We start from the raw sequence: 57,671 nt of genomic DNA, 5'->3' as shown, positions 1-57,671 counted from the left end.
ACCGTCTTCCTGGGCGTGCGGCCCTGGAAGGTGAAGGCCGCGGACGCCGAGGCGGGGGCGGACAGGGGAGCGTCTGCCGCGCCACCGGACGCAGAGGACGCAGAGCGCGAGGACGCAGAGCGCGACCCGCCCGGGGACGGCGTGGATAGCGGTGTGGGGCAGCCGGCCGCCGACTCGTCGGCCACCGCCGCCGACGAGGTGGAGGAGGCCAACGTCCAGGTCTGGCACTGGGATGACGACCAGATCCTGCGGGCGCAGGAGTACTTCGCGACGCGCATCGCCAACGCCACGCTGGCCACGGCCTGGCATCTGGGTGACGACCGCGTGGTCGTGCTCGCCGATGACCTCGACGAGCCGGTTGAGATCGTCGAGGGCGGGCGCTGGGGACTGGTGCCGGACTACACCCCCTACCGCTTCGAGCGCCGCTTCGGGGACGGGGCTGCCGACTGGTACCGTGTGGACGTGCGCGACGGAAGTCGAACGCGCGTTGCGCAGGGCGTGCAGTACGGAATCGACGCCGGCCCGGTGGACGGACGCGCGCTGGTGTACGAGGAGGATCGGTGGGTGGCGATCGACCTGGCTTCACTTGCGCGGGTGACCCTCGGCGAGCCGGGACAGTTCACGCGCGCCCTCTTCGACTACGACTACCCCGGACCGCGCCCGCCCTGGGGGGTGGCCGCCTGGACGGAGGAGCCGTCCCGCGTGGTGCTCTACGACAAGCATGACGTCTGGAGCGCGGACCTGAATACGGGTGCGTTGGAGCGCCTGACCGACGGTGCCGCGCGCGATCGGCAGTACCGGGTGGTGCGGATGGACCCCGACCTGTCGTTCTCCGACCCCTACGTGGTGAAGGCCGACGCGGAGCTCTGGCTCTCCGAGACCGATCTGCGTACGCGTGCGTCCGGATATGCCCGCGTGCGCCCGGGAGGAACGGTCGAGTCGCTGGTCTTCGAGGACGCGCGCGTGAGTGGGCTGACCAAGGCCGAGGAGGCCGACCGCTACGCCGTGCGCAAGGAACGCTGGGATGATGCGCCCGACGTGTTCGTGGGAGACGCCGACCTGCGTCCGCTGCGTCAGGTCACGCAGGTCAACGCGTTCCAGGACGACTACGCCTGGGGCCGCACCGAGCTGCTGGACTACACCACGGACGCGGGGAACGACCTGCAGGCCATCCTGGTCTACCCGGCCGGCTTCGAGGAAGGGAAGCGCTACCCGCTCATCCTCTACCAGTACGAGCGTCTCTCCGACGGGCTCCACCGCTACTACACACCCAGCCAACGCAACTACTACAACTACCAGGTGTGGTCCCAGCAGGGCTACTTCGTGCTGATGCCCGACATCGTGTACGAACCCGGACGACCGGGGCCGTCTGCGCTGGATGCGGTCGAGCACGCGCTGGACGCCGCGGTGGCCACCGGACACGTGGATCCCGACCGGATGGGTCTGATCGGCCATTCATGGGGCGGGTACCAGGCGGCGTATCTGCCGACCCGCACCAACCGGTTCGCGGCGTCCGTGGCCGGCGCGGCCATCACGAACTTCCTCAGCTTCATGGGTGCCGTACACTGGAACGGCGGACTGCCCGAGACCGGTCACTGGGAGACCGGACAAGCGCGCATGGCGGTGCCGTACTGGGAGGACCTGCAGGGTCATCTGGAGAGCTCGCCGGCGGCGCACATCCAGGACCTGGAGACGCCGATGCTGCTCATGCACGGCGACGCCGACGGCGTCGTGGATTTCCGGCAGGGACTCGAGTTCTACAACTACGCCCGCCGGGCCGGGAAGAACGTGGTGCTGCTGGTGTACCCCGGCGCCGACCACGGCCTGCGGGAGGAGACGCAGCAGGTGGACTACCATCGCCGCATCCTGCAGTGGTTCGATCACTGGCTCAAGGGTGAGCCGGCGGCGGATTGGATCGAGCGGGGCGAGTCGTGGGAGGCGCGCTCGGAGCGGATCGGACCCGAGAAGCGCTCCGGGCGCTAGCCTCGGAGGTCACCGGTCGCCGGGCCGCGATGCGGCCCGGGCGTCGGAGCGAACGCGGACCGACCGGAACCGCTTGTGCGACCGGCGCGTGCCAGCGTGCCTGCGCGCCGGTCACATGCCCGGCCGCCCCAACGCCTCGGGCCGTCCCACGTGGAAGCCCTGGAGGTAGTGACATCCGAGGTCGCGCAGCGTCTCGAACTCGGTCGGTGTCTCCACCTCCTCGGCCACGACCCGGGCGCCGAGCTCGTCACACATCTCGAGCATCTTGCGCACGTACAGCCGCCGGTGGCGGCTCTTGTCGATCCCGCGGATCAGCGCGCCGTCCAGCTTGACCAGGTCCGGCTGCAAGGCGGCGAAGGTGGCGATTCCCGTCCAGGCGCCTCCGAAGTCGTCGATCGCGATGCGGAAGCCCATGGAGCGCAGGTCCTCGGCAGCGTGCTGCATGCCCGAATGCGGGAGGACGGCGGCGCGCTCGGTGACCTCCACCACGACGCGATCGGCCATCGCCCGGAGAGGGCCGCCGCGGGCCAGGTCACGGAACACGACCAGCTCGGCGGGCTCCACGTTCATGAACAACCAGGCGCGATCGAGGCCGCCGGGCCCGAAGGGCTCGGGCGCGTGGTTCCACATCTGCAGCAACAGGTCGTCGGAGCGCTCGAGTCGCCGTGCCGTCTCGAGCAGGGGGCGGGCGGTATCGATCCCGGGCTCGTGGCTTCGCAGGAAGGCTTCGTAGCCCACGATCTGGAAGCGGCCGTCCACGACCGGCTGGTAGGCGAACCAGAGCCCGTGAAGGGCCCGCCGGAAGCTCGCCGCCAGCGCGGCCGCGGGATCAGCCGCGGCCGGGGGGGATGCTGGCAGGACGGGCTTCGCGGCGGGCCTCCCCTTGGCCGCCCTGGAGTGCGACGCGCGCGCCGCCGGCTCCGGGGTCGACCGGCTCTTGCGCCTGCGCTTCGCTTTCTTGGCCTTGAGGACCTGAGGCATGCGCGGAACCGGTGTCGAGGGGCTCGTGCGTCGTCCGGCCTGTCAGAGGGCACCTCCCGTGCCTCGCCGCCCCGGGTGCGGTGTGGGAGGCGCGCCACGTCCCCAAGTGGAGGTCGGAGCGCGAACGGTGGCGCACGGGCCACCGGGGATGTGGGGCGAGCGCACCAGGGGCCAGGAGACAGACCCCTGGCAAACTGCTAGATGCCTTGCGCGTTGCCGCGTCGGGGCCGGAGCGTCAGGCGGGCGCGGCCTCGTTCGGTGGGCCAGCGCAGGGTGGACGACGTGCCCTGCGTGATCCACTCGAATCCCTGCTCCGAGCGCGGAACCGTCACGATCGGATGGCACCAGGTCGAGCGCGCGTCCTCGTCGTCGATGTCGAGGTCGGCGGAGTGTGAGACCTCGACGGCGAACCAGGCGTTCGCGGGGAACGCGTCCGGTGCCCAGGCATACTCCGCGGCCAGGCTGCCGTCCGGTCCGAAGTGCAGGATCGCCCGCACGTCGTGCGGGTCGCCCGCCTCGAGTGTCACGAGGGCCGCGCCGCGGGCGCGCTCCAGCGACCACCGCACGGGTCGCCGCGGCCACGCCCACACGGCGTCGTAGCGACCCGAGGCATACGCCGCCGCATCCAGCTCGGAGGGGAGCACGCGAGGGACGAGCAGGGAGCGATCTTCCTCGTCCACGGCCGGCGCATCGTAGAGCACGAACCCGTGCTCGAGGTCATGGATGGACGCGGTGCCCTCCGTCGAGTGCGGATCCGACCCCTCGGGCCGTCCGCCGCGCTCGCGCCCTCGCTGCAGCGCGTATGCGTGATACGCCTCCTCCCGGCGTGTCAGCACGTCCGCGAAGTTGATCCCGGTCTCGAAGACGGTCCACTCCTCGATCCGTCCCCCACGGGCCGGGCTGAGCAGCGCGGAGAAGCGCGCGGAGTGGATCCAGAGCTCCGGCTCGCCGTCCCCGTCGACGTCGCGTACCTCGGTCTGGAGCGGCTGCCCGGCGCGGAGCGTCCCTTCCGCTTCGGCCAGGCTCCGCCACGCGGCATCGCGCAGGTGCTTCATGTAGACGCCGCCGAAGAGGCCGTGCCAGTACGGATCGTTCCCCTGCGCGCGGCCGATGGCGTGACGCACCGCGGGCGGATCATGGCGGGCCCGGCAGAGCGCGCTCAGGGCGCGCGTCTTCTTGTGCAGCCGGTTCGCTTCGGAGTAGCGCACCAGGAAGTTGCGCCAGTGCGAGCCCCGCAGTCGAGGATTGTCGTGCTCGTGCGTGCGATCGAGCAGCGCGCGGAACGCCCGGGCCGGCCCGACCGGGAGGGCCCACTCCTCCATCTCCCGATAGGACGACGACGCAAGGTAGGCCAGCCCTTGTCCGGCGTGCCGCTGGAGCGCCTCGGATGGAGTGCACAGCCGCACCAGGCCCCGCTGCTGCGCCTCGGCCAGGCCGCGCACGAAGGCGTCGATCCATCCGCTCTCCCAGACCCAGGCACGCGTGCCGGGCCAGCCGCCGAACTTCTCGCCGTCGTCCCCGAAGACCGCCAGACCGGGCTGCTCCGCCTGGCCGAGCAGGCGGAAGTGCTCCACGATCTCGTGCGCGGGACGGAAGGGGATGAGGTACCGCAACGTCTCGTGGATCGGCAGGACGCGCAGGCGGTGGCCGTCGCCCTCCAGATGGTAGGGCCCCTGCACGCGCTCGGGCTCGACGCCGCTCACGCGGAAATGCCAGTCGTCGACCAGCACGTACTCGATGCCGCTCTGTGCCAGCTCCGGGATCATGCCCGACTCCCACACGCGCTCGGTGAGCCAGAGACCCGTGGCCTCGGCACCGAAGCGCGTCCGGAGCGCGTCGCGCATCCAGCGCACCTGCTCGGCCCGCTCGGTCCGGTCGAGCGCGGCGAGGACGGGCTCGTAGAACCCGGCCGCCAGCAGCTCCACCCGACCGTCCGCCACCAGACGACCCAGGCGGTCGAGGAAGCGGGGTTGGTGCGCGGCCAGCCAGTCGAGCAGCGGCCCCGATACGTGGATGCCCAGCGGCAGCACGCCGCCGTCGGCGAGCGCATCCAGCAACGGGATGTAGACCTCGGTGGCGTGCTCCGCGATCACGTGATCGAAGTTCCCGACCGGCTGGTGCAGGTGCAGGACGAAGACGAAGTCGGGGGTGCTCATGGGCCTCCCGCCGCGATGCCGTACAGGTGGGCCAGTCCCGTCAGCGCGGCGGGGTGGCCGAGCCGGTCCAGCCAGCGCCAGAGGGCCGTCTGCGCCTCGAACGGCACGTCCAGCCGATAGAAGCGCACGAGCCGGGCCGCGTCCAGTGCCGCTATGACCCGGTCGGGGCTCGGGTCGGGATGCGCGACCAGGGCGTCCACGCGGTGCAGGCAGGCCCGGCGGACCACGCGGTCGCGGGGGACGCCCGTCAGCAGGGCATGCCGATCCGGCTCCCCCAGGACCCGGTCGAGCAGACCGGCCTCGAGGGCGCGCGTCACGGGGATGCGCGCCGCCTCCGGCAGGTCCGCGAGCTCCAGACGGGTCTCGGCCCCGTCCCCATCGCGCACGCGGACCACCGGGGACGGCTCCAGCTCCGCGCCGGTCCGTACCTCGAAGCTCCACGTCCGGCCCGTGGGGACATGCTCCACGCGCGTGCGCAGCGGCTCCTCCGCGAGCACATGGACGTCGTAGGCGCCCACCCGCGTCCCCGACGCCGCGTTCAGCCGGTGGAGCAGGGCTCCGCCGGCCGCCGCGCGCACCTCCGCCGGCACGGGAGTCCGGGCGTGCCGCGCATAGATGTCGGCACCGGTCCCTTCGGTGGCATCGTTGCTTCGGGCCACGGCGAGTCGGGTCCGGAAGCCTTCGTCCAGGCGCGCCCGCTCCGTACCGGCCAGCTCGATGCCCCGAGCGGCGTACCGGAGGATCTGGATCGGCTCGATGCGGGCCAGGTCATCGAAGAACCACGCGCACGAGGTGAAGATGCGCAGCGCGTTACGCTCCATCTCGAGCAGCTCCAGCGCGCGCACGGGGTCGGGGAGCGGAGCGATGACCAGGTCCGCGAGCGCAGCGAGGCGCTCGCGGGCGTCCAGGTGTGCCGGGAGGCCGCCGTAGGCGTCGCGGGCCCGCCAGGGGTCGTGGAAGCAGCCGGCCCCTTCACGCGCGAAGATGCCATGCAGCTCCTCCGCCAGCCAATCGACCGCGGCCCGTAGCGGAGCGCGCCACGTCTGCCGCGTCGACGCCGACGGGTCGAGCTTGCAGCCGCACTCGCTGCGCCAGCGCTCCACGCCGTGGGCGCAGCTCCAGGCGGACGGGGCGACCAGGCGTGCCTCGTGCACTGCGGGATTGCGAGCCAGCCACGAGGCGAAGTTCTCCACCTGCACGTCCGGCCGCTGCTCCATCGTGCGCAGCACTGCGGCGAGTGCCATGTCGGCGAACCGATGGTGGTGGCCGAACGTCTCACCGTCGACCGCGAGCGAAACCAGCTTCAGTGGATCGCCGGGCGCGGCCCAGCGCTCTGCCCACTGCCGCGCATCATGCAACAGCTCGCCGAACGCGACCCCACGCGCCAGGTCCCCATCGTAGGCGAAGACGGCGATCTCGTGCCCGCCGAGCGTGCGGATGCGCGCGGCGCCCCCGTCGGGCGGCAGGGGATCGATCTGGTGTGGAGCGACGATGGTGAAACGGATCCCCTCGCCTGCGAGCGCGTCGAGCGTGGCCGCATCCATGGCGGTCTCCGGCATCCACATCCCTTCCGGAGGGCGGCCGAAGCGTCTGCGGAAGTCGGCGATCCCCCAGCGGATCTCGGTCAGGCGGTCCCGGGGGTCGCTGAGCGGGAGGATCGGATGATGGAACGCCATGGCGATGGCGTTGCCATGGCCCAGGCGCTCGACGCTCCGGCGGTCCGCTTCGAGGATGGCTGCATAGGTGCCCGGCGCGTGCCGTTCCATCCAGTGCAGCAGGGTCGGCCCCACGTCGAAGCTGATCCGCTCGAGGGTGTTCACCACGCCCTCGATGCGGCCGTCGCCGTCGAGGATGCGTGCGGCGACCACGGCCCGGTAGCACTCGCGCTCGATGCGCGCGTTCCAGTCGTGGTCCGGTGCGGCGGACGGCTGGGCCTCCACCTCGTCGAACCAGGGGTCTTCGCGCGGAGGTTGGTAGAAGTGGCCGTGCAGCACGACCGAACGGCGGGGGGTGCTCACACCAGGGCGAGCTCCAGGCGCGTCAGGACGCCCGTGCGTGCGCCGCGAGCGCCCGCCGGTACAGGTCCAGGTAGCGGATCGCGGAGCGACCCCAACCGAAGTCCCGGCTCATGGCTTCCCGCATGTGGTTGTTCCAGGCGCGCTCGTCCTGGTACGTGGCCAAGGCGCGCCGGATGGCCCGTTCGAGTCCGGCGGGGGAGTACTCGTCGAAGACGAACCCGGTCACCTGGTCCTCCACGGTGTCGGACAGGCCACCGACCCTCCGTACGATGGGCAACGCACCGTAGCGCTGCGCGCGCATCTGGGTGAGACCGCACGGCTCGTAGAGCGACGGCATGAGCAGCGCATCAGCGCCCGCCAGCAGCCGATGCTCGCGCTCCTCGGTGAAGACGAACCGGACGGCGACCCGGTCCGGGATGTTGGCCGCCACCTCTGCCAGGGCGTTGCGGTACCGGGCCTCTCCTTCTCCGACGAAGACGAACTGCGCGTCGATCCGGTACAGGAGCCCGTCCCCGAGGAGGATGTCGAACCCCTTCTGTTGGGCGAGCCGCGCGGTCATCCCCACGAGCAGCTTGCGCGGCTCCTCCGGGAGGCCGGCGGCGCGCTGGAGGTCGGCCTTGCACAGCGCCTTTCCCTCGAGCGCGTCCTTGGTGAACCGGCCGGGCAGCACCGGGTCGTGCTCCGGATCCCAGATGGACAGGTCGATCCCGTTCAGGATGCCGACCAGACGGTCCCCCAACGCGATGAACTGGTCGTGCAGGCCGAATCCGCCGGTGGGGGTGCGCAGCTCGTAGGCGTGGGTGGGGCTCACCGTGGCGGCGAAGTCCGCGTAGACCAGGCCCCCCTTGAGCCAGTTGACCCGTCCGTACCACTCCATCCGGGCCCAGTGGAAGAGGTCCAGCGGCAGGCCCAGGTCCACGAGGGTCTCAGGCGCGAAATGCCCCTGGTACCCTGCGTTGTGCACGGACAGGACCGTCGCCATGGCGTCGAACACGGGTTGCCCGGCCAGCTCGGTGCGCAGCAGGACGGGCGCCAGGGCGGTGTGCCAGTCGTGCGCGTTGACGACCCAACGCCGGTCCCCGAGCCGCGGGATGGAGAGCAGGGCGGCTTTGACGAAGAACGCGAAGCGGCGGTGGTTGTCCGGGTAGTCGCCGTCTTCGCCGTACAGGCCGGGGCGGTCGAAGTAGTGCGGGTGGGAGACGAAGACCACGGTCGGATGGCCCGGCGTCGAAGGGGCCTTCCACAGGCGCGCCTCCTCCGTGCGCGGGCCGAGCGGCACGTCGAACGGGTCTCCGAACGGCTCCAGCTGCACGCCGGTCTGCTGGACGCTGCGATACAGGGGAAGGAACACCCAGGTGGGCGTGTCCGATGCCGCCTGGTGCTCCGCCAGCCCGCGCACCGCTTCCGCCAACCCCCCGGTGCGGGCGTACGGCCAATACTCCCCCACCAGGTGGACGATTCCGGCGCCCAGGGGAGGGACCCCCTTCATCGCGGGTGCGGCGGGCGGCGCGGCCTTGCTGCGGACGGTCGTGACCATGGTAGATCGGCTCGTGGCGTGAGCGACGCCTGAAGGTAACGGGTTTCGCGCCCGGACGGCGAACCGGTGCGCCGAGGCATGCGGAGTGGATAGCTTCCGCGGATGCACGACCTGGACCGTGATCTCGTCGACGCGCTGGCGCAGGGCCGGCTGGCCGATCCCTTTGCCCTGCTGGGCCCCCACCCGGTCTCGGGGGAAGGGGAGGGGTGGGTGGTACGCGTGTGGCTGCCCTGGGCCGCGCGCCTCGAGCTCGTGCACGCGGGTGGGTCGGTGGAGATGGTGCGGACCGACGAGCGCGGGCTCTTCCAATCCCGCGTGCCCGGCGGAGCGACGCCGCCCCGCTATCGCCTGATCGCGCACGGCGGATCGGGCCCGGTGGAGTTGGAGGACCCCTACCGGTTCGGCCCCGTCCTCCCGGACGAGGAGTTGGACCGGATCAAGCGCACGGACGGCCGGATCCACCAGGTGCTCGGTGCCCACGTGGTGGAGCTGGGCGGGGTGCAGGGGGTGCGCTTCGCGGTCTGGGCGCCCACCGCGGAGCGCGTCAGCGTCGTCGGGGACTTCAATGGATGGAATCCCACCCTCCACCCCATGCGGCACCGCACGCCGAGCGGCGTCTGGGAGATCTTCCTGCCGGGGGTCCGTCCCGGTGCGGTCTACAAGTACGCGTTGCGCAGCCGCTTCCGGACGGGGGACATCCTCAAGGCGGATCCCGTCGGCTTCGGGATGGAGGTGCGGCCAGCCACGGCCTCCGTGGTGGTGGCGCCGTCGGGCCATGTCTGGTCGGATGCGGAGTGGCTCGCGCTGCGACCGGACCGGCATGCCGACGGCGCGGCCGTCTCGATCTACGAGGTCCACCTGGCGTCCTGGCGTCGACGGCCGGGGGCGCGGCCCCGGGACGGCGAGCCGGGGTGGCTCTCCTATCGTGAGCTCGCCGATACGCTACTGCCGTACGTCCGTGACCTGGGCTTCACCCACGTCGAGCTCATGCCCATCACCGAGCACCCCCTCGACATGAGCTGGGGCTATCAGACGCTCGGGTACTTCGCACCGACGGCGCGTCATGGCAGCCCCGACGACTTCCGCGCGTTTGTGGACCGGGCCCACGGCTTGGGGCTGGGCGTCATCCTGGATTGGGTTCCCGCGCACTTTCCCACCGACGCGCACGGCCTCGGTGTCTTCGACGGCACCCACCTCTACGAGCACGCCGATCCGCGCAAGGGCGTCCATCCGGACTGGCGCACCTTCATCTTCAACTACGCGCGTGACGAGGTGCGGGCCTTCCTGATCTCGTCAGCCCTGCATTGGATCGAAAACTTCCACATCGACGGGCTCCGGCTCGACGCCGTGGCCTCCATGCTCTACCTGGACTACTCCCGTGAGGAGGGCCAGTGGGAGCCCAACGTGCGGGGAGGACGCGAGAACCTGGAGGCGGTCGCGTTCCTCGAGGAGTTGAACGGCCGTATCCACCACGACCACCCGGATGTCCTCGTGTGTGCGGAGGAGTCGACCGCTTGGCCCGGCGTGACGCACGGGCTGGACCGGGGCGGTCTGGGGTTCGACGTGAAGTGGAACATGGGGTGGATGCACGACACCCTGGAGGTATTCCAGGCCGACCCGCTCTTCCGGAAGGGCTTGCATCACCGCTTCACCTTCTCGCTCGTCTACGCGTTCGCCGAGCGCTTCCTCCTCCCGCTGTCGCACGACGAGGTCGTGCACATGAAGGGCTCGCTCCTTTCAAAGATGCCGGGTGGTCCGCTGGACAAGCACGCCACGCTGCGCGTGCTGTTCGGCTACATGTGGGCCCATCCCGGCCGGAAGCTGCTGTTCATGGGGGGCGAGCTCGGCACGTGGCGCGAGTGGGACTTCGAAGGGGAGCTGGACTGGCCCCTCCTGGAGCAGCCGCTCCACCGACGGCTGCAGAACTGGGTCGGGGCGCTCAATCGCGCCTACCGTGAGGAGCGGGCGCTGCACGAATGGGATACCGTGCCCGAAGGGTTCGAGTGGCTGGACGTGCACGACGCCGAGCGCTCCACGATCTCCTTCGTCCGCTGGTCCCGCGACTGGGAGGAGTCCGTGGTGGTGGTGGTCAACCTCACGCCGGTCACGTGGAAGGGGTATCGCCTGGCGGTGCCGCACCCGGGCCGGTACGAGGTGCTGCTGGATTCGGACGCGCCCGAGCACGGTGGTGGCGGTCGGCTGGGAGCCGACGTCTTCCACACCGTGCCCGAGCCGCTCCACGGTCGGGATCAGTTCCTGGAGCTGGATCTGCCTCCGCTGACCGTCCTGTTCTTGAAGCGTGAGGGGGCTGCCCGGCCGCCCTCCGATGGGGAGGGCGGACCGCAGCCGATGGACGAGGTCATCCAGGAAGGCGACGTCGCTCAGGAAGGCGCGCTGTAGATCTCGCGGGCGTCCCGGATATCCATGGGTAGGGCATCGACGGTGTCGATGAACTCGTATTGGTCGTTGTGCACGCCCTCCGGGCGCGCGCCCACGATGTAGTAGCGGACGTCGGTGTCCGGCGCATTGATCACCAGGCGATCCGATACCCGCACCTGTTGCGGCGGGGCGTCCGTGCGATTCTCGGTGAGTCGAGCGATCACGTGCACACGATTCTCTTCCGCGAAGACGTGCTCGATGCTGAGATCGTAGCCGGCATGCGGAACCTCGGTCTCCACCGTCAGGGTCCGTTCCACGATCTCGCGATCATCTCCCTCGGGCATGGAGACATCGATGACCGGCACACTCACCGTCTCTTCTTCCATCACCACGACCAACTTGGGCACCGTCACCGTGCGTTCCGTGGTGCCGACGTCCACGTCGGCCCACTCGACGTCGTATTCGGGCAAGGCCCCTTCCTCGACGTCCACGTCCACGTCTGGAAGCTCGCCCTGCTGGGTCTGATCCACCTCACACCCCAGCGCGGTCATTGCGGCCAGGAATACCCACATGGTCTGTCGCACAGATCCCTCCGGTCTGGAAGTCCACGATTGGTCCACGGCGCTACTTCCTCAGAAGAGGAACGCGAGGATGGCCAGGACCAGGAATACGAAGAAGACGATCTTGGCGAGGCCGGCAGAGGCTCCTGCGATACCGCCGAATCCGAGGACCGCGGCGATGAGCGCGATCACGGCGAGGGTGATGGCGAGTCCGAGCATGGGATGACCCCCTGCGTCGAGAGGCAACAGTGGCGTCGCGAGATCGGATACGGGGGAGCCGCAACTGCGACATCCGGGCGCTTCGCTCGTTCCTTGATGCGGTCCTGCGACCGGGCGACGCGCACAGGCGTTCGTCTACCCTGGGTTCACGGACCTGCGAGGTAGAGGAGCAACGCCCATGCCGAGCGCCGATGGCTTGGCGCGCCTGTCCCCGCCGGTTTCCGCAGCGCCCTTCGGTGTTTCACCCGCACGGTGCGTGCACGATCGGTTCATCCGTAGCGGGATGGGGACGGGCCGACTCGGGGGGAGGCGTGGCCCGAGCGGGTGCCCGGGCCACGCTCCTTCTACGCTTCCTACTCTGCGGTCACCGGGTCGATCACCGCCCGCACCTCGCTCACGCGCGTGGCGGGGAAGCCGCCCCTGCGCGCGTGTTCGCGCACCGCGGCCTCGTCGGGCGCCACATAGACACAGTAGATGCGGTCGTCCGTCACGTAGCTGTGCACCCACTGGATCTGCGGCTCCATCGCGTCCACCACCTCGCAGGACTTGCGGGAGATGCCGGCGAGCTGGTCGGGGCCCAGCGCTCCGGCGCCGGGCAGGTCGCGTTCGATCACGTAGCGTGGCATGGGATTGCTCCTCGGGTGGGGACGGATCAGTGGGCCCAGCGGCAGGAGACGGTCGGGTTCCAATCCATGAGGATGCCCGCGGGGTTGGACTGTCCCACCCACGCATGCAGGATCCAGAGCCCGAACGTTTCGTTGCGATGGAAGGGCACGCCGGCGATCTCGGGTGGATGGGGCGCGCTCCACGCCGTGAACGGCACCGCATACTCGACTGCGACAAACCGCAGGTCGCCGCCCGGACCCGGCACGTAGAGCAGCAGCTCCGGCCGCAGCGGCTCCACCACGTCGTCCAGTCGGGTCGGGTCGCCGTAGTGGAAGCCCATCCCGCCGGCGTCGGACTCCATGCAGCCGGTGATGGCGGTGCCGTATCCGGCGGCGACCGCGTTGCGGAAGCGCCGGTAGGGCGCGGTGGCCCGCCGAAGGTCCCGCAGCCAGGCGCGAACGGCGGGAGTCGACGAGGCCGCCGCGTGTCCGGGGGACGCGTGGGAGGCATCGGCGGCGACCGGAGCGAGCGGCGCCTCCACCGCGGCGGGGGGCGTGAGGTCTTCGGCGCAGCCGACGGCGGCCAGCAAGGCCAGGACGGAAGCGGATCGGAAGGCCCGCATGAGGTGCGGCATGGTTTCCTCCAGGGTCCTCGGTCGTGGAGTCCCGGCAGCGGTCCGGTTGCTGCCGGGGCGTGCACGGCGAACATTGCGAACCAGGTTCGCCGCTCCCTCGCCTCCTGATCGCCGCAGTGTCGCCTACGTCCAACGTGTTCAGGCTCAAGCTGTTCGGGAGTCCGTCCCTGGAGGGGCCGGAGGGGCGGGTGGAGGGACGGGCCACGCAGCGGCACCGGCTCGGCCTCCTGGCGATCCTCGCGCTCGCGACGGATCGCGGTGTGGCTCGCGAGCGGGTCAGTGGCCTGCTGTGGCCCGACGCCGGCCCGGATCAGGGGCGGCGGCTGCTCTCGGATTCGGTGTACCGCGTCAACCAGGCGGTGGGCGGAGAAGGCGTGCGCACCGAGGGGGAGAGCCTGCGTCTCGATCCCGACCGCATCGATTCCGACGTCGCTCGCTTCCGGGCGGCCCTCGCGCGCGGTGATCTGCGGGAGGCGGTGGCGGTGCACGCGGCACCCTTCCTGGAGGGGTTCGGCATTCCGGGCGCCGTCGAGTTCGATCGCTGGGTCGACGCGGAGCGGCAGCGCCTCACGCGGGAGCTCGGCCAGGCGCTCGAGGGGCTCGCCGAGGGCGCAGCAGACGACCCGGCCTCCGCAGCGATCTGGTGGCGTCAACGCGGTGCCCTCGACCCCTACAGCTCGCGCGTGGCGCTGCGGATCATGGAGAGTCTGGCCGCCGCCGGTGACCGCGCCGCAGCCGTGCAGCACGCCGCAATGCACAGCACGCTGGTCCGCGAGGACCTGGGCCTCGAGCCCGATCCGGAGGTGGCGCGCCTCGTCGCGGCGTTGCGGATCGCTCCGGCTTCGCCCGCTCAGGAGGGTCCGGCACCGGAGGAGCGGCCGGGGACGGAGGGGGTCCGGACGGACCCGGATGCTCCGGACCGCCCGTCCGCGGGGGGCGAGACCCGGGACGCCCCGGCGCCTGCGCGCGCGGAGCCGCCCGCCCCCATTGCGGAGCGCGCCCCTGCCGCGAGGTCCCCCCTTCGCGGCGTCGCCCCCGTCCTGGCGCTGCTCGCCGTCGGAGCGGCGGTCGCGGTCTGGTGGAGTGGCCGCTCCGCGCCCGCGCCCGTCGGCCCCACGTCGATCGAAGCCCGGCTCCCATTGTCGCTGGTCGTGCTGCCGCTGTCCGACCTCAGCCCCGATCCCGAGGGCGAGTGGTTCGCCGACGGTCTGACGGACGAGATCATCACGCGCCTGTCGACGGTGCCGGGGCTGCGGGTGATCGGCCGCACCACGTCCTTCGCCTTCAAGGGGCGCGGGGTGGACGCGCGCGCCCTCGGAGCCCAGCTGGGCGTGGATGCGGTCCTGGACGGGAGCGTGCGGCGAGAGGGAGGCCGCCTGCGCATCGCGGTCCAGCTCATCGACGCGACCGACGGCTTCCAGTTGTGGGCGGAGACCTACGAGCGCGCGGAGGCAGACGCCTTCGCGCTGCAGGACCAGATCGCGCGGGCGACGGTCGCGCGCCTCGTCGGGAGCGCGATCGCTCCTCCGGCCGCTCCGCCGCCCGAGGCCGACCCCACCGCCTACAACGCCTATCTGGCCGGTCGCTTCGAATGGCACCGGCGCACGCAGCCGAGTCTCCTGGCCGCCGTGGACCACTTCGAACGCGCGGTCGCGCTGGCGCCGACCTACGCACGTGCGCACGCGGGACTGGGGGATGCGCGTGCGGTCCTCGGGTTCTACGACTACCTGCCGCCCTCCGAGGCCTTTCCCTCCGCTGCGGCGTCGGCGCAGCGAGCGCTCGCGCTGGATCCGGACCTGCCCGAGCCGTGGGCGACGCTCGGGTACGTTGCGCTCTACCACGAGTGGGACGGTGCTGCCGCCGAGCGCGCCTTCCAACGCTCGATCGAGCTGGGCCCCGGGTACAGCACCGCCCATCAGTGGTATGCGAACCTGCTCTACGCCCAGGGGCGGTTCGGAGAGGCGGAGCGCGAGATGCGCATTGCGCAGGAGCTCGATCCCCTCTCGTTGATCGCCAATTCGGCGCTGGGCTGGGTGCTCTACTACGCCGGTGAGCACGAACGCGCGCTGGCCCAGCTCGCCAGCGTCGCAGAGCTCGACCCGGACTTCGAACTCGTCTACCTGTGGCGGGGGATGGTGCTCGAGGAGCTCGGACGCACCGCCGCCTCCCTGGAGGCGCTGCGTCTCGCGACGAAGCGTTCGCCCACCGGGATCGCACGCGCCGCGCTCGCACGCGGCCTGGCCAAGGCCGGTCGGCGTGCGGAGGCGCAAACGCTGCTCGCCGACCTGGAGGCCGAGCACGCGCGTGGATACGCGCCCACCTTCGAGATCGCCAAGGTGTACGAGGCCCTCGGGCAGCCCGAGGAAGCGCTCCGCTGGCTGGAGCGAGCCTACGACGAGCGCTCCCACTCGCTCGTCTTTCTCGAGGTGGACCCGCAACTGGTCGGATTGCGGAGCCATCCACGGTTCCGGACGCTGGTGGAGCGGGTGGGCTTCGCAGGGTCCGGCGCGGACGGGGGCCCGCCGTGACCCGAGGGCTGGTCGGGTTCGTCGGAGTTCTCGGCGCCGCCACCGCGCTCGGCGTCGCCCTGCGCCTCCTGCGCGAAGGACAGGCGGCTCGGGCGTGGGATGCGCTGGATGGCCATGCGTCCCCGCAGGTCTTCGACGTCTCGATGGTCGAGGGTCTGCCGGAGCCGGCCCGCCGTTGGCTCCTGCACTCCGTCGCGCCAGGGACTCCGCTGGCGTCCTCGGTGACCCTCACGCTCCCCGGCACCCTCCGCCTCGCGCGTGATGGCGATCCGCTGACCATGACGTCCGAGGAGCGTCTGGATCCGACGCGCGGGTACGTCTGGCGGGCACGCGTGCGGATGGGACCCGTGTCGATCCGCGGCTACGACCTCTACGTGGACGGAAGGGGGGAGATGCGGTGGTGGTTGGCCGGTATGGTGCCGATCGTGCGCGCCTCGGGCCCCGACCTCGATCGCTCGGCTGCGGGACGCTTGCTCGGCGAGTCCATCTTTGTTCCGACGGTGCTGCTGCCGGCCCGAGGCGCGCGCTGGGACGCGGTGGACGACGAGAGGGTGCGTGTGCGCGTGGACGACGGCCACGAGGCGCTGACCCTCACACTCACCGTCCGGCCGGACGGGAGCCTGGCGCGGGTGGACTTCCTGCGCTGGAACAGCGATCCGAAGAACGGGCCCGTGGGTCCGCTGCCCTTCGCCACCGAGCTGTCCGACGATCGTGACTTCGGCGGGTACACCATCCCCACGCGGCTTGAAGCCGGCTGGCGGTTGGGGAAGGCGGAGGAGTTCCGCTTCTTCACGGCGAGGGTCACCGACGCGGTGTGGCGCTGAGGCGGCCCCGCGCCGCCCGCCCTGCGGTCCGCACCCTCTGGGCTCGCATGGGGACCCGGTGCACCTCCCGCCCTGCTTCCCCCATCATAGCCGGGTCGCGTTCGTACTCCCCCAGCCGTCCGAGGCACCGATGGCGAGGCCCCGCCGCTTCGAACAGAGGATCTTCCTCACGTTGCTCGTCGTCGCGCTCGTGCCGACCGCCCTGGCCGTGGCCGCCGGGGCCTGGGCCCTGGCGGACGTATTCGAGCGATCGGGCTCGGCAGGACCCTGGGCGGCCGTCGCCGGGTCGGGCCTGGGTCTCGTGGACGCGCTGGAGCGCACCTGGCCGGCCGAGGCGCCCTTCCCGTCGGAGCTGACCCGAGCCGTGGAGACGCACCGGAGCGCGCTCCTGCGCTCCCGCGACATGTCTCGCTTGTATGCTGCGGTGGCTGGCCGCGCCCTCGACCGCCTGCCCCTCCTCGCGCTGGCCCTCGCGGCGGCGGTGGCCCTGCTGGCCTGGCTGGCTGCCCGGCACCTCGCGCGTGGGTTCGCCCGCCCGGTGGAGACCCTGGTGGGGTGGACGGAGGGGATCGCCCGCGATGAGGGCGTGCCGACCGGGCCGCTCGACTCCGGCGTACGTGAGCTCGAGACCCTCGCGGATGCCCTCCAGGCCATGTCGGTGCGGATCCGGGCGGGTCGGGAGAGCGCGGTGGAAGCGGCGCGGCTGTCCACCTGGACCGCGATGGCCCGCAGGGTGGCGCACGAGATCAAGAACCCGCTGACGCCCATGAAGCTGTCCGCGCATCAGGTCCTGCGGCGCGCCAGCACGGAGTCCGACCGTGGGGACGCGTCGATCCTCCTGGAGGAGATCGGCCGTCTCGACGCGTTGGCGCGCTCGTTCGTGCAGGTCGGTCGCGCGCCGGACGGGCCGCCCGCGCCCGTGGACCTCATGGAGCTGGCGCGCGAGACGGCCGATCGGTTCGCGAACGGGCCGATTGCGGTGCAGGTGCACGGGCCCCCCGGCCCGGTGTTCGTCCCCGGTCACGTGGACGCGTTGCGCGGAGCCCTCCTCAACCTGGTGACCAACGCCGTGGAGGCCTGCGAGGAAGCGGGTGCCGGCGCCGGGGGGGGAGAGGCGCCCGTGACCGTGCGCGTCGAGGCGCCGGTGGAGGGTCGGGCCCGCGTGGTGGTGGAGGACCGGGGACCGGGGCTTCCGCCCTTGCTCGGGGACTCGCTGTGGAATCTCGACGTCACGACCAAGCGTAGAGGGTCCGGTATCGGCCTCGCGCTGGTCCGTCAGACCGTGCTGGTCCACGGTGGCACCGTGGACGCGACGGATCGCCCCGAGGGAGGCGCGCGCTTCACCGTGTGGCTGCCGGCCCCGCCCGATCACGGCGCTGCGCCGGCGTCCGGCCCCGAAGGGAAGTGAACCCATGCATGTGCTCATCGTCGACGACCACGACAACATCCGCCGCAGCCTCCGTGCGCTGTTGGAGAGCGAGGGGTGGACGGTCAGCGACGTCGATCGGGCGGAGCGCGCGCTCACGGACCTCGACGCGCTGCGCCCCGATGTGGTCCTGCTCGACCTGGCCCTCCCCGGCATGAACGGGTTGGATGCGCTCGCGCGCCTGCGCGAGCGCGCGCCGGCGCTACCGGTGGTGATGATGAGCGGGCAGGCCGCGCTGTCGGATGCGGTCGAAGCCACCCGACGCGGGGCCTTCCACTTCATCGAGAAGCCGATCACTCCCGAGAGCGTGCTGCTCACGCTGCGTCGTGCGCTGGAGCTGGGTCGGGCCCGGGACCTGACGCGGGCGTTGCAGCGGGAGCTCGGCCCGGGGACCGAGCTGGTGGGAACGAGCCCGGCGCTCGTCGAGGTGCGGCGGCGGGTCGAGCGCGTGGCGGCCACGGACGCGCGCGTGCTCATCACCGGGGAGAGCGGCACGGGGAAGGAGCTGGTCGCGGCTGCCATCCACGGGTTGTCGGCCCGACGCGAAGGCCCCTTCGTGCGGGTCAACAGCGCCGCGCTGCCGGACGGGCTCGTGGAGAGCGAGATGTTCGGGCACGAGAAGGGGTCCTTCACCGGAGCCACGGAGCGCCGGCTCGGCCGGTTCGAGCTGGCGAGCGGCGGCACGCTCTTCCTGGACGAGGTGGGGGACCTGGGCGCGGAGGCGCAGGCCAAGCTGCTCCGGGCGCTCGAGTCGGGCGTGATCGAGCGCGTGGGCGGCACGACGAAGATCGCCGTGGACGTGCGTGTGCTCGCCGCCACCAATCGCGATCTGGCCCGCCGGGTCGAGGAGGGGGCTTTCCGCGAGGACCTGCTCTTCCGGCTGGAGGTCGTGCCCATCCACCTGCCCCCGCTGCGCGATCGGCGCGAAGACATCGAGCCGCTCCTGCAGCACGCGGTCCAGCGCCTGCGCACGCGCCAAGGCATCCGGACGCCGCGGTTCGAGGCGGACGCCGTGGCCGTGCTGCGGGCCCACGCCTGGCCCGGGAACGTGCGCGAGCTCTTCAACGTCGTCGAGCGGCTGGCCATCCTGCACGGCGAGCATCCGATCGACCGCGAGGCCGCCGAGACGGTGCTGGCCACGGGGCGTCGGACCCGACCCGCCACGCCATCCGCGTCGCCCCCGGCGCTGGCCGGCCCGCGGAGCCTGCGGGAGCAGCTCGACGCGTACGAGCGCACGCTGCTGCAGGACGCGCTCGACCGTGCGGGCGGGAACATGGCGGAGGCGGCCCGACTGCTCCGGACCGACCGCGCCAACCTCTACCGCCGCCTGACGCGTCTGGGCCTGCGCACCGACGGAAGTGTGTCCGAATGACACGACGTCGTGTCGGATCCACACGCGCGGGCCGGCGCGGGCACCGCGTGTCCCCCACGGGCAAGTGATGATCGCTCAACCGCTTGCGCCGCTCGTTCGACCGTGGCCCCGCTCCTGCCCTGATCCCGCCCGGAGCCAGGAGACGCGCAGGCCGCGGAGGTGGGGCATGGGACGGGCCGGGACGGAGCGAGGGGTCGGGTTCTGGGTGCCGGCGAGCGATCCCCGGTGGGGGTGGGTGGGCCGGTGGGCGATCTCCATCACCGTCGCCGGATTCCTGCTGTGGGCGCCGGGGGAGGCCGCCACCCAGCAGATCCGCTGGCAGGACGTGCCGTCCTCGCTTCGCGACGAGGTCCGGACCCTCTGGGAGAGCCCGGAGACGGACCGCTTCCGGGGAGACACCCGGATCCACGACGGGGTGACCGCGGCGGGCAACGTCGCCGTCGTGGACGGCACGCTACGGGTCGACGGGGTGGTGGACGGGAGCGTGCTGGTCCAGGGCGGCGACCTCGTCTTCGGATCGGGTGGCTGGGTGGAAGGCGACGTGATCCTGCTCGGCGGTCGGCTGCGGGGCTCGGCGGACGGGCACGTGGGAGGCACCGTGACCGTGGACCGGGTGAGCGACGCGGAGCCGTCGCGACGGGCCCGCGAGCGGCGCGCGCCCTCTCCGCGGCGGGAGCCACGCGACCGCGACCGGTCCTTCCGCGGGCCGGAGGCGACGATCACGGCGCGCGTCGGGCCGACCTACAACCGCGTGGAGGGGCTGCCGATCGGGCTGGGCCCGCGGATCCGCACGGCGGGCGCCACCCCACTGGAGTTGGAGGCCCTCGCCATCTGGCGGACCGAGAGCGGCTTCGACGCGGACGCGGACGACCTGGGCTACTCCGTGCGGCTGGAGCAGCGCCTGGGCCGTTACTCCGGGGCCTATCTGGGGGGCCATCTCTATTCCCGGGTGCAGGCGATCGAGGACTGGGGGCTCCCCGACGCCGAAGCCTCGCTGGCCACGCTCGTCCTGCACCAGGACTACCGCGACTACGTGAACGTGGAGGGGTGGTCCGCGTCCGCCGGGGTGCGGCTGTTCGACGAGGAAGCGCGGTTCGGGCTCGTGTACCGGGACGAGCGCTTCGGATCGCTGGGCGTCGGCGATCCCTGGACGCTCACCGACCGGGATGATCCGTGGCGGCCCCAGCCGCTCGTGGCCGAAGGCGCGCTGCGGTCGCTCGGGGTGGAGGTCACCGCGGGTGATCCCGACGGCCAGGACGCCTACCGCGGGGGGTGGTACGTGCACGCGCGGGTGCAGGCCGGGCTCGAGGGCACGCTCGAACGTCCCGCGCTCGATCTGCCCGGGCCCGGAACGGTGCCGGCCACGTCGTTCGATGGCGCGGACCTCCGCCACGGATTCGTGGATCTGCGCCGCTATGCTCCGCTGGGCCCCGACGCGCGCCTGAACCTGCGGGTGGTGGCGGGCGGTGCCCTGAACGACCGGCCTCTACCGCCGCAGTGGCAGCATGCATTCGGAGGTGCGGGGAGCCTGCCGGGACACCGACTCTTCGCCGCGGACTGCGGTGCGCGCGCCGCGCGGGGTCTGCTGGCCAGCACGGGTCGCCCGGCGTTCGCGCGCTACGGCTGCGACCGCTTCGCGCTCGCGCAGGTGGAGTACCGCGGCAGCGTGTTCCTCGACTTCGACTGGGGCGACGACGGCCGCAGGCGCGGCCCCGACGACTGGGGCAACTGGGAGGACTGGGACGACGAGAGCCCCTGGGTGGAGCTGGGCTTCGACTGGTCGCTGTTCTTCGACGCCGGTCGGGGATGGGTCGTGGACGAGCCGGGGGATCCCGCGCCCGGCCGGGCCGACACCGACACCGTGATGGACGCCGGCGCGGGCATCTGGATCAGCGATCTGGGATTGCTCCTGGCGGTGCCGTTGGACGGGGACGAGCATCCCGTCCGCTTCCTGGTCCGCTTCGAGCACCGCTTCTGATCGTGCGGCTCTGGTCGCTCGCGCTTCCGGCGCTGGTGCTCGCGCTGCTGGCCCCCGCGGTCGCGGCCCAGGACAGCGGACCGTTGCGTTGGCGCGTCCGCGCGTACGAAGGCGTGCTCGATGTGGAGGTGGGCGACCTCGTGGGATCCGGCGAGTTGGCCGAGGCGCTGCGCGACGGTTTCCCGCTCCGCGCGAGCCTCGTGGTCACCCTGTGGGAGGACGGGTTCGTCGATCGACGCGTGGGCGGCTACGAATGGCGGGCCAGCGTCCGGAGCCGGGGGGCGGACGCCTGGACGGTGGAGGCCGCGGACGCCGAGCCGACCCAAGCCGTCAGCCTGGACGCCGTGCGCGAGGCGCTGGCCCGCCGTCTCGAGGTGCCGGTGCGACCCTCCGACGCCGGGCGCTACTACTACCACGTCGCGCTCGAGGTCGAGAGCCTCTCGCCCACGGACCTGCAGGCACTGGAGGCGTGGTTGCAGGGGGAGACCGATCCGGAGCCGGCGGAGGAGGACGAAGGGTCGCTCACCCGGGGCGTGCGTCGCCTGTTCGTACGGGCGTTGGGACTTCCCCGCCGCACCCTGGAGCGTCGCACGACCACGTTCGCCTGGACGCCGTAGCAGGTCGGTGGACGTCGTCCCTGCGTGAGGGACGCACCTCGCTCGCGACCGGCTGAGAAACCCGGACCGCCGCCGTCCCGTAGGGCCGGAGGCGACACCCATCGGAGTCCAGGAAGGAGCGAACGATGCGCAATCCAGGCACCGCGGCTGTGCTCAGCCTCTTCGTGCCCGGCGTGGGTCAGATCTACAACGGCACCCTGTTTCGGGCGCTGTTCTGGCTGATCATCACGCCCGGCTTCTGGATCGGGACCGGCGGCCTGCTCGGGTGGATCTGCCACCTGGCCTCGGCGTGGACGGCCTACCGGTACGCACAGGAGCACCCGATGCGGTGACCGCTCGCCTCCCGCGCGGAGCGCCCCCCCGCTCCGTCCGGACCGCCCGGTGCGCCTCCCCTGCGCACCGGGCGTTTCGTCATCTCCGGGACGGTGCGCCGGGTCGGTTCTGCCGGAGCTGCTGCAGACGGCGCACGAACTGCTCCCGCATCTCGTAGAGGCGCACCACCTGCGCCGGTGAGATCACCTCCAGCAGCCGCTCCTGCTCCTCACGGAAGAGCGCGCGCTCCCGCTCCTGCAGGCGCTCGCGTGCATCCAACAGGGCCCGGGCCTCGGCGTCGTCCCCGCCGCCGGTCAGGAAGCGTTCGGTGTCCAGCCGGATCTGCCGGGTCTCGAACGCCACCTGGCGGCGCTCCGCCTCGGACCACTCCAGAACGTCACGCAAGCGAGCCCCTTCGTCCCGGGAGAGGTCGAGCTCGGTGCGGATGCGTTCGAGGAAGGCACGCCGCACCCGTTCCTGCAATTCGGCGCGCGGGGGACCGGCCTGTGCGGAGCCGGGTCCCGGCACCAGGAGGCCGCCGATCAGGAGGATCCAGAGGACGCGTCGCATCGCTCCAGCTCCTGCGCTCCTCGCTCCAGCTCCTGCGCTCCTCGCTCCAGCTCCTGCGCTCATCGCTCCAGCTCCTGCGCCAGGGTACGGAGGGCCTCGTCCGACAGCGCGTCCAGGACCAGCCCGCCCGCCACGATCGATTCATCCAGCGTCCAGCTCCGGGGGAGCGCCTCGATGTCTGCGGCCTGGGGCTCGCCGCGCCGTTGCCAGATCAGCGCCGTGCCCAGCGCCACGACCACGAGCGCCGCCGCGCTGAGCTGCCACATGGGCCAGCGGCCCCGCGCCGGGGCGGGCGTTCCGCGCAGTTCGGACGCCACACGCGCGCGTACCTGGTCCGCCAGGTCCGCAGGCGGCTCCGGCCGATCGCGCCACAGCGCGGTGAGCAGGGCGAGCTCGTCGCGCAGGTCGCCGTCCTCCGACAGCGCCCGCTCCACCCGCGCCCGCGCGGCCTCCGGCAGACGACCGGCGGCATGGTCGGGCAGCAGATCCCGCACGTCTTCGTGTCCAGTGCTCATGGGTTCAGCAGCTCCCGGAGTCGTCGGACCCCGTGGTGGTAGTTCACGCGCGCCGCGCCTTCGCTGGAATCGATCAGCGTTCCGATCTCGCGGAAGCTGAGCCCCTCGTACACGCGCAGCTCGACCGAGCGCCGCTGCTTCTCCGGCAGCCGCTGCAGCGCGGCGCGCATGCGACCGCCTTCGTCGGCCACGACCACGCCTTCCTCCGCAGTCGGTCCCGGCGCCACCAGCGGGGGCGCATCCTCGAGCGCCACCGACGGCCGGGCCCGCACCCGCCGGAGGTGCGTACGGGCCTCGTTGGCCGCAATGGCGAGCACCCAGCTCCGATACGGCGCGTCCCCCCGGAAGCCGGACAGGGCGCGGACGGCCTTCACGCACGCGTCCTGCGTGGCGTCCTGGGCGACGTCTGGATCGCCGACGATGCCCAGGACCAACCGATAGACGGAGCCCAGATGACGCGTCGTGAGCCGGTCGAGGGCGCGGGCGTCTCCCGCCCGCGCCCGCCCGACCAGCTCGTCATCGCTCGGCTCCGCCTCCAGGTGTGGAGGCTCCACCGCCGGCGCGTCGGTCGCAGGCATGGTCGCAGAGCCGTGGTCCGGCTCAGCCGTTCCCGTCGTGTGGGAACGTCCGATCGATGGTGCGTCCGCAGACCGTCCCGGTGAGGCTCACCTGGCCCGACTCCGGATCGTAGACCCGGTGCAGCGCGTAGTCACACTCCTCCGTGCGGCCGTCGGTGGTGGTGATCACGAAGCCGCCCACCTGGTCGAGCGTCTGCAGCCCATCGGGATGGCCAGCGACGCGGCGTCGGTGCACTTCGAAGCTGCCGCTGCCGTTTGCCGTGAAGGTGACGTCATTGCGGGTCCGGGCGCAGTCTTCGATGCTGCGGGTGCCGCTGGCCTCCATCTCCATGCTCTGCGCGTCACGATCGAAGGTGCGCGTGCCGGAGCCGGTCGCCACCGTCTGGCCGCCCGCGCGGCAGGGGGCGGTCCGGGCGAAGTCGAATGTCGTCACGATGGGCTCCGCGGCGATGCCCACCGCGAGGTCGGTGGCGAAGCCGCCGACGTCGCCTTCCAGAGCGGCGAACTGGGCCGCCATCAGGCCGGCCAGGAGGGCGTCGCTGTCGACGGCCAGGAACGCGGCCTCGTCGGTGGCGAGATCGCCGGCCGGGTCGGTCCCGGCTTCGCTGCAGGCGCTCGCCAGGGCCAGCGTGGCCAGGGTGGCGCCGAGAAGGGTCCGGTTCATCGGGTGCTCCAATCGCGGTCGGGCCGCGGTGCGGGGTGCGCGGTGGCTCCACCGGGGATGACGCGGGGCGCGGCGCATTCGTTAAGCGGCCGGCTGCAAGAAGCCCACCCCGCGGGGGGCCGGCACGGGGGGGAGCGGGCGTCTGCTTGAACGTATGAGCAGATCTTCATACAATGGGGGCATGTCCAGCCCTTCTCCCGCCCCAGGCCGAGGCCGGAGCCCGGACCCGCCCGCGGAGGACGATGCCTGCGCCGTCCGCTCGGTGGATCTTCCCGCGGTGCGCGCCGTGCGCTCCGTCCAGACGGACGAGCGCTCCCTGGAGCGGCTCGCCCAGATCTTCCAACTGCTCGCCAGCCCCGCACGCCTGCGGATCGTCGAGGCGCTCCTGGAGCACGAGCTCTGCGTATGCGATCTCGCGGCCGTGGTCGGGGTGAGCGAGTCGGCGGTGAGCCACCACCTGCGTCAGATGCGGCAGCTGCACGTGGTGCGCTATCGCCGGGACGGGCGCATGGCCTACTACCGCCTTGCCGACGACCACATCATCGACCTCTTCCGGATCGGCCTCGAGCATGCCCGTGAATAGAACGGGGCGCGGCGCGGCTCCACCCGCGCCGGTGGATCACGCGGGGAGCGGCGGCGTTGCGCGCACCCCGGTGCGCTTCCGCATCCAGGACATGGACTGCCCGTCCTGCGTGGCCCGCATCGAGTCCCACCTGAACGGCGTGGACGGTGTCGTTGCGGTCCACGGGGACGTGGTGGCGCGCTCCCTGACCGTGGAGATGGACCCGGTCCGCACCGACGCGGAGCGGGTGCAGAGCGAGATCGGACGCCTCGGATACCTGGCACAGCCGGTCGCCGGCGCGACCCCGACGCTGGCGCCGTCCACCTGGACGAGTGCGGAAGCCCGGGTGGCGTACGCCGCCATTGCGCTCTTCCTGCTGGGCTGGCTGCTCGAGGCCCTGGGCGGCGGCCCCACCCTGCTGAGATGGCTCGGGGAGCCGGTGGGGGTGGCGGAGCTGCTCTGGACCGCGGCGGCGCTGGTCGGCGGCACGGCGTTCTTCCCCAAGGCGCTGGGCGCGCTGCGCACCCGTTCGCTCGACATGAACTTCCTGATGACGATCGCCATCCTGGGCGCGATCGGCATCGGTGAGTTCAGCGAAGCTGCGGCCATCGCGTTCCTGTTCTCCATCGCGGAGCTCCTGGAGCGCCACTCCCTCGACCGTGCCCGGGCGTCGGTGGAGTCGCTGATGCGCCTCTCCCCGCAGACCGCGCGCGTGCTGCGTGAGGGCGTGGAGTCCGTGGTCCCGGCCGATGCCGTGACCACCGGCGACGCAGTGCTGGTGCGGCCGGGGGAGCGGGTCCCGGTGGACGGGCAGGTCGCGGAAGGGGCCTCCGCGATCAACCAGGCCCCGATCACCGGAGAGCCGCTCCCGGTCGACAAGGGGATCGGTGACGAGGTGTTCGCCGGCACCATCAACGGGGACGGCTTCCTGCGCGTGACCGCGGCCGGGCCCGCGACGCACAGCACCCTGGCGCGTATCGTGGAGCTGGTGGAGAGCGCATCCCGCCGCAAAGCCCGCAGCGAGCGCTTCGTCGAACGCTTTGCCCGCATCTACACGCCGCTGGTGACGGTGGCCGCCGTCCTGGTCGTTGCGGTACCGACGCTGCTGCTGGGTGCCGACTTCGGGACCTGGTTCCTGCGCGGCCTGACGCTGCTCGTGATCGCCTGCCCCTGCGCGCTCGTCATCTCCACACCGGTCGCGGTCGTGAGCGGCATCACCGCGGCGGCCCGCAACGGCGTGCTCATCAAGGGAGGGGCGTACCTGGAGGCCGTGGGCGCCGTGCGGGCGCTCGCGTTCGACAAGACCGGAACGCTCACCCACGGGCACCCCGAGGTCGTGGCCATCGAACCCGCCGCGGGGGCGGAGGAGCGGGACGTGCTCGCGCGGGCCGCGGCGCTGGAAGCGCGCGCGCGCCATCCCATCGCACGGGCGATCGTGGAGGCCGCCGAGCGGCGCGGCGTGCACGGGCACTGGAGCGTGACGGACTTCGAGTCGACGCCGGGCGTCGGCGTGCGCGCTCGGCTCGACGGGGTGGCGCACGCGGTCGGGCGCGGCGCGGGATCCGACGCCGACACCGCCCGACGCAACGGCGACGGCAGCGTGGTGACGGTGGAGCGGGACGGACAGGTCCTCGGTTGGATCCGTGTGGCCGACCGCACGCGTGACGCCGCCGCGCGCACGCTGGCCGACCTCAAGGCCTCCGGTGTGGAGCACATCGCGCTGCTCACCGGCGATCACGAAGGCGCGGCCACGGCGCTGGCGCGTACGCTGGGGGTCGACGAGGTGCGGGCCGACCTCCTGCCCGAGGACAAGCTGCGCGCCATCGACGCGCTCGAGGAGCGGTTCGGCGTGGTCGCCATGGTGGGCGACGGCGTGAACGACGCGCCGGCCCTCGCGCGGGCCACCGTCGGGATCGCCATGGGTGTGGCCGGCTCCGACACCGCCCTGGAGACAGCGGACGTGGCCCTGATGGGCGACGACCTGGACCGCCTTCCGTACCTGCTGACGCTCTCGCGCCGGGCGCGCCGGGTCATCCGACAGAACGTCGCCACGGCCATCGTGGTGAAGGCGATCCTGGTGGTGGGCGTCCCGCTCGGGTGGGTCTCGCTGATCGCAGCGGTGGTGCTGGGGGATCTGGGGGTCTCGCTGGCGGTCACGCTCAATGCGCTCCGGCTCGGGCGGGAGAGCTGACCCGAAACGGGTCACCGGGGCGCGAGCGCGCGCGCCGGTCGGCCGCATCCAGGGCCAAGGCTCCGCGACCGCTGCGTGCACGCTGCGTGGCCGGTGGGTTGCAGCAGGGCCGACGACGCCCACCGCCGTCCGCCGACCGGAGGACCCGCCATGAATACCCGCCCCGTCCGTCTGCTGCTCTGCGCCCTCGGGGGCCTGGCCGGCTGTGAGAGCGCCGGTCCCCCCGCCGAACCCACCGGACCCGAAGGCGTGGCCGACGGATGCGCGGAGATCGCGTTGCTCGGAGCGCCGACGCCGGTCGCGCCCGCCTGGTGCCGGGAGCTCGTCACCGGCCCGGGCACCGCGGCGTCGGGTCCCAATCGCTGGACGGACGACTTCGACCACCACCTGTCCTTCGCGTCCGTCGACGACGCGTACCGCGTGTTCGACCACGCGCCGGCCTTCTCGCCGGACTGCTCCGCGCGTCACTTCCGCCACAACGAGCACTGGATGGCGGACGTCGGCACGGACGGCTGCGAGGGTGTGCTGCTCCGTCCCGACCGCACGTTCCGCTTCGAGGGCGGACGGCTGGTGGTGGAGGCCACGGTGGCCGCGGGCATCGGCGAATACGGAGGTCGGGTGTGGCCCGAGATCGTGGTCACGACCGCGCCCGAGCCCACGGCCCGGGGCAACAGCGATCTCTATGCGTACGCGCAGTTCCCGGGCAGCTGGTCCTTCGGGTGCCGGCTCCAGTCGGAGCGCGTTCCGATCTGCGCGCTGTTCGACGACTCCGGCCGGGGGACTGCGGGCCGCACGTTCGAGATCAGCTTCTTCCAGCACGAGGGTGCGACGCGCGTCTACGGCGGAGAGCCCGGTCCGGTGGGTGGGGCCCGCGACCGTGCCTGGCGTGTGTGCGACGGCGGAGACCCGGACCTGCTGTGCCGGGATCGCTTCCGCCTCGAGCTCGAGCGCGATGCCGTCCGCGTGTTCGTCAACGACGTGCTCTACATGGAGCACGCCGGCCTGCCCGCCGGCACGCAGCTGCCGGACGCGCTCGTCCAGGGCGATGTCTACGTGTACTTCGCCGGGTGGACCTGGCGGCTGGGGGAGGTGGCCGAAGGTGCCCGCTTCCACTGGGACCGCTTGGCGATCAATCCCTGACCCGCCCGACCACGGTCCGGCTCCGGTGACCGGCGGGTCTGGACGAACGCCGTCCTCCCCCGCCACAATGCGGGATCCGGTCGGTTCCCCGTCTCCCCCCAAGCCCCCCGGCCGTCATGGACGAGTCCCTCCGACTCTCCGTCCATCTGGACGGAAGCGACGACGATCCGGAAGCCGCCGACGAAGCGCTGCGCGATCTGCTCTTCGAGGTGCGCGAGCACGACGTCGACTCGGCGGTCCTCGAGGCCCGCGCGGGCCCTCCGGGGAGCAAGGGCGCCGACCTCGCGGGTCTGGTGGTGCAGGTCGCCCCCACCTTGCTTTCGGTTCTAGCCACGCTCATCAATCGCCGGATGAACCAGACCCGCGCCACCGTCCGCTTCGAGGGACGCGTCGGGGGTCAGCGGGTGAAGTTCGAGGGCTCGCCGTCCGAGTTCGTGACCATGCTGTCCACGCTGCACGGCCCGGACGCCCAGGCCTGACGCAGCCCCATGCGACGCGTCGCGCTCGTCATCGGCAACAACCACCACGAAGACGCGACGCTCACGCGCCTGAAGACGCCGGCCGCGGACGCGAGCGCGTTCGCGGCCGTGCTGCGTGATCCCGCGATCGGTGCCTTCGACGAAGTACGCGAGCTGGTCGATCCCAGCGAGTCCGAAGCCCGGAGCGCCATCCACGATCTGTTCGCGCGTCGACATCCGCAGGACCTGCTCCTCCTCTATTTCTCCGGGCACGGCGTCAAGGACGACCGCGGCCGGCTGCACCTGGCCCTGCGCGACACCGAGCTCGACCGCCTGCGCGCGACCGCCGTGCCCTCCGGATACATCGTCGAGCAGATGGACGACTGCCGCTCGAAGCGGCAGGTCCTCATCCTCGACTGCTGCAACAGCGGCGCGTTCGTGCGCGGCACCAAGGGCGACCCCACCGCGCTGACGGCGGACACCTTCGCGGGCACGGGCTTCGGTCGCGTGGTGCTGACGGCGTCGGACGCCACCCAATACGCGCTGGAGGGCGATCAAGTCATCGAGCGTGCGGAGCTGTCGCTGTTCACCCACTACCTGCTGGAAGGCCTGCGTTCCGGGCTGGCGGCACCCGGGCAGCCGTTCGTCTCGCTCGACGCGCTCTACGACTTCGCCTACGGTCGGGTCGTGGAGCACGGGAGCGGCCAGACGCCGCGCAAGTGGGTCTACAGCCAGCAGGGGAGCCTGGCCCTGGCCCGGAACCCGCGCTGGAGTGGGGAGGCGGTGCCGTTCCCGGAGGCCCCGGCCGCCCACCACGCCGCGGTGGCGGCGCCGTCCGCGCCGGCGGGCGCTTCCGTCGGGCCGCTCTCCCTGCCTGTGGTGCAGGCCTCCGTCGGCTCGGCGCTGCGCGCCGCGGACGCGTGGTCCGGCCGTCAGACCCGCGTGGTGCAGTGGACGCTGGCCACCACGCTCGGCTTCGTCGCGTCGGGGATCGTGCTCGGGGGGATGCTGCGCCTGTTTCCCACGACGTTCACCGGGCGGCTGATCGCGGGCGTCCTCGAAGGCCTGCTGCTCGGCACCATCCAGGCGTGGGGCCTCGGGCGCCTCGGCCTCGACGTCGACCGGGGGCGCTGGCGCGCCTGGACGCTGGGCGCTGTCGTGATCCGCTGGCAGATCCCCCTCGTGGGCTTTCCCGCGGCGGGCCTGATCGCCACCACGCTGCGCGGGGCCCTGGATGGCGTGCTGGTGGGGCAGGCCCAGGCCCGGGCGGCGCGCGCAGCCGCCGCACCTGCCTGGCTGTGGACGGCCGCGAACGTGGTGGGATGGACGGTGGCGTACTGGTGCTTCCAGCCGGTGTTCCGGGCGCTCATGCCGTCGATGGGCGCGGCGCCCGCGCTGTCCGCCATCGTGGTGGGATCCATCACGGGGGTCGCGGTGGGGCTGTCCACGGCCCTGGTCCTGGATGCGTTGGGCGCCCGGCCGGTCGGCGCGGATGCTGTGACGGTCCATCCGGCCTGAGGCCGGGTCAGCCGCGACCCGCCCCGTCCCGCCTCCGCTTCAGGCGCGACAGCGCGTGCAAGCTCCCCCGAGCAGGAGAGGGCCGGCCACCAGCCGCGTGTAGCGACGCTCCAGGTCGCACTCGGTGGGGAAGACCCCGCCGGACGCCGGCGGGCTCGACGTTCCATCCGGGGAGCCCCGCTGCGGGTCAGCGCCCCGCCGCCTTCCGTCCGATGTCCACCGTCTCGAAGCCGCGCTCGCCCCACCCCATGACGAACACGCGGAACCCCTGCGCCATCCGCATCTCGATGTCGTCGGCGTTGGCGGGGTAGCCGCACGCCACGTCGAATTCCTTGCAGGCGGCCAGGACGGTCTGGATGGCGTTCTCCCACCCCTCCGCGTCGAAGTTCTGCTGCCCATTCGCGTCGGTGGTCGTGAAGACACGACGGAGCGTTCCCGCGCCTGGCCACAGCACGCCGATCCCAGGGACCGCGGCGATCTCCCGCACGTGCGCGAGACCCTCCTTGCTCTCCACGATCGTCCAGTTGATGAGCTCCCCTTCCGGGTTGAGCGGCCACAGGTCCGCCCTCCGCCGATACTCCGCTTCCGACATCCCCCAGTAGGCCGGGGCGGAGCCCACTTCGCGGTCGGGACGGGTTCCCCCGTTGGATTCGAAGCGCATGGCCGCCAGGCCCTGCCGCACCTCGTCGGCGCTCTCGACGGTCACGAACATGATCCCGCTCACGCCGGAGTTGAGCTGCCGGGCAATGTCGCGGGCCGCTCCGGTGGGATCGGGAGCGATCTCGCTCATCTTCACGATCAGCGGATGGGTGCCCGCCTTTCCACCCGCGGCCATGAGCGCGCCCGCGAACTGGGTGAAGGCCGGCAGCCCGCGGTCCACCCCGCCTTCCATGCTCCCGTCGAAGACGAAGTCCGACCGATCGAATCCGAGCGTCTCGCGCGCCAGGTCGGCCGGGGTCTTCGTGGGGGCGTCCGCGGGAGCGCCTCGGGGAGGGCGTGCGCTGGGCGCGTACAGCCCGAAGACGGGGTGCCCCCGCTCCAGCAGGGAGATCACGGGATTGAGCCGTTTGCCCTGCTGGGCGGTCGCCACCTGGGGCAGGCCGAGGCTGAGGGTCAGGGCGAGGCAGGCGAACGGCAGTGCGCGCATCGGGCGTCCTGGGCACGGTGGAGCGGATTCGTCGAGGGCGGCCAAGGTAGCGTCCCGCGGCCAGGATCGCGCCCCCGACCCAGCGTCGGGCGCTTTCCGTCCGCTTTCGTCCGGCCTACAATGGCTGCTCTCGAGGGTCCCGCAGGGACCCGTGACCGTGGGCTGCGAGGAGGACCACCGATGCGTCGTCGGGCCGCACTGGGTGTGGGGACCATGCTCCTGCTCGGCGCCGTCTCGGCGTGCGCCGGGGGAGGCGGGGGGCAGCCGTCCTTGAGCGCGGCCGATGCCCGGGAGCGCGCGGCCCGCGCGCCGCGCCCTCCGGTCAACGAAGCCGACGTCCGGTTCATGTCCGGGATGATCCATCACCACGCCCAGGCCGTGGTCATGGCCCGCTGGGCTCCGTCCCACGGGGCCAGCGAAGCCCTGCAGCGGTTCTGCGAGCGCATCGTCGTGGCCCAGCAGGACGAGATCCAGTTGATGTCCACGTGGCTCGCCGACCGCGGACAGCCCGTGCCGGACACCGACCCCGCGCACGGAATGCATGGGATGGACCACTCGGCCATGATGCCAGGCATGCTGAGCGCGGAGCAGCTCGAGCGCCTGGATGCCGCGCGCGGAGCCGAGTTCGACCGACTGTTCCTCACGTACATGATCCAGCATCACGAGGGGGCGATCGTGATGGTGGACGAGCTGTTCGGGTCCTACGGCGGCGGTCAGGACGAGACGGTCTTCCGTCTGGCGTCCGACATCTACGCGGACCAGACCACCGAGATCGACCGCATGCATACCATGTTGGACGCCATGCCGTGAAGCGTCGCCCCGTCGTACCTCCCGCACCATCCCTTGACCGGAACCCATCGTGAAACCCGAACGCTCGCACGCACCGCCCGCAGCCGCCTCGCTGCGCCTCCCGCTCCTGGCCGCCACCCTGGCGGCCGGCGCGGTCTACGTGGCCGCCTGCGCCACCACGCCCTCGATGTCCGCCCGCGCCGACTCGGGGCCTGCGCCTCAACCGCTGTCGGCGGTGCGGATCCCGAGCCCCGATCCGCGGGTCGGTCTCGCCGCCGGCCTGCTCGACGCGGAGGAGACGGCCTGGAACCTGCGCCTCGTGTCGACCACGCCGTCGCCCGAGGGCTTCTTCGGTGTCACCAACTCCGACCTGGCCTTCAAGGGCAACTACGCCATCCAGGGCAACTACAACGGGGTGATGGTCTGGGACATCTCCAACCCCGAGCGCCCCACTCTGGTCAAGGACTATCTCTGCCCGGCGTCGCAGAGCGACGTCTCCGTCTACGGAGATCTGCTCTTCGTGTCCGCCGAAGGTCTCACTGGCCGCCTCGATTGCGGCACGGGCGGGGTGCCCGACACGGTCAGCCACGACCGCGTGCGCGGCATCCGTATCTTCGACATCAAGGACATCTCCAATCCGCGGTATCTGACCAACGTGCAGACCTGCCGTGGCTCGCATACGCACACGGTGGTTTCCGATCCCAACGATCGCAACAACATCTACATCTACATCTCGGGCTCGGCGGGTGTGCGCTCACCGAGCGAGCTGCCGGGCTGCTCGGCGCTCACGCCGGACGAGGACCCCAACTCCGCGCTGTTCCGTATCGAGGTCATCCGCGTGCCGCTGGCGAATCCGCAGGCCGCCGCGATCGTGAGCTCGCCGCGGATCTTCAATGATCTCGCCGCGCCTCCGCGGCACGCCGAGCCGCCGGATCCGGAGGCGGAGGCCCGACGCGCGGCCCGGGGTGCTCGGCCGCGGCCGGAGCGGGCCCGGACGGGTCCCACGCAGTGCCACGACATCACCGTCTACCCGGCGATCGGTCGGGCCGGTGGCGCCTGCGGCGGGTACGGGCTGCTGCTCGACATCACGGACGTGGCCAACCCGCGCCGGATCGATGCGGTGGCCGACTCCAACTTCTCGTTCTGGCACTCGGCCACGTTCTCGAACGACGGCTCCAAGATCCTGTTCACAGACGAGTGGGGCGGCGGCTCGCAGCCCCGCTGCCGCGACACCGACAAGTACGAGTGGGGCGCCAACGCCATCTTCACGCTCGAGAACGACAAGATGCAGTTCAAGAGCTACTACAAGATGCCGGCACCGCAGACATCGCTGGAGAACTGCGTGGCGCACAACGGATCGCTGATCCCGATCCCGGGCCGCGAAGTGATGGTGCAGGGCTGGTATCAGGGCGGCATCTCGATCTTCGACTGGACCGATCCGAGCCGACCCGTGGAGCTGGCGTTCCACGACCGTGGCCCCGTCAACCCGGAGCGGCTGCAGAGCGGAGGCTCCTGGTCGGTCTACTGGTACAACGGAATGATCGTGAGCTCGGAGATCGCGCGTGGTCTGGACATCTTCGAGCTGACGCCCAGCCCGTGGATCACGCAGAACGAGATCGATGCCGCGAAGACGGTGGTGTTCCGCGAGCTGAACGCCCAGGAACAACCGCAGTTGGTGTGGCCGTCGAGCTTTGCGCTCACCCGCGCGTACGTGGACCAGCTGGTGCGCTCGGGTGGGCTGTCCTCCAGCCGCATCGCGGCGGTCCGTGAGGCGCTGAACGGCGCCGAGCGTCAGTCCGGCGCAGCGCGGAGCGCGGCGCTGACCACGCTGGCGTCGTCGCTGGATGCCGACGCGCGGGGCTCGTCCGACGCCGCCAAGGTGCGGATGCTGGCCGACGCCGTGCGGGATCTCGCGGAGGCCTGAAGCAGCGGGCTGGCCCGGTCCCTCCGGGGGCCGGGCCAGCCGGGCCTGCCACTCACGGTTCCCTTCCGTCCCCTTACTGCGCGCCCTTCCTTCAACGCCCGGTGGAGTCACGGCGACGGCGGGGCATTGTGGAACCGTCTTTCTGCCTCCCACATTACTCTCTGCACCCGCTCGGGAGTGTGGGATGGCGCGTAGGACCGCCGCACTCATGAGGGTCCGGGCCGGCATCGCGCTGTTCTGCCTTCCGGCGTTCCTTGGAGGCAGCGGCGCGGAGCCCCTGGACCTGCACACCTGCCCCCACCACGATGCGATGGGGGCCGGGTCGGGCGTCGGCATGGAGGTCCGCCCTCCCCACCATGGGACCCATGCTGCCGGGGGGACCGCTCCTCCGTCGGGGGAGCACTCCGGCGGCGGCCACGGCCCCTGCAGTTGTCTGGGGGGATGCAATCCTGCCTCGCAGGCAGCCGGCCCTACGGCGTGCCCCCGTCTCGAGAGCCAGGGGGCGATCCGCTCCGGGTTCGTGCTCGGTCCCCGCGTGCAGCCCGAACGACCCTCCGACCACGCTCGCCCTCCGTCGCGAGGGCCTCCTCTCCTCTCCGTCTGACTGTCGCGGCCCTGCTGGACGACGACCCGGCGCGCGTCAATTGACGTGTGCCGCGGTCCGTGGGTCGCATGTGGATGTCCGTCGGAGTCATCGGGCTCCGACCCACTCGTCTGCCCGGAGGACCTGGAGATGGAGATGTCGAGCAAGTGCCCGCGGACCGCGATCCGTGGGTGGCGTATCGTGATGGGCCTGGGTGCCGCCAGTCTGGCGTCCACTGCGTGCGCCGACCGCGGGCCCCAACCCATCGAGTTGAGCTTCGAGGCGACGCTGGGCGACCGGCCCATCGCCTGTGCAACCCGCTTCACCGGCGTCGGCACCGCCGGGACGACGGTGGAGATCGGCGACGCGCGCTTCTATGTGTCGAACCTACGCCTGGTACGGGAGGATGGTGGGGAGGTACCGGTCGAGCTCGACCAGTCCTCGCCCTGGCAGGTGGAGGGGACGGCCCTTCTCGACTTCGAGGACGGCACGGGGCGTTGCTCGGAGGTCGGAACGGCCGAGACCAACCACTCGGTGGTGGGACGGGTGCCGGGGGGTCGCTACAGCGGCCTGCGGTTCGATCTCGGGGTGCCCGATGCGCAGAACCACGGCGACGTGACCTTGGCGCCCGCGCCGCTCAACCTGAACGCGCTCTTCTGGAACTGGCGGGCCGGCTACATCTTCACGAAGGTCGATCTGTGGGTTCCGGATGTCGTGGCGGACGCGGTCGCCGAGGACACGGGGATGGCCGTCCGCCCCAACGTCGCCCATCTGGTCCATATCGGCAGCACGGGCTGCGCGTCCCCGGCCATGACCAGCCCGCCGAGCGAGCCTTGCACGCGCCCCAATCGACTCCCGGTCGAGCTCGCGGACTTCGATCTCGCCTCCGACGTCGTGCGCCTCGATCTCGCCGAGCTGCTGGCTCGCAGCGACGTGTCACGTTCGGTGCCCCGCCCGCCGGGCTGCATGTCGGGGCCGGACGATCCCGACTGCGCACCGCTCTTCGCGAGCATGGGGTTGGACCTGGCCACCGGCCGGTGCGTGGAAGGCTGCGCTACCCAGCGCTTCGCGCGCGTCGCGGAGCCGGCCCGCCTCGCCCAGCGATGAAGCGGTTGCTGGCGGCGAGCCTCGTGCTCGCGGGGTGCGGGAACGGATCGGAGTCGGGGGAAACGTCCCCCGGCTCCGCAGCCGTGGTGGCCGAGGGCGTCGGGTATGCTTGGGACCTCCCACCGGGGTTCCCCGTGCCGCGTGTGCCCGCCGAGAACCCAATGAGCGCCGAGAAGGTGGAACTTGGCCACTATCTGTTCTACGATCCGCGCTTGTCAGGCAATGGGACGCAGTCGTGTGCCTCCTGCCACGCGCAAGCGCTCGCGTTCAGTGACGGGCGGCGGCTGGGCGTGGGGTCGACCGGTGACGTGCACCCCCGGAACTCGATGGCGCTGGTCAACGTGGCCTACAACGCCTCGTACACGTGGGGCCATCCCGATCTCGAGCGTCTGGAGGACCAGATCCCGCTCCCCATGTTCGGGACCCTCCCGGTGGAGATGGGGATCGCCGGACACGAAGAGGAGGTGCTGGCGCGTCTGGCGGCCGATCCGCGCTACCCCGGCCTCTTTGAAGCGGCGTTCCCGGACGCGGCGGACCCGATCCAGTTCAACCACGTCGTACGAGCGCTGGCGAGTTTCACGCGGACGCTCATCTCGGGTCACTCGGCGTACGACCGCTTCGCTTCCCAGGGCGACACCCTGGCCTTGTCCGACGCGGCGAAGCGGGGGCTGGACCACTTCCTCTCCGAGGACTTCGAGTGCCATCACTGCCATTCGGGATTCAACTTCAGCGTGGCGAGCGTCCACGCACGTAGCGCCTTCGACGAACGTGTCTTCCACAACACGGGTCTCTACGACGTCGGCGGTGGGGCGTATCCGCCCGGAGGCCAGGGGGTATTCGAGACGACGTTCGACTCGACCGACATGGGCAGATTCCGGCCCCCCACGCTTCGCAATGTCGCCGTCACGGCACCGTACATGCACGACGGTTCGATCGCGACCCTGGAAGAAGTCCTGGACACCTACGCCGCGGGTGGCCGACTGGTGCGCTCGGGTCCGTGGGCGGGCGACGGGCGAGCCAACCCGCACAAGAGCGGGCTGGTGCCCGGCTTCCCGATGACGCCGCAGGAGAAGGCGGATCTGCTCGAGTTCCTGCACGCTTTGACCGACAGCACCTTCCTGACCGATCCGCGGTTCGCCGATCCGTTCCGCGCCGCAGCGCGCTGATCGGTACGAGGGGCGCCGCTACCGCGGCGCCCCTCGTCGCCCTGCAGGGCAAGCGTTGTCCCCCGTCTTGCCATGGTGCTTGAACCGCGGCAAGGCAATGTCGAACGTGCCCGTGACCCCGACGCCGTTCCGAAGGGATTCGGACGCGGGGGCGGCGGGGGCTGGTCCACCTCCCGCGCGGCGGCGACCGGTCCCCCCGTTCGCTCGCTCGCCCTCGGTGGTGTGCCTTAGGTTGCGGCCCATGAAGACCGTCGCCTCCCATATGGCCACGCTCCTGGGTCGCGGGACCGGATGGCGGCGCCGACTGGCGCCGTTCATCCGGTACCTGACGTTGCTCACGGCCGTCGTGCTCGTCTACGGATGGGCCTTCCATGTGATCATGGCCTGGGAAGGTCAGGACCACACCTGGTTCACCGGGATCTACTGGGCCCTGACGGTGATGAGCACCCTGGGGTTCGGCGACATCACCTTCCACAGCGACCTGGGTCGTGTCTTCAGCACCGTCGTCCTGCTGTCGGGCGTCGTCCTTCTGCTCATCATCCTTCCGTTCCTGTTCATCCAACACGTGTACGCACCGTGGGCCGAGCAACGGGCGCACAGTCGGACGGATGCGCTCAAGCGGGTGGCGGACGACGTGGAAGGACACGTCCTGATCTGCGCCGCGGACCCGATCGCCCCGGGGCTCATCAAGCGCCTCGAGCTCGCCGGCGTCGCGACCTACGTGATCGAGCCCGACCCGGACCTCGCGATGAGCCTGCATGCAGCGGGCACACGGGTCGTCAACGGAGAGATCGACAGCGCCGACACCTACCGTGCCGCCGGGGCCGCGAAGGCCAGGCTCGTCCTCGCCAACGCCTCGGACACGGTCAACTCGAACATCGTCCTCACGGTGCGGGAGCTGAGCGAGACGCTGCCCATCGTGGCGTTGGCCGAGTCGGAGGACTCGATCGACGTGCTCGAACTCAGCGGCGCCACGCACGTGCTTCCGCTGACCCACCAGCTCGGGGAGCACCTGGCCAATCGCGTCAGCGCCGGTACGGTGCGGGCGAACGTGATCGGACGCTTCCACGATCTGGCGCTCGCCGAGTTCCCGGCGGACAACACCCCCTTCGAGGGTCGCAGCGTGGCGGATATCGGGCTGCGGGAAGCCACCGGCGTCAGCATGGTCGGAGTCTGGAAGAAGGGACGACTCGAGCCGGCGCACGGGGACACCGTGCTGACGCCCCACTGTTGCCCGGTCGTCATCGGTTCGCACCGACAGATCGAGGAACTGAACGAGCAGCTGGTGATCTATGACGCCAACCCCAATCCCGTGCTGGTGATCGGGGGCGGGAAGGTGGGCCGTGCGGCTGCCCGGGCCTTGAAACGGCGCGAGATCCCTGTGCACATCGTGGAGCGGCACCCACAGCTCGAGGCCCGCCTGGCGGGCATCCCGGATCGGCTCTTCATGGGCGACGCTGCCGATCGGAACGTGCTCGACGAAGCGGGCATCGCTTCGGCCCCGGCCGTGCTCCTGACGACGCACGACGACGCGATGAACGTGTACCTGACGGTGTACTGCCGCCGGCTCAATCCCGGCGCGCGGATCCTGACGCGGGTGACGCACGACCGGAACGTCGAGGCGATCCTACGGGCTGGCGCGGACTTCGTGTTGAGCTACGCGAGCTTCGGAGCGCAGACCGTCTACTCGATCGTGCGCGGTCGCGAGCTGGTGGTGCTGGGAGAGGGTGTGGACCTCTTCCATGTGCCCCTACCGGCATCGTTGGCGGGAGCGACCCTGGCGAGCGCGGATGTCGGTTCGCGGACGGGCCTCAACGTGATCGCGGTGCGCGAGGGGGACGACATCATGACGAACCCGCCCGCGACCTGGCAGTTGAAGCGCAACACGGAGCTCGTGGCCCTGGGCAGCACGGAGGCGCGGGAGCGCTTCCGGGCCACGTTTCCGTAGCGGCTCCGCTCCGAACGGGCCACGTCGCCGGTCCGTCGCGTCAGTTCCCTCCGGGCACCACGCTCGCGCGGTAGTCGAGCGGCGGGTCCCGATCCCCGACCAACGATTCGTACACGTAGTCCTCACCCCGCCGGCGCTCGAACTCCTCGCGCGCCGCGGCGAGCACGGCCGGCTGGGTGAACAGGTCCCAGGCGGAGAAGGCCAGCGTCTTGGCGGCGTTGATCATTCCCTTGTTTCCGATCTCGGTCCCACCGGCGGCCACGGCCTGCCACGAATGCGCCGAGGTCCCGGGGACCCACGTGGCCGTGCCCAATCCGGCCGTGGGCACGGTCCAGCTCACGTCCCCCACGTCGGTCGACCCGCCCGAACCCACCTCCTCCACCACGAAGGGCTGTACGTCCAGCGCCGACTCGATCGGAGGGACACCTTCCGGGAACGTGGTCTGGATCGCCTCCGCGAACGCCCGCTCGGTGGCGTTGTACTCGACACCACCCACCGCAGACAGGTTGGCGTGCACCATCCGCCCCAGGGCCTCGTTGGGGAGCAGCGCGTAGATCCCGTGGATGACCTCGTACTCCATACGGGTCTCGGTGCCGAGCGCGGCACCCTCGGCGGCCTTGACCACCCGCTCGAACATGCGGCGCACCTCCTCCGAGTCGGGATGGCGCACGTAGTAGTACACCTCCGCAAAATCCGGAATCACATTGGGCGCCGAGCCTCCGGACGTGATCACGTAATGGATGCGGCTGGCGGGCTCGATGTGCTCGCGCAGCATGTTGACCATGTCGTTCATGGCCTCGACGCCGTCCAGGGCCGACCGCCCGCGCCAGGGCGCCCCGGCCGCGTGGGCCGAGACACCATGGAAGCGGAACTTGGCCGACTTGTTGGCGAGCGAGGACGAGGCGCTGGCGTCGTTGCTGGAGCTGGCGTGCCAGTGCAGGACCGCATCGACATCGTCGAAGAGCCCATCCCGGACGAGGTAGACCTTGCCCGCGCCCCCTTCCTCGGCCGGCGTCCCGTACACGCGGATGCGTCCGGGCCGGCCCTGGGCCTCGAGTTGCTCCTTCACCGCGATGGCGGCGGCCACCGATCCGGTCCCGAACAGGTGATGCCCGCACGCGTGGCCGGCGACCTTGCCGGGAATGGGATCGCGCTCGGGCGAGCGGCTCTGGTTGATGCCGGGTAGGGCGTCGTACTCGGCCAGGATGCCGATCACCGGTCCCCCCTCACCCCACTCCGCCATGAACGCGGTGGGGATCTCCGCCACGCCCGCCTGCACGCGGAAACCGGCGTCGGCCAGCAGCGCCTGGAGCTTGCCGCTCGACTCGTGCTCCATGTAGCCCACCTCGGCCAGGTCCCAGATCTCCTGCGCCACGGAGGCGTAGGTCGACGCGTGTTCGTCGATGGTGTGGGCCATGCGATCCTTGGGATCTTGCGCGCGAAGCGGGCTCGCGAGCACGCAGAGCGCGAGAGACACGACACCGGCTCGCTGGAGCGTGCCGATGCGGGGGACCGACGAGCCGACCGGGCGGCGGGCGAGCTGGGCGAGAGAAGCGGACATCGGCGATCGTCTCCTGCGGGATGGATCTCTGTGTCGCGGCGTGTAGTTCTCGGCCCCGGTTCGGGTGCCCTCGGGGTGCGACCGATCCACCAGGGAGGCGCACGGCGGGCCGCAAGGTCAGGGTAGATGCGGGGTGGGTCGCCCACAAGGAGGACGAGCGGACGGATCGAGGTCCGCCCGCGGAAAAGGCCCCGGAGGATCCCCTCCTAGCTCGCCGGCCGGCGGATGATCGGCAGGCGGATCTGGGACGGGTGCTGCCGGGAGTGGTGCACCACGTTGTGGGCCACCACTCCGGTCGATTCGTCCCAGGTGTTGCCGCCCGTGTTCATGTTGCGCATGAACCGCGGGAAGTTCGAGCTGGATACCTCGATCCGGATCCGGTGGCCGGGTGCGAACCAGTTGCTGGTCGACAACGGGCTCAGCTTCAGCTCGTACACCTCTCCCGGCTCCATGAACACCTGCTGATCGTAGCCTTCGCGGTACCGTGCCCGTTGGATCGTCTCGTCCAGGTTGTAGGCCCTACCGTCCGGATACACGTCGATCAGCTTCACGGTGAAGTCGGTGTCCTTGACGTCGGACGACACGAACAGCGTGAGGTCGATCGTGCCGGTGACCTCCACGCCGTTCGGGAACGGATCGGACGTGTAGACCAGGATGTCGTCGCGCAGCTCCATCTCCTGCTGGTCGAGCGCGCCGCCCTGCACGGCGTTGCCCGTACAGCAGACGTTGCCGCCGTGGGAGGGCACCGGGTCCATGGGGTCATAGGCGAACCGATCGGGGCGGTCGGTGTTCGGCCGCTCCCGGGTCAGGCGACCGTCCCCGTTGCGGGTATTGGCGTTCCCGCCGCTATCCAGGAAGTACGTGACCATCTCGGCCTCCGGCGGGGGCCAGGCGTCGGCGCTCCGCCACTCGTTGGCGCCCATCGTGAAGTAGCGGACCCGGGGCAGGGTGTCGGGGATGGAGTTGTTCTCGCCCTTGAGGAAGTGGTCGAACCACCCGTAGACCAGCGCGTCGTAGTCCCAGCGGGCGTCGCCGACCGACCGCTCGCCCACGACGGTGTTCTCCGTCGCGCGCGTGTAGGCGCAATGCAGGGTGGGGGCGATCACGGCATACTGGTTGTCCCGCGCCTCCTCACTCTCGGCGTTGGCCCTCATGTGGTTGAAGAGGGCCAGGTTGGGTCCGGTGGAGACGTCGTACCAGGACATGAACCAGATGGCCGGCTTGTCGAACGGCATGTCGTCGTGGTAGAGGCCGCCCTGATACCACTTGGGGTCGTCGGGCGTCCGCTTGATCATGTCCTCGAAGGGTCCTTCGTTGCCCTGCACGTTGTCGAGGATCTCCACGGGAGGCAGGTGCCGCAGGCCCTCGGCCCAATCGACCGGAGGCATCTCGGGCGCCAGATCCCAGTACCTGGACACCTGCGCGAGCTGCGCCTGCGTCAGGTTGTCGGGGAACATGGGCCGGATGCCGGTCTGGACCCCGTACAGCCACGCGAAGAAGAGCATCTGCTCCGCGCCGCCGCGGTACCAGTTGCCCTGTTCGTACCAATCCCCGATGCGACCCACACCGGCGCCGAAGCCCTGCGCCACCAGCGTGGCGTGCGCCGGGTGATCCAGGGAGCCCACGGCCATCTGCCATTCGGCCGTGGAGGAGCACCCCAGTGTCCCGACCTTCCCGTTGGACCAGGGTTGTGCCGCCATCCACTCGAACGCGTCGTAGCCGTCCGTGAGCGGCGGACCGAGGATGTCCCAGTTGCCTTCGGAGAAGAAGCGGCCCCGTTCGTTCATCACCACATACGCGTAGCCACGCTGCACCGCGGCCCAGGCCGCGCGCCACGTCCCGGCGCTGAACTCCCCGTCGCGCCAGACGTTGAAGTTGTAGGGGGTGCGCGAGAAGACGATGGGGAACGGGCCGCTGCCACGGGGCCGGAAGACGTCGGCGGCCATGCGGGTCCCGTCCCGCATCGGCACCATGACCTTGAGCTGGATGACGGCGTTGGCTTCCAGCAGGGCCTTCACGTCCTCCTGGGGCGGAGCCTGTGCAGCCAGCCGGAAGGGGAGGGTCGCGAGGCCGAGCAACAACGCCGAGCGGGCGGCGCGGAGGAGCGGGCGGGACATCAGAGCGTCTCCGGTCCAGAGGAATGCACCTGCTGGACGAGACAGCACGGGAGCGGCGGCGTCCAGTCGGGAGAACTCCGCGACCGGATCCGCCCCCGCCCCTCACAGCACGGGCTCGACCCGCACCTCCGTCCGCACGGAGTTGGCGATGTAGCAGCGCGCGTGGGCGTCGTGGTGGAGGGTTCGCAGCGTCTCGGGGTCCGGTGTGCGCTCGCCCGAGAACACGACGCGGGGCCGCAGCGTGACCACGGTCATGACCTGGTGGCCCTCCTCGTTGCGGGCCAGCACGCCTTCCGCGGCGTCCTCGTAGCGATCGACGCGCCACCCCTCCTTGGCGGCCAGCGCCAGGAACCAGAGCAGATGGCAGCTGGACAGGGAGGCCACGAACATCTCCTCCGGGTCGACGGCCGACGGATCGGAGAGGGGAGCCCGCACCACGTGCGGCGACGACGATCCGGCGACCTCGGTCCCGCCATCGAAGCGGATGCGGTGCTTCCGGCTGTAGCGCTGGTCCACGAAGCTCTCGTCCCCACGCTCCCAGATCAGGTCCGCCACGTACGTCGACACATGCGCTCCTGTCCGCCTCCACCTGGGAGGCCGTCCGGCGGGCCCTCAGCCCGCGATGATCTGCAGCCGCGTCCCCACCATGTCCGCCATGCGCAGCGTGGTCTCGAGGTCCGGATGGCGCAGGATGACCATCCCGTCTCCGATCAGCACCTTGCGCCAGTCACGCCGGGGCTGTCCGACCGGGTTGAGGTCCAGCACGCACACGTGCTGTCCGATCTCCGCCATCAGGGCTTCCAGGCCTTCGTAGCGCTGGATCTGGCCCTGGCCCACCGCCCGCTTGAAGATCCAGGCGGCGTTGTAGCGCCGCTCGACCGGTCGGGTCCACCGCCCGAGCGCCACCGCCTCGGCCCACCCCACGTACGTGTCGGTGTCGGACGCGAAGTTGATCAGGTCCACGAGGTGGGCCCCCGGCGAGCGCGCGCCGATCTCGCCGAAGATCGCCTCCCCGCTCGCCGTGCGGTACCACTCCATGTGGGTGTAGCCCGTCTGGAAGCCGAGGGCGTCCAGCACGGCTTGTCCCATCTCGCGTCCGGCCGCGTACGCCGGGGATTCCACGTCCCGCAGGGCGATCGTCTGCGGGCTGATCCACTCATTCTCCTTCATGATCAGCGCGCGCGGACGGTACATCCCGATGTTGTAGTGCTGGATCGCTCCGTCCACGCACACGGTGTCGAAGGTCATGTCGTCGCCTTCGATGAACTCCTCGATGCTCACCTCCGGCACGGAGCGCAGCGCGGGCAGCACGCGCTCCATGTCCGCATCCGACTCCACGCGGTACGTGGCCTCGGACCCGGCGCCGGCGATCGGCTTCACGATCAGCGGGTAGCCGATCCGCTCCGCGGCGGCGCGGGCTTCGGCGACGCTCGTGGCCGACGCATGCCGGGGGGTGCGGATCCCGGCTCGATCGAGGACCTGCTTCATGACCTCCTTGTCGCGGAACGGAATCGTCTGCTGCACCGTCAGCCCGGGCAGGCCCAGCAGCTCGCGGATGCGCGCCGCCAGGATCAGGTAGGGCTCCCACAGGCACTCGACGCGGTCGATGCGCACGCGTCCAGCGATGTCGCGCACCCGGCTGAGCACGTCCGCTTCGTCCGTGAACGACCGAACCTGCACGTACGCGGACAGCGCCTTGCGGGCGTTGTCCGGCAAGGCGCTCTCGGGCTGGTCGCCCAGGCCCACGACCTGCACGCCCACGGTGGCCAACCCCCGGGTGAAGAACTGCATCTCCTTGGGGAAGCCGGGGGACAGCATCAGCACGTTCATGCGGGCTCCACGACGACGCGCACGGTCTGTACGATGGCGGCGAGCGCGTCGCGCACGACCGCGGTGTCCGGGTGCTTCACGAGGATGTAGCCTTCCCCTTCGTACGTGCCCGACGGGCGCTGTCCGGGCTCGGGCAGCCGTGCTTCGGCCACGATCCCCCCCAGCTTCTGCTGGAGGTCGCGGAGTCCGTGGACCGCCGCGATGCGGGCCCCCGATCCCTGCGCCCGCAGATACGCGACCCCCGCCGCGAAGCGCCGTGCCGGCGGCTGGAACTGGCCGAACACGACGAGCCGCGCCCACGCGGCGAAGAGGTCGAAGTCGTGGGCGTGGGAGATCAGGTTGACGAACCGGGCGCCCGGCGGGCGGGCTCCCACCTCGGAGATGGCGACGCTGCCGTCCGGGCGGCGGAACCACTCCATGTGGCTCATCCCGTTCTCCATACCGAGCGCGCCCAGCGCGCTGCCCGCCACCTGGCGGATGCCGTCGTAGCGCGGGTCGTCCACCTCGCGGGGCAGGAGGACCGCCCACTGGATCCACGGCTCCCGCAACACCTCCAGCGGAGAGGGCAGGTAGTGGTTGATGGAGTGCCACGCGAGGTGACCATCGACCATCACGCTGTCGAAGGAGTGCTCCTCGCCCACCACGAACTCCTCGAGCAGGGTCGGGCGCTCGGACGAGGGAGGCAGCGCACGCAGGCACGCCCCCAGGTCCTCCGGAGTGTCGATGCGGAACGTGCTGCGGGCGCCGGACCCGGCCGGCGGCTTCACGATGAGCGGGAACCCGATGCGTCGCGCGGCCTCCACCGCCTGTTCCTGGGTGTGCGCGAGCCCGTGGCGGGCGCACGGCAGGCCGGCGGCGCGCAGCACCTCCTTCATGCGCGCCTTGTCCCGGAAGTTGCGCGCGGTCTCGGCCCGCATGCCGGGGAGGTCCAGGTGGTCGCGGATCTCCCCCAGGGGCACCTGGAGCTCCTCCAGGGCGCCCACCAGACGGTCCAGCCCACCCCAATGGGTCCGGATGGCCTCCACGCCCTCCGCGATGGAGCTGGCCGCGAGCCCGTCCTGGACCCGGTAGTGGGCGTCCAGGCGTCCGCGCAGGTCGTCGGGCAGCCGGTCCGCGCCGTCCTGGCTCACCAGGCCGGTGCGGACGCCGGGAAGCTGCGTCACGGCGTCCAGGAAGCGGAGCGTGGTCTCGGCGAAGAAGGGCGCGACGAAGATGACGTTTCGCATGGCGCAGGGATTATGGGCGCGTGGGAACGCCCGGCCAAGCGCCGTCCCGTCCGGCCCGGCGCCGCGGAGCGGTCCCTGGGCTCAGGACAGCGGCTCGCCCCCCGTCCGCCCCTCTGCGCCGGACGGCCCGGGGCGGCGGGCCGCCCCCACGCGTCCGTTCCGCCAGGCGAACTCGGGCGGGGGCCCGTCTGCCGTGGCAGACCGCACCCGCGTGCGATCCCGCGGGGCGACCTGCCCCGACCGGTGGGCGTCTGCTATACTGGCCTGCCTATGCATGTCGTCTTCATCGAGCCCTCCTTCCCGGCCAACCAGCGGGAGTTCGTGCGGGCCCTCCACTCCGTGGGGGTCCAGGTCACGGCGGTGGGGGAGAGCCCCAAGGACGCGCTCGACGCCGATCTCCGGCGCTGGCTGCTGCACTACGAGCAGGTGCCCTCGGTGGTCGACCAGGGCCGTCTCCTCCAGGCGGTGCGCTGGATCCACGACCGCAAGACCGTGGACCGGCTCGAGACCACGGTCGAAGCCCATGTGCTCGCCGCCGCCCAGGTGCGCGAGGCCCTGCGCATCCCCGGCACCACCGTGCGGACCGCCTGGCTCTGCCGGGACAAGCCGGCGATGAAGGACGTGCTGCGGGAGGGAGGGGTCCGGTGCGCCCGCTCGCTCGGGAGCGGCGATCCCGACCAGATCCGGGCCTTCGCGCGCGAGGTCGGCTACCCCCTCATCGTCAAGCCGCGTTCGGCCGCGGGCGCGTCCGGCACCCACCGGGCGGACGACGCCGACCAGCTCGAGCGGGTCCTGGCGGAGAGCGGGGTGGGGCAGGGGGCCGACGTGGCCGTCGAGGAGTTCATCGACGGGCACGAAGGCTTCTACGACACCATCACCATCGGGGGATCCGTCGCCCACGAGTTCGTGACCCACTATTACCCGAACGTGCTGGAGGCCATGCGCACGCGCTGGATCTCTCCGCAGTTCATCACCACCAACCGCCTCGAGACCGCGCCCGCCTACCAGGAGCTGCTGGAGATGGGGCGCCGCGTCATCGGTCTGATGGGCATCGATACGTCGGCCACGCACATGGAGTGGTTCGCGGGCTCGAAGGGCCTGGTGTTCTCGGAGATCGGGTGCCGCCCGCCCGGCGTGCGGGCCTGGGACCTGTACGCGGCGGCGAACGAGATCGACATCTACCGCGAGTGGGCCCTGGCGGTGGCCTGGGGGCGCACCGGCACGCGCGCCTCGCGCCGCTACGCCGCAGGCATCATCGCGCTCCGCCCCGAGCATGACGGCGTGATCGCGGGATACGAGGGCGTCGATGAGATCCAGCGTCGCTTCGGGGAGTGGGTGCTGGACGCGCACCTCCCGCCCGAGGGCACGCCCACCCAACCGGTCTCGGCCGGGTATATGGCGAACGCCTGGGTGCGGATGCGCCACCCCGACTACGACGAGCTGCGCCGCATGCTGGATACCGTGGGCGAGACCGTGAAAGTGCGGGCCCGATGAGACCGCGCGCGGCGCACGTGGTCCTGCTCGGCAGTCAGGAGACGCAGCCGACGGTCGGCCGCTGGTTGGACGCGCTCGGGGTGCGCGGCGACATCGCCACCATCACCGCGGGCTGGCAGGAGTGGGAAGGCGACGACGCGCGCCTCGGCGCCCGGCTGGGAGAGCGGGCCCGCGATCTTCGCCTCTACCAGCGCGCGCTGCGGGTGTGGGGTCGGGACCGGGAGCTGGCCGATGCGCACCGGCAGATGCAGTTCCGCATCCGGTTCCTGCGCCGCGCCTACAACGTGCGCCTGGCCCGGGTCATGGATGCCTGGGTGCAGATCCGCTCGCTCACCGGGGACGAAGGCGTGCTGTCGGCCGAGCGGGAGCACGCGCTCGGTCAGCTGCAGGAGCTGGACCGACACAACGCGCGTCGGGTCGCGGAGATCCGAGCCGAGTACGAGGAGCGCTACACGCCCGGCCACCGGGATGCCGTGCGCCGGGAGTGTGTCGACATCGCGCGGATCCTCGACGAGGTCGCAGCGGTCTTCCTCGATGGCGGCCACGTGCCCGTCCTCCTGAACCGGCTTCGCCTCTTCGGAATGGCCGACTCCCTGGCGCGCAAGCCGATCTTCGCGGCCTCCGGTGGGGCCATGGTCCTGTCGCGCGACCTGGTGCTCTTCCACGACTCACCTCCGCAGGGACCCGGCCACGCCGAGCTGTCCGAGGCCGGTCTGGGCCTGTTCCCGGGAGTCGTCGTCCTCCCGCACGGGACGCGTCGTCTGCGCCTCGACGACGTGGACCGCGTGCAGCGGATCGCGCGCCGGTTCGCGCCGTCGATCTGCGTGCTGTTGGACGAGGAGTCGCACGTGGAATGGGACGGCCGTTGGTGGCTCCCGAACGGTGCGCGCCGCCTCATGCCGGACGGAAGCGTGCAGCGTTGGGAGGAGCGCGAATGAGCCGTCTGGCACCGGTTCCCGGCCTGGCGATCAACGCGCTTCTCGACGCCGCGCGCCACGGAACGGCGGACGTGGACGGCTTCCTCGCCGGCCGTGACGTGCCCATCGTCGAAGACCGGTACTGCACGTTCCTGTACCGCGGCCCGGCGGAGGACGTGCGGCTCCGTCACTGGATCTTCGGACTGCCCACCGCGCAGCCCTTCCAGCGGATTCCCGGCACGGACCTCTGGTTCTACGTGCTGGAGCTGCCGCGCGGGTCCCGGGTCGAGTACAAGCTGGAAGTCACCGAGAACGGCCAGACCCAGCTCGTCCGGGACCCGTTGAACCCACGCCTCGCCCACGACCCCTTCGGGGCCAACTCCGTCTGCCAGGCCACCGGCTACGAGGTCCCGGAATGGACCCTCCCGGACCCGGGCGCGCCGGAGGGTGCGCTGGACGAGCGCATGTTCCGGAGCCAGGCGCTGGGGGGGGAGCGACGGGTGACGCTCTACTATCCCGCGCGCTACCGCCGGACCCGCCGCTATCCGCTGCTCGTGGTGCACGACGGGTCGGACTACGTGCGCTTCGCCGCCTTCAAGACCATCCTCGACAACCTGATCCACCGCCTGGAGATCCCGGGGGTGGTGGTGGCGCTCACCGATCCCGGGGACCGGATGGCGGAATACCGGTCCAATGAGGCCCACGCCCGCTTCGTGGCCGAGGAGCTGGTGCCCAGCCTGGAGCACGAGCTGCCGCTGCTGGGCACGCCGGAGGGCCGCGGACTGATGGGAGCCAGCCTGGGCGCGGTGGCGGCGTTGTCCACCGCGCACGCCTATCCCGGCATGTTCAGCCGCCTCCTGCTCCAGTCGGGCTCCTTCGCCTTCTCCGACATCGGTGAGCACGAGCGAGGGCCCGTCTTCGATCCGATCGCGGACTTCGTCAACCAGTTCCGGGCGGATCCGCAGGCCGTGGCCGAGCGGCTCTACGTCACGTGCGGCATCTACGAGTCCCTGATCTACGAGAATCGCTCCCTGGTCCCGGTGCTGCAGGGGACCGGCATGGACGTGCGGTACGTGGAAGCCCGGGACGGCCACAACTGGGAGAACTGGCGCGACCGGCTGCGGGAGGGTCTGTCGGTCCTCTTTCCCGGACCCCTGTGGCTCGTCTATGAATGAGCGGCCGGCACCGGCAGGTACCGCATCACGTCAGGGAAGGGGAACGTAGCCATGGGGGAGGTCGTCCGTCGCGTGGGGTTGTCCCTGGGAGCGGATATCTGCTGGCCCATCTGCTACCAGGAGATCATCAAGACCCTGGACCTGGCCATCCCCTACCGGGGGGACACCGTGCGCTTCGAGGTGGAGCGCATGACCATCGAGCCCTTCGATCTGCGGCAGCCGGCGGGCTACGACGTCGTGATCGACCGGCTCACGCACTGGTACCGGACCCGACGGGAGTGGATCAAGAAGGCCGTGCTGCTGGACGACGTATACGTGTTCAACAACCCGTGGACCGTCCAGTCCATGGAGAAGCTGACCACCTACTGCGCGATGATCCGGCTGGGCTTCCCCATCCCCCGCACGTGGTTGGTTCCGCCCAAGTCCTACGATCACGCGGATGACCTGCAGGTCACCCTGGAGCGGTACGCACGGTATTTCGACCTGGGGAGCATCGGTCGCGAGCTCGGCTATCCGCTCTTCATGAAGCCGTACGACGGCGGTGCCTGGCGCGGCGTCTCCAAGATCGACGATGAGCAGGCGTTGCGGGCCGCGTACGAGGAGAGCGGCACGCTGGTCATGAACCTGCAGGAGGCCGTCGAGCCCTTCGACCGGTTCGTGCGTTGCGTGGGCCTGGGGCCGCAGAGCCGTCTCATCCTGTACGATCCGACCGCGCCGCTCCACGACCGCTACACGAGTCGCAAGGAGTTCGCGACGGACGAGGAGGGCGCGCTCATCCGCGACATGACGCTGGTGATCAACGCCTTCTTCGGGTGGGACTTCAACTCCTGCGAGGTGTTGCGCAAGGACGGGAACTGGTCCCCGATCGACTTCGCCAACCCCTGCCCGGATTCGCAGGTCACGTCCCTGCACTACCACTTTCCGTGGCTGATCGCGGCCAACATCCGGTGGTCGCTGTTCGCCGCGGCCACGAGGCGGCGGATGAAGCCGCTGACCTGGGAGAAGTTCTCCGCCGTCATGGATCCGGACGCCACCTTCCGCGAGAACCTGGACCGGTATGTGGCCCTGGCCCATCAGCGCTTCGACACGGACCGCTTCGAGGAGTTCTGCGCCCGACACCTGCCCCACCTGGACGAGGTGACGCACACCTTCTTCGGGACGGAGGTGGCGCGCGGGGCCGTGCGGGCCAAGGTGGCGGCGCTCTTCCCCGAGCACGAAGTGGATTCCTTCACGGAGCTGTTCTGGTCGCGCATCCAGCAGTGGCGTCAGGACCAGGCGGAGGCACCGGACAGCGGAGCGCGCGCATGAAGCTGAACGCGGAATGGGTGTCCGATCGCCTGCAGCAGAAGGTCTCGGTGGCCCGCTGGGGAGCGGTGGGCACGCCGGTGCTGCTCTTCCCGACCGCGGGCGGCGATGCCGAGGAGATCGAGCGGTTCCGGATCATCGACACGTTGGCGGATCACCTGGCGGCAGGGCGGATCAAGATCTACTCCTGCGACAGCGTGGCGGGCCGGATGATGCTGGGACAGGAGGGTTCGCCCCAACACCAGATGTGGGCGCTGGACCGCTTCCAGGAGTTCGTGCGCTGGGAGCTCGTGCCCGCCATCCGGCAGGACTGCCGCGACCCCGATATCGAGATCGTCACGGCGGGCGCCTCCATCGGCGCCTTCAACGCGCTGGCCGTCACCTGCCGCTATCCGGAGGTGTTCCGCGCCGCGCTGTGCATGAGCGGCACGTACGATCTCAAGCGCTTCTTCGAGGCGGCCCCCACCGAGCACTTCTACTACGCCTCGCCGCTGGAGTACCTGCCGGCGCTGGAGGGACCCACCCTGGACGCCCTCCGGACACGGTTCGTCCTCCTGGCGGCCGGGGAGGGAAAAGCCGAGAACATCGGCGAATCCTGGCGGGTGGCGGACCTGTTGGGCCGCAAGGGCGTCCCCAACCGCGTGGACTCGTGGGGGTCGGACTGGGACCACGACTGGCCCACCTGGCGTCGGATGCTGCGCCACTACCTCGACGAGCTGGTGCCGGCGCCCGTCTCCTGACTGCCGCCCGCACCCCCGACCGACCGGGTTGCCACGGCGCGGCGGCCCGTGGTAGCGTTCCAGCGTGATGGACCGGACGCTGCGACGCCTGACCGCGTGGGTGATGCTGGGCCTCCTGGCCCAGTTCGGCCCCCTGGGCCCCAGCCTGTTCCCGGAGTGCCTCGGGCATTCCGGGCCGGCCGGCCTCATGGCGCAGGACGGCTCCGGGCCCGACGGGCACGGTGCACACGGTGCACACGGCGCCCCGTCGGACACCTCGCCCGGCGCGCTACACCAGGGCCACGGGTCCGCGTCCGGGCCGTCGGAGCCCGCGGACGATGCCTGCTGCTCGGGCCTGTGCTGCTGCGACTTCGCCACCGGTCTGCCGGCGCAGGCGACGTTCCAGCCGGCCGCGGTGGAGGTGGCCTTCTCCTCGAGCGTGCCGGGCCCCCGGCACGCGCAGGTCTCCCGGCTCGATCACCTCGGGCTCCCGTTCGCCACGGCTCCTCCCGCCTGATTCCGGGCACGCTCCAGTCCTGACGCCGCTCCGGTCGCACGTCCCGTGCGCCCGGGGCCATCGCGCACGCCGCCTCCTGCGGGAGCGGCGCATCGGGCGTGCACCGGCTCTCTGTCCGGCTGTCCCTCGTCACCAACGGTGGTGGCGCGGCCCATCCGCTTCAGGTGGAATGAGACCCGATGACGAACCGACGTATCCTGCGCCGCGCCTCCGCCGCGCTCCTGGTGCCGTTCGCGGCCTTCGCGGCCTGTGACGACGAACCCTCCGCGCCCTCCGGGCCCATCGATGTGACCTTGCAGTTCGGCGCCGAGGTGAACGGGCAGCCGTTCACCTGTGGCGCGAGCTTCGCCAACGTCGGTGCCTCGGGCACGACGATCACCCCCACGGATTTCCGGCTCTACATCTCCGGCGTGTCCCTGATCGATTCCAACGGGGCCGAGGTCGCGCTGAGCCTGGAGCAGGACGGGCTGTGGCAGCGGGAGAACCTGGCGCTCCTGGACTTCGAGAACGGCTCGGGCCCGTGCGTCAACGGCACGGCCGCCACCAACACCACCATCCGCGGCGAGGTGCCCGCGGGCACGTACACCGGCGTGCGCTTCACGCTGGGCGTGCCCTTCTCCATGAACCACGTGGATCAGACCACGGCGCAGGCGCCGCTGGATCTGACGGCGTTGTTCTGGTCGTGGAACGGCGGCTACAAGTTCGCGCGGATGGACCACACGTCGGCGGCGCAGCCGGACGGGTGGTTCGTGCACCTGGGGAGCACCGGGTGCACGCCCACGGGCTCGCCGGTGACGCCGGCCACCTCCTGTGCCAACGAGCACCGGATGACGGTCACGTTCAACGGCTTCGACTGGACCACGGACGAGATCGTGGCGGACCTGGGCGCCATCCTGTCGGACAGTGATCTGACGGCCAACACCGCCGCGAAGGGCTGCATGTCCTTCCCGAACGACCCCGAGTGCCACGAGGTCATGCCGGCCCTGGGCTTCGCCTACGAGGGGACGGCGGCGCAGACGCAGCGTCTGTTCCGTGTCCGTTAGCATCCCATCCGCGACGAAGGGGTGGAGGGTCGCGGCGCTGGCCGCGGCCCTCGGCTCCGCCGCGTTCGGGGCCTGCGGCGGCGACGAGACCCTCGGGCCGCTCTTCACGGATCCGGGGGTGGGCGGGAGCTTCGAATGGGGATTGCCCGCCGGGTTCCCGGCGCCGCGCGTGCCCGCGGACAACCCCATGACCGCCGAGAAGGTGGAGCTCGGACGGCATCTGTTCTACGACACGCGTCTATCCGGCAACCAGACGCAGAGTTGCGCGTCGTGCCACGACCAGGCGCTGGCCTTCTCCGATCCCCGACCGGTCGCGGTCGGCTCCACCGGTCAGAGCCACCCGCGCAACTCGATGTCCCTGGCCAACGTGGGCTACCAGCCCGTGCTGACGTGGGCCAATCCGTTGCTCGAGGATCTGGCCCAGCAGGCGCTGATCCCGATGTTCGGGGAGGACCCGGTGGAGCTGGGCATGAGCGGCCGCGAGGCGGAGCTGCTCGACCGACTGCGGGCGGACACGCTCTACCAGCGGCTGTTCCCGGTCGCGTTCTCCGCGGAGGCGGATCCCTGGAGCCTCGCGAGCATCACGCGCGCCCTGGCCGCGTTCCAGCGCACGCTCATCTCCGGCAACGCCCCGGTGGATCGGGCGCGCCGGGGCGAGCCGGGTGCGCTCTCCGCCGAGGCGCAGTTGGGGCAGGCGCTGTTCTTCAGCGAGCGGCTGGAATGCTTCCACTGCCACGGAGGGCTGTTCTTCACCGGCACGTCCGACTTCGAAGGGAAGAGCTCGCCGGAGATCGAGTTCCACAACACCGGCCTCTACAACCTGGATGGCAACGGCGCGTACCCGGAGCCCAACACCGGCCTGTACACGTTCACCGGTCGGCTGGAGGACATGGGCCGCTTCAAGGCGCCTTCGCTGCGCAACATCGAGCTGACGGCGCCCTACATGCACGACGGTAGCATCGCCACGCTGGACGAGGTGATCGACCACTACGCGGCGGGCGGGCGCACCATCGCGGCCGGTCCCTGGGCGGGGGTGGGGAGCGCAAACCCCCACAAGAGCGGCTTCGTCAACGGCTTCACGCTCACGGACCAGGAGCGCGCGGGCCTGAAGGCCTACCTGCGGGCCCTCACCGACCCCGACTTCGTATCGGACCCCCGCTTCTCCGATCCGTGGGTGGCACGCGGGGGAGTGGGCCGATGAGGCGCGCCCTGCCGTTCGTCCTGACGGCCGCGCTGGCGAGCCCGGCCGCGGGGTCCGCGCAGGAGCCCGACAGCGCCCGGGCGGATACGACCGTGTACCTGATGGAGCCTTTGCAGGTGACGGTCGAGCGCGAGCGCTCGGCGCCGCCGCCCGTGGCCGCCACCCTCGTGGCGCCGGAGCTGCTGCGCAGCAGCCAGGCCCGGAATCCCTATCAGATGCTGCGGCAGATCACGGGCGTGGACGTGCACGACCAGGGACAGGGTCCCGGCTTCGCGTCCAACATCGTGCTGCGCGGCTTCACGTCCGACCACTCCTCCGACGTCCTCCTGGTCATCGACGGCGTGCCCATCAACTTGCCTGCGCACGGTCACGTGGAGGGCTTCGCCGATTGGAACCTGCTCCTGCCGGAGTCGGTGAGCTCCATGCGGCTCATCCACGGAGGAGCGAGCCCCCTGTACGGTGACTTCGCGTTGGCCGGCGTGGTGGAGGTCTTCACGCGCGCCGACGCGGACGGGGTCGAGGCGGCGCTGGGCACGACCAGCTTCGGGGACGCGGAAGGCTCGCTGATCCTCGGCCGGCGCGGGGACGACGGTGGCGTCCTCGTCGGCGCCGGCCTCCAGCGCGAGGAAGGCTGGCGCAGCAACGCCGACTATCGCCTGGGCAACGGGATCGTGCGGGGTTGGCGGCGGCTCGGTCCCGGCCGGCTGGAGGGGGGTCTATCGCTCTACGGCACGTCGTGGAGCTCCCCCGGCTTCGTATCGGTGCCGGCCTTCAACGCCGAGGACGTGCGCGGGGCGGTCGACCCGACGGACGGCGGTCGTTCCCGGCGCGCCATCGTCCACGGCCGGTACTCGCGGCCGCTGGGCGGCACGCGGGTGCTGCAGGCCACCGCCTGGGCACAGGCCTCCGACTACGAGCTCTTCCTGCACATCCCCGGACACACGAACGCCGGGGGCGTGGGGGCGTTGCTGCAGTCCGGCGAGTTCGACGAGCGCCTCGGCGGGGGCGGTCAGGTGGAGGTGGGGTGGACCGGCACCGGCGGCGATCTCGTCCTCGGGGTCTCGGGACGCGCGGACGCCGTCTCCTACCAGCACGCCGCGACGGTGGAGCGCGTGACGACGCTCACGGAGCTGGACCTGGACGCCACGTACCGGACCGCCGCGGCCTATGCCCGTTGGCGCGTCCTGTTGAGCGAGCGCGTGGGGCTCGACCTCGGCGCCCGCGTGGATCACCTCGCCCACAGCAGCCTGCCACGGCTCGATCCGGATCCCGTGTGGGAGCGTTCCGCCCGCACGGTGTTCAGCCCGAAGATGGGCGTGCGGGTCGCATGGCGGCCCGGCCTCACGCTCAAGGCCGGCAGCAGCCGCGGCTTCCGCAGCCCCGTGGGCATCATCGGCGACCCGGACCGCAAGCCCTACCTGGCGTGGTCGCACGAGGTGGGAGCCGAATACCGGAGCCCCCGCGTGGACGCAGATCTCTCGGTGTTCCGGGTGGACGTCTCCAACGAACGACTCCAGGACCCCGTGACGCTGCAGATCACGGAGACCGGCGGGAGCACGCGGCAGGGGATCGAAGGCCGGGTGGGCATTCGGCCCTGGGAGGCTGCGCTGCTCCAGGTCGGTGCCACCTGGAACCACGCGCGCTTGCACGGCACGTACGTGGATCCGCACGAGGATCACCCGCACGGGGTCTTCGATCAGGGTGGGGCCACCATCGCGACCGCAGGGGACGACCGCGTGCCGGGCGTATCGCGCTACCTGGTGGCGACGCGCGCCGAGCTGCCGATCGTGGAGGGGCTTCCGCTCCAGGTGACCTGGAGGGTGGTCGGACCGCACACCCCGGTGGGCGAAGCGGGCGTGGAGACGAAGCCCTACTCCGTGCTGGACGTGGGCACGTCGTGGGAGTGGCGACCGGGCGTGGTGCTGGACGTCGAGGTCGCGAACGTGGCGGACGTGCGCTACGTGGAGCTGCGCTCGTCGGGGTTCGTGACGCCGGGCACACCCCGCAGCCTGCGGGCCCAGGTGCGCATGCAGTCACGTTGAGGCAGGACCGCAGGTCGGGACCCGGTGCGGTGGTCGCCGCGCCGGTGTAGGACAGCTACGCCTTGAACAGGAGGACGACGATGAAGCTCGGACGATGGAGTACGGGAATCGCGGTGGCGGTGACGCTCCTGGGGAGCCTGGGCGCGGCGCGCGCCGCGGACGTGCGGCATCTGGCCCTGGTGAAGTCGGCGCCCGCGGCGGACGAGCGGGTCCAGGCCGTGGCGGAGGTGCGCCTGTGGTTCAACCAGGTGCCGCAGGACAAGGCGACGTCCATCCGCGTGCTGGACGCGGCGGGGGCGGCGGTGGCGCTCGGCGACGTGGCGCCCGACGCCTCGGACGCCAAGGTGCAGGTGGCCAAGGTCCCGGCGTCGCTGGCGGCGGGCACCTATACGGTGGCGTGGCGCACCATGTCACCCGACGGCCACGTGGTGCGCGACCAGTTCGACTTCACGGTCGCGCCGGCGCGCTGAGCGTCAGGAGCGCGCGGGATGGGCACGGCGGCCGGCCGCGCGCTCGTCTTCTTCGGGATCCTCCTGACGGTCGGGGCCGTCTTCGGACGGCTCCGGCTGATCCCGGGTGAGGCCCCCTCGGCGTCCCCCGCGGGGCGCGCCGCCGCGCGCCTGGGCCTCTTCGGCAGCGCCGCCGTGGGGGTGGGGCTGGCCGTCCTCTTCGCGGCGCAGCTGAGCGCCTTCCGCGATCCCTTCGCGCCGCTCGGGGCCGAGGCGGCCCTGCTGCTCTCCACGGCCTGGGGGCGGACCTGGTCGGGGGGCGGGCTCGCCGCGCTCCTGGCCGCCGCGGGCTTCGCGGTCGCGGCGGCGGGGCGCGGGGTGGGGTGGGGGACCGCCACGCTGGCCACGCTCGGGCTCTGTTTCCTCCCCGGTCTGACCGGCCACGCGGTGGCCACCGAAGGCGCCCGGACCCTGGCCGTGCTGGCCGACGCGCTGCACGTCGGGGCGGCGGGCGTGTGGATGGGCGGGCTGGCCGCCGTGCTGGCCCTCGACGCCCCGAAGGCTCCCGGATCGGATGGCGCGCTCGCCCACCGGGTCCGGGTCTTCTCTCCGTGGGCCCGCGGCGCCGTGGCCCTCCTGGTCGCCACCGGCCTCTACGCCTCCTGGCTCCATGTGCCTGGGCTCTGGGCCCTGACCGGTTCGGCGTATGGCGTGCGCCTCCTCCTCAAGCTCGCTCTGGTGGCGGGGGTCGCCGCGCTCGGGTGGTGGAACTGGACGCGAGCGACCCACCGCCTCGCGGCCGGGGGGATGGCCGCGGTCGATGCCCGGCGCGTCATGTTCGTCGAGCTCACGCTGGGACTGGGCGTGGTGGTGGCCTTCACCGCGGTGCTGGTGCAGACCGCGCCGCCCTGAGTCGGCGGTGGGTCCCGCGGGAACCTCCGCTCCAACCCCGGGGTACGTCGTTTTAGCTTAGCCTAAACATTGCGTTCCCAGCCGCCCGCGGGTGCCGCGCCACCCCGCTGCGCATCGTGCGTCCCCGTTCCGCGGCTGGGGCGCGGAAGGACATACGACCTGGCATGCAGGAC

49 protein-coding genes (2 of these 49 only partly in view) are annotated in these 57,671 nt (G+C 71.3%); 31 read left to right on the top strand and 18 right to left on the bottom strand.

What is annotated here, in order from left to right; all coding sequences use genetic code 11:
- Positions 1–1,983: the 3' portion of a YqiA/YcfP family alpha/beta fold hydrolase gene (locus tag R3E98_10425; GenBank protein MEZ4423818.1), read on the top strand. It extends 867 nt beyond the left edge of the window; the window shows 1,983 of its 2,850 coding nt (coding positions 868–2,850); the start codon falls outside the window, past its left edge; it ends in the stop codon at positions 1,981–1,983.
- A gap of 111 nt (positions 1,984–2,094) precedes the next feature.
- Here R3E98_10425 and R3E98_10420 read toward each other — a convergent pair whose 3' ends face one another.
- The 4 genes from R3E98_10420 to R3E98_10405 form a co-directional block, all read right to left on the bottom strand.
- Positions 2,095–2,742: an EAL domain-containing protein gene (locus tag R3E98_10420; protein ID MEZ4423817.1), complete on the bottom strand. Its 648-nt coding sequence runs from the start codon at positions 2,740–2,742 to the stop codon at positions 2,095–2,097.
- A gap of 419 nt (positions 2,743–3,161) precedes the next feature.
- The gene (locus tag R3E98_10415) at positions 3,162–5,120 is read right to left on the bottom strand and encodes an alpha-amylase/4-alpha-glucanotransferase domain-containing protein (protein ID MEZ4423816.1); all 1,959 of its coding nucleotides are present in this window, start codon (positions 5,118–5,120) and stop codon (positions 3,162–3,164) included.
- Entirely contained in the window at positions 5,117–7,138 is a 2,022-nt protein-coding gene (locus R3E98_10410) for a DUF3536 domain-containing protein (GenBank protein ID MEZ4423815.1), read from the bottom strand. Before R3E98_10410 ends, R3E98_10415 begins: the two co-directional genes overlap by 4 nt.
- 22 nt (positions 7,139–7,160) lie before the next feature.
- The gene (locus R3E98_10405; protein MEZ4423814.1) at positions 7,161–8,675 is read right to left on the bottom strand and encodes a glycogen/starch synthase; all 1,515 of its coding nucleotides are present in this window, start codon (positions 8,673–8,675) and stop codon (positions 7,161–7,163) included.
- Positions 8,676–8,777: 102 nt separating this feature from the next.
- Between R3E98_10405 and glgB the strand changes: the two genes are divergently transcribed.
- A complete protein-coding gene (gene glgB / locus R3E98_10400) occupies positions 8,778–11,075 on the top strand; it encodes a 1,4-alpha-glucan branching protein GlgB (protein MEZ4423813.1) in 2,298 nt (765 codons plus the stop codon).
- On the opposite strand, the gene R3E98_10395 is transcribed toward glgB, so the two are convergent.
- From R3E98_10395 to R3E98_10380, 4 genes are all read right to left on the bottom strand, one after another.
- The gene (locus R3E98_10395) at positions 11,057–11,638 is read right to left on the bottom strand and encodes a hypothetical protein (GenBank protein ID MEZ4423812.1); all 582 of its coding nucleotides are present in this window, start codon (positions 11,636–11,638) and stop codon (positions 11,057–11,059) included. The genes glgB and R3E98_10395 overlap by 19 nt on opposite strands.
- A 48-nt stretch (positions 11,639–11,686) precedes the next feature.
- A complete protein-coding gene (locus tag R3E98_10390; protein ID MEZ4423811.1) occupies positions 11,687–11,833 on the bottom strand; it encodes a DUF1328 domain-containing protein in 147 nt (48 codons plus the stop codon).
- Positions 11,834–12,186: 353 nt separating this feature from the next.
- Positions 12,187–12,459, bottom strand: coding sequence for a DUF4242 domain-containing protein (locus R3E98_10385; GenBank protein ID MEZ4423810.1), 273 nt, complete (start codon positions 12,457–12,459; stop codon positions 12,187–12,189).
- A gap of 26 nt (positions 12,460–12,485) precedes the next feature.
- A complete protein-coding gene (locus R3E98_10380; protein MEZ4423809.1) occupies positions 12,486–13,073 on the bottom strand; it encodes a hypothetical protein in 588 nt (195 codons plus the stop codon).
- 116 nt (positions 13,074–13,189) lie between these two features.
- Between R3E98_10380 and R3E98_10375 the strand changes: the two genes are divergently transcribed.
- The 7 genes from R3E98_10375 to R3E98_10345 all read left to right on the top strand — a co-directional run bounded on the left by R3E98_10375 (position 13,190) and on the right by R3E98_10345 (position 22,150).
- The gene (locus tag R3E98_10375; GenBank protein ID MEZ4423808.1) at positions 13,190–15,601 is read left to right on the top strand and encodes a BTAD domain-containing putative transcriptional regulator; all 2,412 of its coding nucleotides are present in this window, start codon (positions 13,190–13,192) and stop codon (positions 15,599–15,601) included.
- Complete coding sequence (locus tag R3E98_10370; GenBank protein MEZ4423807.1) at positions 15,598–16,425, top strand: DUF6544 family protein; 828 nt, start codon at positions 15,598–15,600, stop codon at positions 16,423–16,425. Before R3E98_10375 ends, R3E98_10370 begins: the two co-directional genes overlap by 4 nt.
- 130 nt (positions 16,426–16,555) lie before the next feature.
- A complete protein-coding gene (locus R3E98_10365; GenBank protein ID MEZ4423806.1) occupies positions 16,556–17,833 on the top strand; it encodes a HAMP domain-containing sensor histidine kinase in 1,278 nt (425 codons plus the stop codon).
- A gap of 4 nt (positions 17,834–17,837) precedes the next feature.
- A complete protein-coding gene (locus R3E98_10360) occupies positions 17,838–19,223 on the top strand; it encodes a sigma-54 dependent transcriptional regulator (protein ID MEZ4423805.1) in 1,386 nt (461 codons plus the stop codon).
- A 166-nt stretch (positions 19,224–19,389) separates the two neighbouring features.
- Positions 19,390–21,201, top strand: a complete 1,812-nt coding sequence (locus R3E98_10355; protein MEZ4423804.1) for a polymer-forming cytoskeletal protein — start codon at positions 19,390–19,392, stop codon at positions 21,199–21,201.
- A gap of 2 nt (positions 21,202–21,203) precedes the next feature.
- Positions 21,204–21,818, top strand: coding sequence for a hypothetical protein (locus R3E98_10350; GenBank protein MEZ4423803.1), 615 nt, complete (start codon positions 21,204–21,206; stop codon positions 21,816–21,818).
- 125 nt (positions 21,819–21,943) lie between these two features.
- Positions 21,944–22,150, top strand: coding sequence for a DUF5683 domain-containing protein (locus R3E98_10345; GenBank protein MEZ4423802.1), 207 nt, complete (start codon positions 21,944–21,946; stop codon positions 22,148–22,150).
- A 79-nt stretch (positions 22,151–22,229) separates the two neighbouring features.
- Here R3E98_10345 and R3E98_10340 read toward each other — a convergent pair whose 3' ends face one another.
- From R3E98_10340 to R3E98_10325, 4 genes are read right to left on the bottom strand one after another with little or no spacing between them, the layout of a single operon-like run.
- On the bottom strand, positions 22,230–22,700 hold the full coding sequence (locus R3E98_10340) for a hypothetical protein (GenBank protein MEZ4423801.1): 471 nt from the start codon (positions 22,698–22,700) through the stop codon (positions 22,230–22,232).
- Between the two features lie 59 nt (positions 22,701–22,759).
- Positions 22,760–23,215, bottom strand: coding sequence for a hypothetical protein (locus R3E98_10335; protein ID MEZ4423800.1), 456 nt, complete (start codon positions 23,213–23,215; stop codon positions 22,760–22,762).
- Positions 23,212–23,793, bottom strand: a complete 582-nt coding sequence (locus R3E98_10330) for an RNA polymerase sigma factor (GenBank protein ID MEZ4423799.1) — start codon at positions 23,791–23,793, stop codon at positions 23,212–23,214. The genes R3E98_10335 and R3E98_10330 overlap by 4 nt, the downstream gene beginning before the upstream one ends.
- Before the next feature lie 22 nt (positions 23,794–23,815).
- Complete coding sequence (locus tag R3E98_10325; protein MEZ4423798.1) at positions 23,816–24,457, bottom strand: hypothetical protein; 642 nt, start codon at positions 24,455–24,457, stop codon at positions 23,816–23,818.
- 277 nt (positions 24,458–24,734) lie between these two features.
- Between R3E98_10325 and R3E98_10320 the strand changes: the two genes are divergently transcribed.
- The 5 genes from R3E98_10320 (at position 24,735) to R3E98_10300 (ending at position 30,326) form a co-directional block, all read left to right on the top strand.
- A complete protein-coding gene (locus R3E98_10320) occupies positions 24,735–25,040 on the top strand; it encodes a metalloregulator ArsR/SmtB family transcription factor (protein ID MEZ4423797.1) in 306 nt (101 codons plus the stop codon).
- A complete protein-coding gene (locus R3E98_10315; protein ID MEZ4423796.1) occupies positions 25,027–27,210 on the top strand; it encodes a cation-translocating P-type ATPase in 2,184 nt (727 codons plus the stop codon). The genes R3E98_10320 and R3E98_10315 overlap by 14 nt, the downstream gene beginning before the upstream one ends.
- A gap of 150 nt (positions 27,211–27,360) precedes the next feature.
- Positions 27,361–28,350, top strand: coding sequence for a hypothetical protein (locus R3E98_10310; GenBank protein ID MEZ4423795.1), 990 nt, complete (start codon positions 27,361–27,363; stop codon positions 28,348–28,350).
- 116 nt (positions 28,351–28,466) lie between these two features.
- Complete coding sequence (locus R3E98_10305) at positions 28,467–28,829, top strand: hypothetical protein (GenBank protein ID MEZ4423794.1); 363 nt, start codon at positions 28,467–28,469, stop codon at positions 28,827–28,829.
- Positions 28,830–28,838: 9 nt separating this feature from the next.
- Entirely contained in the window at positions 28,839–30,326 is a 1,488-nt protein-coding gene (locus tag R3E98_10300; GenBank protein ID MEZ4423793.1) for a caspase family protein, read from the top strand.
- A gap of 187 nt (positions 30,327–30,513) precedes the next feature.
- Here the strand turns inward: R3E98_10300 and R3E98_10295 are convergent, their stop codons facing one another.
- Positions 30,514–31,473 (bottom strand): aldolase/citrate lyase family protein, encoded by a 960-nt coding sequence (locus R3E98_10295; GenBank protein ID MEZ4423792.1) that lies wholly within the window; start codon positions 31,471–31,473, stop codon positions 30,514–30,516.
- A 180-nt stretch (positions 31,474–31,653) separates the two neighbouring features.
- Between R3E98_10295 and R3E98_10290 the strand changes: the two genes are divergently transcribed.
- From R3E98_10290 to R3E98_10270, 5 genes are all read left to right on the top strand, one after another.
- Entirely contained in the window at positions 31,654–32,283 is a 630-nt protein-coding gene (locus tag R3E98_10290) for a DUF305 domain-containing protein (protein MEZ4423791.1), read from the top strand.
- A 49-nt stretch (positions 32,284–32,332) separates the two neighbouring features.
- On the top strand, positions 32,333–34,186 hold the full coding sequence (locus R3E98_10285; protein MEZ4423790.1) for a hypothetical protein: 1,854 nt from the start codon (positions 32,333–32,335) through the stop codon (positions 34,184–34,186).
- 739 nt (positions 34,187–34,925) lie between these two features.
- Positions 34,926–35,876 (top strand): metallo-mystery pair system four-Cys motif protein, encoded by a 951-nt coding sequence (locus tag R3E98_10280; GenBank protein ID MEZ4423789.1) that lies wholly within the window; start codon positions 34,926–34,928, stop codon positions 35,874–35,876.
- A complete protein-coding gene (locus R3E98_10275) occupies positions 35,873–37,042 on the top strand; it encodes a di-heme enzyme (GenBank protein ID MEZ4423788.1) in 1,170 nt (389 codons plus the stop codon). The genes R3E98_10280 and R3E98_10275 overlap by 4 nt, the downstream gene beginning before the upstream one ends.
- Before the next feature lie 241 nt (positions 37,043–37,283).
- The gene (locus R3E98_10270; GenBank protein MEZ4423787.1) at positions 37,284–38,990 is read left to right on the top strand and encodes an NAD-binding protein; all 1,707 of its coding nucleotides are present in this window, start codon (positions 37,284–37,286) and stop codon (positions 38,988–38,990) included.
- A 40-nt stretch (positions 38,991–39,030) separates the two neighbouring features.
- Here the strand turns inward: R3E98_10270 and R3E98_10265 are convergent, their stop codons facing one another.
- The 5 genes from R3E98_10265 to R3E98_10245 form a co-directional block, all read right to left on the bottom strand.
- Positions 39,031–40,407: an amidohydrolase gene (locus R3E98_10265; GenBank protein ID MEZ4423786.1), complete on the bottom strand. Its 1,377-nt coding sequence runs from the start codon at positions 40,405–40,407 to the stop codon at positions 39,031–39,033.
- A gap of 350 nt (positions 40,408–40,757) precedes the next feature.
- Positions 40,758–42,668, bottom strand: coding sequence for a CocE/NonD family hydrolase (locus R3E98_10260; GenBank protein ID MEZ4423785.1), 1,911 nt, complete (start codon positions 42,666–42,668; stop codon positions 40,758–40,760).
- 102 nt (positions 42,669–42,770) lie between these two features.
- Positions 42,771–43,235: an OsmC family protein gene (locus tag R3E98_10255; protein ID MEZ4423784.1), complete on the bottom strand. Its 465-nt coding sequence runs from the start codon at positions 43,233–43,235 to the stop codon at positions 42,771–42,773.
- A gap of 45 nt (positions 43,236–43,280) precedes the next feature.
- A complete protein-coding gene (locus tag R3E98_10250; GenBank protein ID MEZ4423783.1) occupies positions 43,281–44,498 on the bottom strand; it encodes an ATP-grasp domain-containing protein in 1,218 nt (405 codons plus the stop codon).
- Positions 44,495–45,724: an ATP-grasp domain-containing protein gene (locus tag R3E98_10245; GenBank protein ID MEZ4423782.1), complete on the bottom strand. Its 1,230-nt coding sequence runs from the start codon at positions 45,722–45,724 to the stop codon at positions 44,495–44,497. The genes R3E98_10250 and R3E98_10245 overlap by 4 nt, the downstream gene beginning before the upstream one ends.
- Positions 45,725–45,994: 270 nt before the next feature.
- On the opposite strand from R3E98_10245, the gene R3E98_10240 reads away from it, so the two are divergent.
- From R3E98_10240 to R3E98_10185, 12 genes are all read left to right on the top strand, one after another.
- A complete protein-coding gene (locus R3E98_10240; GenBank protein MEZ4423781.1) occupies positions 45,995–47,218 on the top strand; it encodes an ATPase in 1,224 nt (407 codons plus the stop codon).
- A complete protein-coding gene (locus R3E98_10235) occupies positions 47,215–48,156 on the top strand; it encodes a hypothetical protein (protein MEZ4423780.1) in 942 nt (313 codons plus the stop codon). Before R3E98_10240 ends, R3E98_10235 begins: the two co-directional genes overlap by 4 nt.
- A complete protein-coding gene (locus tag R3E98_10230) occupies positions 48,153–49,310 on the top strand; it encodes an alpha/beta hydrolase-fold protein (protein MEZ4423779.1) in 1,158 nt (385 codons plus the stop codon). The genes R3E98_10235 and R3E98_10230 overlap by 4 nt, the downstream gene beginning before the upstream one ends.
- 51 nt (positions 49,311–49,361) lie before the next feature.
- On the top strand, positions 49,362–50,618 hold the full coding sequence (locus tag R3E98_10225; GenBank protein ID MEZ4423778.1) for a hypothetical protein: 1,257 nt from the start codon (positions 49,362–49,364) through the stop codon (positions 50,616–50,618).
- Positions 50,615–51,355 carry an alpha/beta hydrolase-fold protein gene (locus tag R3E98_10220; protein ID MEZ4423777.1) on the top strand — a complete coding sequence of 247 codons (741 nt, stop codon included), beginning with the start codon at positions 50,615–50,617 and terminating at the stop codon, positions 51,353–51,355. The genes R3E98_10225 and R3E98_10220 overlap by 4 nt, the downstream gene beginning before the upstream one ends.
- A 64-nt stretch (positions 51,356–51,419) precedes the next feature.
- Positions 51,420–51,851, top strand: a complete 432-nt coding sequence (locus R3E98_10215) for a hypothetical protein (GenBank protein MEZ4423776.1) — start codon at positions 51,420–51,422, stop codon at positions 51,849–51,851.
- A gap of 179 nt (positions 51,852–52,030) precedes the next feature.
- A complete protein-coding gene (locus R3E98_10210; GenBank protein MEZ4423775.1) occupies positions 52,031–52,894 on the top strand; it encodes a metallo-mystery pair system four-Cys motif protein in 864 nt (287 codons plus the stop codon).
- Entirely contained in the window at positions 52,884–54,095 is a 1,212-nt protein-coding gene (locus tag R3E98_10205) for a di-heme enzyme (protein MEZ4423774.1), read from the top strand. The genes R3E98_10210 and R3E98_10205 overlap by 11 nt, the downstream gene beginning before the upstream one ends.
- Positions 54,092–56,137 (top strand): TonB-dependent receptor, encoded by a 2,046-nt coding sequence (locus tag R3E98_10200; protein MEZ4423773.1) that lies wholly within the window; start codon positions 54,092–54,094, stop codon positions 56,135–56,137. Before R3E98_10205 ends, R3E98_10200 begins: the two co-directional genes overlap by 4 nt.
- A gap of 80 nt (positions 56,138–56,217) precedes the next feature.
- Complete coding sequence (locus R3E98_10195) at positions 56,218–56,607, top strand: copper resistance protein CopC (protein ID MEZ4423772.1); 390 nt, start codon at positions 56,218–56,220, stop codon at positions 56,605–56,607.
- 18 nt (positions 56,608–56,625) lie between these two features.
- Complete coding sequence (locus R3E98_10190; protein ID MEZ4423771.1) at positions 56,626–57,498, top strand: CopD family protein; 873 nt, start codon at positions 56,626–56,628, stop codon at positions 57,496–57,498.
- A 164-nt stretch (positions 57,499–57,662) separates the two neighbouring features.
- A protein-coding gene (locus tag R3E98_10185) for an iron dependent repressor, metal binding and dimerization domain protein (protein ID MEZ4423770.1) crosses the window boundary here: on the top strand, positions 57,663–57,671 show its beginning. Its footprint extends 1,053 nt past the window's final position; the window shows 9 of its 1,062 coding nt (coding positions 1–9); its start codon is at positions 57,663–57,665; its stop codon lies off the right edge, out of view.

This window comes from Gemmatimonadota bacterium (assembly GCA_041390125.1).
GTDB lineage: Bacteria > Gemmatimonadota > Gemmatimonadetes > Longimicrobiales > Gaopeijiaceae > JAGQIF01.
This window is presented reverse-complemented; position numbering and strand designations above follow the sequence as displayed.

Bases quoted from the DNA above. Each gene is read 5' to 3' on its own strand.
- R3E98_10200 (MEZ4423773.1), top strand. From the start codon at position 54,092: ATGAGGCGCGCCCTGCCGTTCGTCCTGACGGCCGCGCTGGCGAGCCCG.
- R3E98_10195 (MEZ4423772.1), top strand. From the start codon at position 56,218: ATGAAGCTCGGACGATGGAGTACGGGAATCGCGGTGGCGGTGACGCTC.
- R3E98_10280 (MEZ4423789.1), top strand. From the start codon at position 34,926: ATGTCGAGCAAGTGCCCGCGGACCGCGATCCGTGGGTGGCGTATCGTG.
- R3E98_10385 (MEZ4423810.1), bottom strand. From the start codon at position 12,459: ATGCCACGCTACGTGATCGAACGCGACCTGCCCGGCGCCGGAGCGCTG.
- R3E98_10360 (MEZ4423805.1), top strand. From the start codon at position 17,838: ATGCATGTGCTCATCGTCGACGACCACGACAACATCCGCCGCAGCCTC.
- R3E98_10210 (MEZ4423775.1), top strand. From the start codon at position 52,031: ATGACGAACCGACGTATCCTGCGCCGCGCCTCCGCCGCGCTCCTGGTG.
- R3E98_10290 (MEZ4423791.1), top strand. From the start codon at position 31,654: ATGCGTCGTCGGGCCGCACTGGGTGTGGGGACCATGCTCCTGCTCGGC.
- R3E98_10295 (MEZ4423792.1), bottom strand. From the start codon at position 31,473: ATGCGCGCACTGCCGTTCGCCTGCCTCGCCCTGACCCTCAGCCTCGGC.
- R3E98_10190 (MEZ4423771.1), top strand. From the start codon at position 56,626: ATGGGCACGGCGGCCGGCCGCGCGCTCGTCTTCTTCGGGATCCTCCTG.
- R3E98_10310 (MEZ4423795.1), top strand. From the start codon at position 27,361: ATGAATACCCGCCCCGTCCGTCTGCTGCTCTGCGCCCTCGGGGGCCTG.
- R3E98_10345 (MEZ4423802.1), top strand. From the start codon at position 21,944: ATGCGCAATCCAGGCACCGCGGCTGTGCTCAGCCTCTTCGTGCCCGGC.
- R3E98_10415 (MEZ4423816.1), bottom strand. From the start codon at position 5,120: ATGAGCACCCCCGACTTCGTCTTCGTCCTGCACCTGCACCAGCCGGTC.
- R3E98_10250 (MEZ4423783.1), bottom strand. From the start codon at position 44,498: ATGAACGTGCTGATGCTGTCCCCCGGCTTCCCCAAGGAGATGCAGTTC.
- glgB (MEZ4423813.1), top strand. From the start codon at position 8,778: ATGCACGACCTGGACCGTGATCTCGTCGACGCGCTGGCGCAGGGCCGG.
- R3E98_10325 (MEZ4423798.1), bottom strand. From the start codon at position 24,457: ATGAACCGGACCCTTCTCGGCGCCACCCTGGCCACGCTGGCCCTGGCG.
- R3E98_10240 (MEZ4423781.1), top strand. From the start codon at position 45,995: ATGCATGTCGTCTTCATCGAGCCCTCCTTCCCGGCCAACCAGCGGGAG.
- R3E98_10340 (MEZ4423801.1), bottom strand. From the start codon at position 22,700: ATGCGACGCGTCCTCTGGATCCTCCTGATCGGCGGCCTCCTGGTGCCG.
- R3E98_10275 (MEZ4423788.1), top strand. From the start codon at position 35,873: ATGAAGCGGTTGCTGGCGGCGAGCCTCGTGCTCGCGGGGTGCGGGAAC.
- R3E98_10300 (MEZ4423793.1), top strand. From the start codon at position 28,839: ATGCGACGCGTCGCGCTCGTCATCGGCAACAACCACCACGAAGACGCG.
- R3E98_10245 (MEZ4423782.1), bottom strand. From the start codon at position 45,724: ATGCGAAACGTCATCTTCGTCGCGCCCTTCTTCGCCGAGACCACGCTC.
- R3E98_10405 (MEZ4423814.1), bottom strand. From the start codon at position 8,675: ATGGTCACGACCGTCCGCAGCAAGGCCGCGCCGCCCGCCGCACCCGCG.
- R3E98_10260 (MEZ4423785.1), bottom strand. From the start codon at position 42,668: ATGTCCCGCCCGCTCCTCCGCGCCGCCCGCTCGGCGTTGTTGCTCGGC.
- R3E98_10380 (MEZ4423809.1), bottom strand. From the start codon at position 13,073: ATGCCGCACCTCATGCGGGCCTTCCGATCCGCTTCCGTCCTGGCCTTG.
- R3E98_10235 (MEZ4423780.1), top strand. From the start codon at position 47,215: ATGAGACCGCGCGCGGCGCACGTGGTCCTGCTCGGCAGTCAGGAGACG.
- R3E98_10230 (MEZ4423779.1), top strand. From the start codon at position 48,153: ATGAGCCGTCTGGCACCGGTTCCCGGCCTGGCGATCAACGCGCTTCTC.
- R3E98_10270 (MEZ4423787.1), top strand. From the start codon at position 37,284: ATGAAGACCGTCGCCTCCCATATGGCCACGCTCCTGGGTCGCGGGACC.
- R3E98_10335 (MEZ4423800.1), bottom strand. From the start codon at position 23,215: ATGAGCACTGGACACGAAGACGTGCGGGATCTGCTGCCCGACCATGCC.
- R3E98_10305 (MEZ4423794.1), top strand. From the start codon at position 28,467: ATGGACGAGTCCCTCCGACTCTCCGTCCATCTGGACGGAAGCGACGAC.
- R3E98_10355 (MEZ4423804.1), top strand. From the start codon at position 19,390: ATGGGACGGGCCGGGACGGAGCGAGGGGTCGGGTTCTGGGTGCCGGCG.
- R3E98_10265 (MEZ4423786.1), bottom strand. From the start codon at position 40,407: ATGGCCCACACCATCGACGAACACGCGTCGACCTACGCCTCCGTGGCG.
- R3E98_10315 (MEZ4423796.1), top strand. From the start codon at position 25,027: ATGCCCGTGAATAGAACGGGGCGCGGCGCGGCTCCACCCGCGCCGGTG.
- R3E98_10225 (MEZ4423778.1), top strand. From the start codon at position 49,362: ATGGGGGAGGTCGTCCGTCGCGTGGGGTTGTCCCTGGGAGCGGATATC.
- R3E98_10220 (MEZ4423777.1), top strand. From the start codon at position 50,615: ATGAAGCTGAACGCGGAATGGGTGTCCGATCGCCTGCAGCAGAAGGTC.
- R3E98_10330 (MEZ4423799.1), bottom strand. From the start codon at position 23,793: ATGCCTGCGACCGACGCGCCGGCGGTGGAGCCTCCACACCTGGAGGCG.
- R3E98_10365 (MEZ4423806.1), top strand. From the start codon at position 16,556: ATGGCGAGGCCCCGCCGCTTCGAACAGAGGATCTTCCTCACGTTGCTC.
- R3E98_10390 (MEZ4423811.1), bottom strand. From the start codon at position 11,833: ATGCTCGGACTCGCCATCACCCTCGCCGTGATCGCGCTCATCGCCGCG.